This window comes from Bradyrhizobium sp. 164, from assembly GCF_023073715.1.
In the GTDB taxonomy this organism is placed as follows: Bacteria; Pseudomonadota; Alphaproteobacteria; order Rhizobiales; family Xanthobacteraceae; genus Bradyrhizobium.
The window spans coordinates 1-54,326 of record NZ_JADPKA010000030.1 but is presented as its reverse complement, the minus strand read 5'-3'; the positions used below and the strand labels follow the sequence as shown (position 1 = coordinate 54,326).

The following is a 54,326-nucleotide window of genomic DNA, read 5'->3' as shown; positions in this document are numbered from 1 at the left end:
TCGTCGAGTCGGAGCTTGCGCTGCTCGCGCAGCTTCATGATGCCGGCGGAGGTGAAGCTCTTCGAGTGCGAGGCAATGCGGAAGCGGTGCCGCGGAGTGAGCTTCTCGCCGGTGTCGAGATTGGCAAGGCCGAATGCGTGCTCGGCGACGACCTCGCCGCGATGGGCAAAGGCGATGATGACGCCGGGCTGTTGGAATGTCCTCTGTTGGAATTCGATCCAGGAGCCGATGTAGTCGATCGCGGATCGCAGCCACGTATCCATTGCACACCAATTGCGAGGGATGCTGCGCAAGGCTAGCCGAGAAAGTGGAACGGGCACAACCCCAAGGTTGTGCGCGCTCGCTTCATTCAAATAGTGATGTCTTAGTAGACCAGCGTCGCGCCGGTAGGCCTGTCGAGCGCGGCGGCGAGCGAGCGATATTCGGAGCTGTCGGTGCCGGCGAGCGAGGCGATCTTGTTCAGGTGGTACTGCGCCTGTTCGCGGTTGCCCTGCTCGAGCTGCCAGAGGCCGTAATACTGCCAGGTGCGGACGTGGTTCGGATCGTCCTTCAGCGCCAGCTCGTAATAGGCCTTCGACGACTGGTAATCGCCGAGCTTGCGATAGGAGTAGCCGATCAGGTTCGCGACATCGGCAACGTCGTCGCGCTTGAGCGACTTCAGTTGGTCGATCGCGCCGTTGTAGTCGTGACGGTCGTAGATCGCAGTGTAGGCGGCGCGATAGGCCGCCACGAATTTGGGATCGCTGACGGATGAGCTCTTCTTCTTGCCTTTTTTGGTCGAAGTGTCCGACTTCGGCGGCGGCGAAGGTTCATCGCTGCCGGCGGCATAGGCGCTGGTCAGCGTCGGCCCGGCCGCCAGCGCCATCGAGACCAGTCCCGGCACCAGAAGCGTTGAGAGTCTGCGCATTGATGTTCTCCCGTATGAAACGTGGCGATCCTACACGATTGCCCGAAGACCGGAACACCCATGGGGCAAAAACATTCCCGCTTCGCACGATCTATTCGTCCCGGCGCAGATGACAAACTTGTCATCGAGATGAACGGGAGCCCGCAATGGGCTTCAGACTGGGTTCAGTGGCTGCTCTCTAGGCTCGGACTTACGATCGAAGGGGTGACGAGAGGGCGCCGCCTCAAGATCCTTCCCAGAGGAGACCAACCATGTTGAAGACCATTTCCGCAGCCTTGCTCGCAGCCTCCGTGATCGCAGCCCCGGCTTTCGCCGCCGAGGCGGGCAAGACCACCACGACCGCGCCGGTGATCAAGGCGGACCAGAGCCAGACCAAGGCGGCGGATACTGCGGTCAAATCGGATGCGGGCGTCAAGCCCGACACGAAGGCTTCCGACGTCAAGGCGAATGCCAAGGTGGACACCAAGTCGAACGCGATGAACGCCAACGCCGCCGCCACGCCCGACGAGCACAAGTCCGTGCGCAAGCATCGCCATCACCACAAGCAGGTCACGGCCAAGGAATCGCTGAAGGCGCAGCCGGACGTGACCAAGCCGGCGACATCGGACAAGCGCAACTGACCACTGATCCCGCGCGGCGGCATCCCTGGCATTGCCCCGCCGCCGCGTGCGGAGTTCAGGCCCGGTCCGTTCGCCATGCCTCGTGCGAAAGCCCGAGGTGTCGGCGGCGGACCGGCGCGCCGTTTGCGCCGCTGCAAGCGAATTCCCTTTGTGCAAGCTTAGATCATGCAGGCTTGGGTTCGTGGAAGCTTGGGGCTAGAACACCTCCGAGTCTGATCGAGCGGAGAGCGGTGCCTGTGGGGCGATTGGCGAGATATGCAGTGATCATGGCGTTGCCGTTGGCGCTTGCGGCATGCTTCGGCAGCGACGGTGACCGTCCAACGCTGATGGGCGGGACCCAGGCCGGAGGGCCGCAGCCGTTTCCCGACAACTTCCGCAGCGACACGCTGGCCTTGATGCGCAGCTATCTGAACAACCCGGTCGGGGTGCGCGACGCCAGCATGGCCGATCCGGTGCTGCGCGAAGTTGGCGGGCGCCAGTTCTACGTGAGCTGCCTGCATTTCACCCCGCGCGAGACCGATGGCAGCTACAAGGGCATGCGCGAGCGCCGTGATTTTCGTCAACGGGCGGAGCGACCGCGTTATCGATCGGACGAGCGAGCTCTGTGCCGGTGCGGTTTACGCACCCTTTCCGGAACTGGAAAAGATGACGCGGTAGCGCAAAGCCCGCCTTCATCGCCTCATGATAGGACAGACCGCGCCGGAGCCGCTGGATCACATCTTGGCGAGCTTTGAACGGGCGGTTTCGTCTCGCGACAAATCGTTACGGCTCGCCCTGCGCCGACGACGAGAACGGCCGGCGCAAGGGACGTGACGGAACAAAATCGCGTTGTTGCCAACCCGTCACAGTAACGAACGATCAACGTTCCGGCATCGCCGCGAAGCAACCAAATTCACGCCACGTTGTTTGCTGAGGGTCGAATTTGAGAGAACGGGGATGATCATGAAAACGATTTTGCTCGGTGCAGTCGCGCTGCTGGCGCTGGCCGCGCCAGCCGCTGCAGCCGACATGCAGCCGCGCCCTTACACCAAGGCACCGGCCTATACGCCGCCACAGGTGATCTACAACTGGACAGGTTTCTACATCGGCGGCCATGTCGGCGGCGCCTTTGCCGGTGACAATGGCTTCCAGTCGAGCGATGCCCGCTTCCTCGGCGGCGTGCAGGGCGGCTTCGACTACCAGTTCGCGCCCAATTGGGTGGTGGGTATCGAGGCCCAGTATTCCTGGCTGCCGACCAACAACAACGGCGTCACGTTCCCGCTGGGCACGCAGGTGACGTCCAACACCGACCAGCTCGGGTCGGTGACCGGTCGCATCGGCTACACCTGGGGACCGACGCTGCTCTACGCCAAGGGCGGTTATGCCTGGCGCAATAACGGCCTTGGCGTGAACATCGCCGGGGTGCCGCAGGCCTTCACCACCACCGGCAACAGCAAGGACGGCTACACCGTCGGCGCCGGCCTCGAATACATGTTCGCGCCGAGCTGGTCGGCCAAGGCCGAGTATCAGTATTACAACTTTGGCAGCACCACCTTCACCTCCGGCCCAGCCGATATCGTCGGCGTCCGCGGCCGGGAGGATGAACATACCGTCAAGGTCGGCGTGAACTACCGGTTCGGCTGGGGCGGTCCGTCGGCGTCGCGCTACTGACCTCTGCCAACGACGCGATCTGACAAGGCCGGCTTTCCCGCCGGCCTTTCGTTTGCCCGCCTCTTGCTCGCCGGCCTGTTGTTCGCTTTGCGTCAACCATCTGGCGCATCGCTTGCAAGCAAACGTTCCGGCGCGCGTCTTCTCACGCGCGTCATGGCCGCGGGGTAAAGCAAAAATAATTTTTGCCGCTTACGGAACTCGCGCTCCGGAACGCGTTATATGAGAATTGCCGGGCTGGTGGGACGACGAACATGCGTATCTTGGTGTCGGCAGGGGTGCTCGCGTGCGTCATCTGCTTGCCGTGCTCTGCACAGACAATCCTTAAATCCGAGCCTCTGATGCTGGCGCCCTACGAGGTGGCCTTCGTCAAGGACGCTTCCTGTCCGTCGGGCAAGGTGCTGAAGGTCACCGGCGCGATCCGCGGGCTGCATCGCCGGAAGGCCTGCGTGGCCCTGGCGGGCGAGCAGGCGTCTCTCGCGACCGCGACGCCCTGAGCCTTCGCTCAGGTTTCCCGCCCCGGAGCTCCGGACCTCAAGTGTTCAGCTCAAGCTCCATCCTCGACTGCTGCTCGGCCTCAGCTTTGTTCTTGGCGGGGTCCTCGCCCTGGGCTGCCTGGCAGGGCGCGATCTCGTAGTCATTGTCGAGCACCCGGCGCGGTCCCGGCCGCTCGTCGTCCGCGGTCACGTCCACGACGAGACCACTTCGCTGCGCGAGTTTCCAGACGTCGGACTCGCTCGGATAGGCCTTGCTGATCTGGGCGTCGTTGCAGAACAGGGCGTAGGGCATTCTTCCCGCTCCAGGAAAGCCCGTTAACGACTTTGCGCGGAACGGGTTCCGGCCGGCTGGTCGATCACGGCGCCGTGATCGGGCAGTTCGTGTCCTGAGTCGTAAACGAGTCCTGAATCCGTAAAAAAAGAATCCCTGGGACTCTCCGGCTGGAATCAGCGGATGTTTTCGGCCATGACGAGCGACCTGAAAACCTCCTGCGGGCACATGCTCCTGCCCCTGACGTTGGCGCTGTTTGGCGCCTGCGCGGCCAATCTCTGGCTGGTGTGGTCCTGGCTGTAAGCCCCGATTGGAGCGCCGTACTCCTCGCGCTCGCGCGCGAACCGCTCCTGATGCTTGCGGAAATTGGCGATCCGGGCCTGCATCTCGCTGCGAAAATCGCCGCTTGTCCGTGCCGGCGGGAGCTTGACGAACTGAGCCTGCGGAGCGGGCTGGAGCGGTCCGATCTCGACCGGGGCGGTCTCGACGGTCGCCGCCGGCGAATCCGACAGCGCGGCCGGCTGAAGGAAATCATCCTTTTTGCCCGTCACCGATTGAACGAAGGCCAGTGTCTGCGCGATCAGTGCGTCGCGTTCCCTGATCCACTTCATGATCCACCTCTGCCGCGCTCCATTCCAGCAAAGCGGCCGCGCCGAATCAAGGTCGTTTGAAAGGGATTGCATATTTTTCCCGATCGCCCGACATTGGTCGGATGAATGACGAAGACGAACGGGTGGACGAAGCGGAGGGCTTAAGGCTCGTCCGCGCGTTCCTGTCGCTGCCGCCCGACAAGCGGGCGGAGGTGATCGCGTTCGTCGAGGAATTGGCGCGGGCCCATGGCCGGCCCGAGAAGGGCACGGAGGCATCGCCGACGTGATGGTTATCGCTGGCGCGGATTGACGTTGGGCTCGAAGGGTGCGCCGACCACCCGAACCGGTGTCGGAGCGGTGGCGTCGATTGCCATCCGCTCGGCCACCTGCTTTGCAGGAGTCGGTGCTGGCGCCGGTTCGAACAGCGCAACTGTGCCGGCCACGACGCCACAGCACAGCGTCACGCTCGCCAGCAAAAATATGTTTCGATTTTCTTCCCTGATCCGCATGGGTCGAGAACGAGCGACGCACGGCTTTGGTTCCGACCCCCATCGGATCAGCGTCTCCGACTCTGCCCAACGCTAACGATCAGATCGGATGGCACGCTGCGATTCCGGAGGCTCGAATCGCCTGTACACTGGGCTTCCGACTTGCCTAGAGGCTCACCCGATGACCGCCCACCGTCCTCCCGTGCTCGCCCACCAACGTTTCCTCGCCGACCGCGAGAATTTCGCGGACCTCGATCTCGCCGCCCGGTTCGAACGCATCGAGCGGACCAACCTTTGGGGCGCGCCAACTTCCGTCTCCGGCCTCGGCTCTGAGGACCCAGCGACCGCCGCGATCCGAGAGGGGCTTCCTCCACTGCTGCAACGCCTCGGTGCCCGCTCGCTGCTCGACGCGCCCTGCGGCGATGCCGGCTGGATCAGCCGCATGACGCTCGATGTCGATTACACCGGCATCGACATCGTGCCGTCGCTGATCGAGGCCAACCGCCGGCGTGTGGCAGGCGGGTCGTCGGGCCGGTTTCTCGTTGCCGACATCACGCGCGATGCACTGCCGCGTGCGGATGTCATTCTCTGCCGGGACTGTCTGGTGCATCTGAGCTTTGCGAATATCGATCGCGCCCTCGCGCAATTTCAGATGAGCGGCGCGCGCTTCCTGCTCGCCACCACCTTTCCGGAATGGGAGGCAAATCGCGATTGCGAGGATGGCGACTGGCGGGCGCTGAACATGGAGAAGCCGCCGTTCGACTGGCCGGCGCCGCACGCGCTGATCAGCGAGCGTTGCGAGGAGGGCGGTGGCGGCTGGCGCGACAAGAGCCTCGGGCTCTGGCAGCTGGATCAATTGCCTGATCGTGTCTGCCTTGCCACGGAGGAGCGTTTTCGATGATTGATGCCAGATGCAGTTGTGGCGCGCTTGCGCTGTCGCTTCCGGGGCCGTCGCGTCTCGTCGTTGCCTGTCACTGCACCGACTGCCAGCGCCGAACCGGCGCGCCGTTCGGCGTCGGCGCCTTCTATCCAGCTGACGCCGTCACGTTCTCAGGGACGCCGAAGGAGTTCGTCCGCGCTGCCGCAAGCGGTGGCAAGGTCCGCAGCTATTTCTGCACCGACTGCGGTTCGACGGTCTATTGGAAAGCCGACAATCTACCCGCGATGATCGCCGTTGCCGTCGGTGCGATCGCGGACCCGAACTACCCCGCTCCCGTCAGATCGGTGTTCGAGCAGGCGAAGCATGTGTGGGTGAAGATCGCTGACGCCGAGCACTTCCAGCAAAGCAGCGCGCCGAAGAATTCGAGGTGAGAGCCGTGCGGCAAAAGCTGGTGCCGGCTGAGGGGATGATTATTTGTATCTATCCTATTGAATTCACTAACGTAATTCTCTGTTGCCGGCTCGGCGTACCAACTTTGCTACCAACAAATCGCGAAGGTTAGCGAAGTCTTTTTCGGGGAAAACGGTCGCAGCGCGGGCCCGCGCAGCTCAAGGGGGTGTAAGAGGGACAGGTCAGTTCACCTTCGCTAGAAGGCGGGTCGGAACGGACGGCACTCCGCGCGCTCACGCACAGACCGTGATGGACGTTTCTATGGCTCGTAGACCTTCCCCCCCAGCTCTCCCCAATCTCAACGCCCAGCAAATCCGGAACGGCATCGAACGTCTCCGGAAGAGAATTTCCGAGTTGGAGGCCTTCGAGACGACAGCAGTGAAAGAGCGTTGGGCCCCAGAGACGAACGCAATGGGGGCCGCCATAGCAGACACGCTCGACACCGTTTTCGGTCCCAACTCACCGCGTCGACATCGCTTTGACGGCGCGACAAGCCTGGATCACGGTCCCCTGGTGCTGGGTGGCGGCGACGATCCGCTGTACCAAGTCCACGAATGGCTTGAGGACGGAAAAGCGAACTCACTGTCAATGTTGCGGCTTGCCGTCCGCTCGCTTGAAGAGGATCTGATCGAGCTCGTCGGCGACGAAGCGCCCGCTGCAACACGATCTGATGGGGCAGCGGCGACTTCAAGTGATGAGGTCTTCATCGTGCACGGCCGGGATACGCCAGCCAAACATGAAGTTGAGCTTCTTCTTGATCGCGCGGGGCTGAAACCGATTGTTCTGCACCGTCAGCCCAACGAAGGTCGCACGATCATAGAAAAATTTGAAGATCACGGAGGAGCGGCAGGGTTCGCCGTAGTTGTCCTGACGCCGGATGACATCGGTGGCCTTGATGAGAATAATCTTCGTCCTCGCGCACGGCAGAACGTCATCGGAGAGATGTTCTGGTTTGCCGGTCGACTAGGCCGCAAGCGGGTCTGCGCCCTAAAGAAGGGCGATATCGAGATGCCTTCGGACTTCGCTGGTATCGGATACACAGACATGGACGATCGCGGTGCTTGGAAGGCGGAGCTCCTTCGCGAGCTCAAGGCCGCGGGATACGAAAACCTTGATTGGGGCAAAGCTCTGGCCTGAACCTGTACAGACTGCCGCCGCGTGTCCGAGCACGCGCCCCGCAAATGTCGCGATCCTTGACGGGCTTGGAGACAGGCCTCTCAGAGAGAGCACACGGTGAAGCAAATGGACAAGCCCGCGAAGCTCAACGAGCCTTGCTACTGTGGCAGCGGCAAAAGGTACAAGCACTGTCACTTCTTACGAGCTCGAAGTGTCGAGGCTGATCCGCTCGGCTGGGCCGATGTCTCACTTGCGCGAAGGAACCGGATACTTATCAGTGCCGCTGAGGACATCTTCGGCTTCCGCAAGGGTCGCACGTGGCAAGAGTTCAAGAGTAAGATCGCGGATGAAGAGATCCGCGAATTCTTCAAAGTGCACGGATCGATGTGGGGGCCGGAGACTAATTGGGTGGGCATCATGCCCAAGCCAGGCGATGGCAAGCTGCGCGGTCTCTATCTCGGCGACGTGCGACCCGAATTGATCCTGCGCAACCTTCTTCGATTTAGTCTCTACAACGACCAGATTTTGGTAATCGATCCGTTCCCTAACGCACGCAACATCAAACCGAAGTACAATCCGATTGATAATCCGCACCAGTACAAAGCGGAGATGATCAAGCTGATCTACTTCCTGTTTCAGATCAAACCGTGGATCGAGAACGAACTCGTGCAACTGATCCCCGACCCGGGCGATATCGACCGTGAACTAAAATGGGACACCGTCGAACTGGCCCAATCGCGACGGGCTGGTCTGGTGATTGATGAAGCGGATCTTGCAGAGGTGCAGGATCTCGGACAGCAGGATCTCGGCCGCTTCCTTTCAGCAATGGACGACCAATCGCTGTTGGGGATGGTCAAAAAATCCGGACAATCCCTAAGCGGCGAGCAGGAGCGGAAATTTCTCGACTACATGCGGAGACAACTTCGCGAAGACCCGCTCGCACTCAATCAGCCTGTAGGACGCCGAGGTCAGTTGACGATGATGCGCGGCGGCACCAACATAGAGACTGCGCTGCTGATCTCGAACGTAACAGGTGCATTTCCCTACACTAGCATGAGAACGCGATGGCAAGAGATCATGTCGGTGAGCGAAGAGTTGAGCGAGACCGCAAGAATTTGGAGCCCCCTGGCCAAAACCTTTCACAGTCTCGACTTCAAATTCTTGAACAACGTCGATGTCGAGTTTGCAAAGATGGTACGGGAAGATGGCCGGCTCGAAGGTTTTAGAGGCTTTCTTCGATCGGTAGGTAAGGGCGCCACTGAAATTTCAAGTCTCAGTTCGCAGGACAATTTCGTTCGAGACACGAAGGACGCGCTGATCGGTGAGCACCAAAAAGCGACGGCCGAATGGGATAAAATACAGAACGACTTCGCGGGCTGGGCGGGAGCTGGTCTAGCTGGCGCTTTTCTCGGCGGCCATATCATTCCGGATGTCGCCGCGCTTTCGGCGGGTGTTGTCGCAACCCTCGGGCAGCTCTTTCGGCGACATCTCAAGCGAGCTCACTTCCGCAAAACTAATCCCCTGTCGGTTTTCATCGATCTCTCCGAGAAGGAGCCCAAAGGGAAGGTGCTTGTATGATGCGTCCCCTTCGGTCCGCAAAAAAGGGGTCCGCGAGCTGGTCGAGCGTGCCAAGGAGCTTGACTATGGTTTCCCGTTGGGGTTGCGACATACAAAATGTAGCGGGATAAGATGGGCGTTGGGGGGAAGTTATTGACACCGGACCAATTCATAACGAAGTGGCGAAACGCCGAACTCACTGAGCGTGCCGCCGCACAGTCTCACTTCATCGATTTGTGCCGCCTTATCGACGAGCCGGCGCCAAGCGACGCCGACCCAAAGGGTGAGTGGTACGCCTTCGAGAAGGGCGCAACGAAAACGACCGGCGGCGAAGGCTGGGCCGACGTCTGGAAGCAAGGTCATTTTGGCTGGGAGTATAAGGGCAAGCGCAAGGACCTAAACGCCGCCTTTGCGCAGCTCCAACAGTACGCGCTCGCTTTGGAAAACCCACCGCTCTTGGTCGTGTCCGACATGGACCAATTTCGTATCCACACGAATTGGACCAACAGCGTCTCCAAGAAATACGATTTCAAGCTTGAGGACCTTCGCGATGCGAAGGTCCGCGAGCAATTGAAGTGGGTATTCACTGATCCGGAGCGACTGCGGCCCGGAAAGACGCGACAGGCGCTCACTGAGGAAGCGGCCGCGGAGTTCGCGAAACTCGCGCAACGGCTTCGCGATCGAGGTCATGATGCGGAGACTGTTGCCCACTTCGTAAACCGGCTGGTGTTCTGTATGTTCGCTGAAGACGTCGATCTTCTGCCGAACAAGATGTTCAAGCGCATGCTTGAGCATTCGGCTACTGCGCCAGAGCAATTTCGAGAACTTGCGAGCGATTTGTTCAAAGCCATGCAATCCGGCGGCCGCGTTGGGTTCGAGCAGGTCGCCTGGTTCAACGGCGGACTATTCAATGATGATACCGCGCTGCCCCTCGACGCCGAGGACTTGGAAATCGCGCTAGCCGCAGCTCGATTGGATTGGGCGGAAATCGACCCCTCGATCCTAGGAACCTTGTTCGAACGCGGTCTCGATCCCGGTAAACGGTCCCAGCTTGGTGCACACTACACCGACCGCGAGAAGATCGTGAGGATCGTTGAGCCGGTCATAACGCAGCCATGGTTAAAGGAGTGGGAGAGCACCAAAACACAAATATCCAAGGCAATGGCCGATGTAGCGGAAGCGCAGCAGAGAACGCCAAGCAAGCAATCGGAGGCCAGAAAGGTATTTGCCTCAGCCCGTCGTGCCGAGGAGGCCGCAAGAAGGTCTGCGGTCCGTCTGTTCACAGAGTTCTTGGAGCGGCTTCGAAGTTTCCGGGTCCTTGATCCGGCCTGTGGATCGGGAAACTTTCTCTATCTCGCTCTCCTAACCCTTAAGGACGTGGAGCATCGCGCGAACATTGAGGCCGAATTGCTCGGACTTACTAGGCGGGCGCCCGCAGTTGGGCCAGAAGCAGTTCTCGGCATTGAAATCAACCCCTACGCCGCTGAACTGGCAAGAGTTTCCGTTTGGATTGGCGAGCTGCAATGGATGCGACGTAATGGGTTCGGTGTTTCCGATCGGCCCATACTGAAGCCGCTTCACAACATAGAATGCCGCGACGCAGTTCTTAATGCCGATGGCACTGAGGCAGTTTGGCCTGATGCGAATGTTATTGTGGGCAACCCCCCGTTTCTCGGGGACCGGCAACACAAACTCATTCTTGGCGACGACTACACCGATCGATTGCGCTTGGCCTATCAAGGTCGCGTCGCCGGCCGTGCCGATTTGGTGGTCTATTGGGTTCAAAAAGCAACCGAACTGCTGTTGAACGATAGAATTCAATCGTTTGGTCTAGTCGCGACGAAGTCGATTGCCAAAGGCGCAAGCAGGCGGCCTTTGGATTTGCTCTCAGTTCGAGGTCGCATGATCTTTGATGCTTGGACGAACGAACCGTGGGTCGTTGATGGCGCCGCTGTTCGGGTAAGCATTGTATGTGCGGCTTCGCCCGAAACTAACGAACGACTTCGCCCCGCGTTGATGCTGAACGGCGCGCCCGTGGCAAACATCAATCCTGACTTAAGTTCCGGGATCGATGTCACGCGTGCGCTCAAGTTGCAGGCAAACCGCGGCGTGGCATTTCAGGGAGTGAAGCTAACCGGTCCGTTTGACTTTGACGGTGCGGAGGCCAGAAGCTTGCTGGCACTCCCGACCAATCCGAATGGGCGGTCAAACTCAGACGTGGTCGCTAGATTATACGATATCGACGATATCGTCGGGCGCGATAGCGACAGGTGGTGCGTAGACTTTGGCACCAGCTTCACAGAACGAGAGGCCGCTCTGTACGAAGCGCCCTTCGCGATTATCCAGAATAGGGTCGTGCCATTTAGAAGCGATCCTAAAAAGTGTAGAAGTGACGAAGAACGTCTCAAAAGTCGGTATTGGGAATTTCAACGTCCTCGACCCGAAATGCGACGCGCGCTGACCGGCAAACGGCGCTTTCTGGTAACCCCGGAGAGTTCTGAACACCGTATCTTTGCCTTCGTACCCAACACAGTGCGCATTCAAGGGAGCCTGTTTGCGATCACCCGCGATGACGATTTGATCTTCGGAATTTTGTCTTCGCGAATTCACGAGGTGTGGGCGACCGCACAGGGCAACCGCCTAGGGCAGGGCAATCAGCGCCGATACAACATCGGCGTCACGTTTGAGACGTTTCCATTTCCGGCCGGCCTAACGCCCGATCTCTCCGTGGAAGCTCAGACGGAGAGCCCTTTTGCTCCGGCGATCATAGAGGCGGCCGCCCGGTTGAACGAACTTCGAGCAAGATGGCTAAACCCGCCCGACCTAGTCAGGATCGCGCCGGAGGTTGCTCCCGGCTTTCCCGACCGCATCATTCCGATAAACGAAGCCGCCTCAGATACGCTAAGAAGGCGGACGCTGACTGATCTTTACAACGAGATGCCCGCTTGGCTTGCAAATGCGCACGATGACCTCAATCGAGCCGTAGCCGCGGCGTATGGTTTACCGGTTGAAGCCTCGGATGAAGAGATCCTGGCGCGCCTGCTTGAAATGAACCTAGCTGAAGGAGAGCCTACTGAGCAGTTTGCCGTGGTTCAGGAGTTGTCAGTCGAATGATCGTAAACGTGTTTTCGTTCTGCCTCCTCGAAGAATTTGCTGGAGGCTAACGTCTAAGAATGCGTCCATTAGTACGTATTGCGTCGTTTGCGGCGACGCTCTTGATGTTCGATACTTCGACCGGTCAGGCTGGCGAACGCTCAGCCGACAGGCCAGAATGCAAGGAGATAACCGCGCGCATCATCGAGCGGACAAATACGAAATTCGATCACTTCTCGCCTTCCGGCGGCAGCGTCTTCTTCAAAGGGCCAGACATGGTTCTGATCTGTGACCCCAAATTCGTGACCTATGTCTCACTGAACTGGGACACGAACGGCTTTCCTTCCAAAGAGTGGTTTAGTCTAGTCGCGAAGGCGGGCAGTGCAGTCACAGGCGCTGATCTGAAGCAATTGGAGCTTGCGGCCCGTCGATGTTATAGAAGCGCGCTGAAGGATCCGGACGAACAAGCGAGCGCCACGTTTTCAGGCGCAACTGTTGAATGTCAGGCGTTCACCCGAGATGGAGGCGGCGTAGTCATCGACGTTACGACGCCTCACCGAAAAAGGTGAGGCTAGAGCTGCCGGTTTGGATCGACGGCACCAGAAATCTCGGACCAATCCCAATGTGAATGGACCGTAAATGACTGCCGCTCGTGTGTTTTCCTCGCGCCGAGGGCATGAAAAGTTTGGCTTAGTGACTGCGCCAGCCACCACACAAGCGTACCTGGATCAGTAGGTCGGCCGGAAGTCCGCGGCTCTACTCCTGATCTTCCTCCGGAACGAGCGCCCACACTTGACGCAGCGGCAGCTCTGCTCTCAGCTCTTCAGGAAGCCGATCGTACACTTCTAAGAGAGCCTCAATGATTTCAGCGCGTCCCCACAGACGAACGCGGAAATAGAGCTGGCTTTTTCGAGCTTCCACCGCTGAAGTGAAGCCGGACCAGCAGACCAGCAACCCGTAATCTGCTTGCGTATCTTGAATTGATCCGATGAGGGCTTGAAGCGTCGGCTGATCAGCTGTGCCTGATTTCACTTGGACGATAATTCGAGGCGGATCGAAACCGAGTGGGCCACGACCGGCGACAATGTCTATGCCCCGGTCCGGCCCCGGAGGCGATACGCTCGCTAGGTAACCCTGCGCCTTCAGAATTTCCGCCACCAACCTGGTCAGGTCGTGTCCTGCGAAGTGACTGGCGATATATTTCTCGATTTGATCGCGACCAATTTCCGCGAGGTCAACATCTTCGACTTCTGTGTCGCTACTCTCGCCAGCTGGAACAGATCTAATCGGCAGAGCAGCTCCCTCAAATCCAGGATCCTTTCCGGCTCTTAGCGTGGCTTCCACGCGGTTCAGCGCATCGTTGCGGCTGATCTCGCAAACGGTCATTGCCGCCCCGAAGCTGTAGAGAAGATCCTGCCGGAAAATGGACCGTGGCAGACCTTCCTTCAACCACTTCACGGCGCGCGCAGGCTGGCCGGATTTGTCCACGTAAGGGCCCACGATTTCCCCAACAGCAATTTCGCGTTTGGTTTTGAACGGCACGATTACAAGATCGCCCGTCTTCATGGTGTTGCAAAACTGATTGAGCTGAGCAGCGAAATTGCGGAGCGCGTTTGCCTTGCTATCGGGGAATGCGCGCTTCAAACTTTCAAAAACCGCGTCCCGGTCTGTTGCTTGGCCCAGATCCCCCGTCTTGAAGCCGAGCAGCAGTTCATTGGCGTTGAGCGCATGAGCTTCCTGCTCTCCGTGCCTACCAAGGCGTACGAGCCATAGCCGTTTCATCGTCAGCTCCGATACAACGCACTCGCATTGGAAGGTGTCCAACGCGATTGAGCAAACCCGGTCGGGTGGGGACCTTCCTTGCCCGTCGGAAGCGAGGGCAAACTGTCGACACGTCATCCGCCCGGCTACCATTAGTAGCAAAGGCGGACATAATCGTTAACAAGATGGGCTGTGTGCTCCTTTTTCTGAACATTGGCACGAGGCGGGTGCTGTGCGGAGCGGTCCAAACAGTCGAGATGTTGGCTCGACGAAATGGAGATGATTGGGGGCAGAATGTCAGGGTGTGGCTGGCGCAAACCAATGCCGGGTCTGGCTGCTCGATCCCCAGACACGTCCGGTCGTTATCACACCAATGTCACCGAACCGTCAGAACACGTTCGCGACCTGCTCGAGCAGTTCTTCCCACTGGCCGGGCTCGTAGGCGATCAGCTTGACGTCGCCCGCCTTCGACCATCGAATTTCGAGGACCCTGCGGCCGAGATGCCTGACTTGTAGTCGCGAAAACTCATCGAGCCGCGTCGGTCTAAATGGGACGAGGAGCGAACCGGACAGCCCTCGCTGCGCAAATTCGCGAAGCTGCTTCTGCTCGCCTTCGACGGTTATGTTGCCGACGAGCTGCTCGAACCTCAGCACATCGAACGCCAGCCGCGCGAGCTCTTTCGCTCGCTTCAATCTGGCTTGGCAGTCGCTCGCTCTCATGCGCGGGTTGTCATCGATGAGGAGCGGCGGCTCAACGCCGCCGCTCCTGGTTTGCTTGATCTCCTTTTTGCATGTGCCTTTATTCCGAACCGTACTTCCGTTTCAGCGGTCCGTTGCCGGCGGGAACGACAAACTTCCACGCGTTCGGGAGATCGGCGCTACGCTCATCTAGGAAGATAAGCACTTGCCGGAGCAGCTTCATCACGCGCCGCTCTGACGCCAGTCGGATTTGAGGTGCATCGCCGCCTCGAACAACAACGTCCATCTCGGACAGAGCGCACTCGATTTGAAATCTCACTCCTGTGATGCTTTGCGGTCGAAGATGATCGGCGCAGAGCGCCAAGTGGACTAGCTTGTCCTGGATTTTGTCTTGCCGGGTGGAGCAGCGGCCACGGTCGAGGTCGAACCACTGCTTCGCGAGCAACTCATACTTTTGAGCGAGGGTAAGCACCGGACAGTTCTCTTGCATATCGTTTCTCCTCTCGTGCTGGTGCGCTGTTGATCACGAGATAAGCGTGACGGCGCTGCCTGTAGTTGCCAAGCGTAGAGTTGCAAGGATCGGAATTCTACAATCTGTAGTGAAATCGTAGTGAAAGCCGAAAAGAGCCTTTGATCTCAGTCGCGAGCCAGCACTCTACGAAACGTAGTCGAGCACGCTACGTTTTGTGCTAAGGGCGATTTTGATCGAGGGCCGCTGCCGCGGCGGCGAAGCGGAGATTACGTTGCTTGCTTGATCTGCTCGTCAACGAGCGCGAGCAGCTCGGCTGGTGCGGCGCGCAGCGACAGCGCGCCCTTCCACCGGATGAACGGGAGCGGCCGGGGGTTGGCGAGAATGAATGCGAAGTGCTCTGGCGCGTACCAGGGGCTCGGGTGTGGCCGGACGCATTCAACGATATCGACCATGCCGATGACGCCACCGAGCTGCTGCTCGCACGCGAGACGCACGCCGAAGCGCCTCTCGATCTCGTCCGGCCGGATCGCATCCGGACGCAGGCTAGCATGGATCAGAACCGGACCGCGATAGGTGGTGCCCCAGCTGCGATTTTCGACGTCCTTGAGCTCGATAGCCCCGGTCTGGACGTTCTGGCCACCCACGACGATTAACGACGCCCAGGGCTGTCGGATGCTGATGATCTTCATTGCAAGAGTAGACTATCGACTGACCTCGCGAAGCCAACGGAAAAACCATCCTTCCAACAGGAATATCCGCAACTGTGCAGCGTGCTCGTCACTGCTTACTCGCTTTACTGAGGAGCTGGGAGCGCGCGCTCCGCGCTCGCTACACCGCTTTTGAGCTTTCCCGAAGCGCTCGCGAGATGATCCGGCCGCGCAGGTAGTCGGTATTTCACTCAAATCGAGTACTGGGACGCGCGGATGCCGCTAATAGTTGTCGACAACAGTACAGCGGACGGACCGACTGCAATTGGGAGCGTCAGGCGTCTGGGCTTCTTTTTTCCGCTCGGCAATGAAGACTTTTTCGTTGAATTTCCGGTGCAGCACTTCTGGGAGCAGGCCAGCCGCCGTTCTATCCACAGATCTACAAGACCCATAATCGGGCAGAATAGCGCGGCTGGATGACAGGAGCGGCGAACGTCAGATGCGCATTTTGTCCGTTTGCTACGCGAATTCACGCGATCTTACAGGCGATTAGAACAAGCTTTTGCACATGATCCGCATCCGTTCAGGCGGCCGAACCTCGAGCATATCAGAGAAGAGACGAGAGTACGGCAGCGTCGCTGTGAAGATGACACAGGGCATCGGGCCCAACTCAAACTTGAAGACCATGGAACACATGATGATCGTGGCCGTTGCGACCATTGCATTTGCGGCCCCTGCGGCCATTACGGCGTTGTTGTATGGCGTTCCTATTCACAACGTCGTCTACGGGCTGGTCGCAGGCGCTTATCTTCTTCTCATGGTGGCACCACACGACGTCCCGCAAGCACACAGCCTTCCGGAACAACCCGCGTCTTTGTCGGAAAGTCGAAATTTGGACCATTCGGAGCAGCGCTTGCAAAGAGGCGACCCAAACCAAACGCATTCCGTGGCATCCTTGCGGATCAAACGATCGAAGCAGTTTCGATCAGATGCACGTACGGGCCGTCTCAACGCATCAGCCAGGCGGCACAAGCGCACCAAATCAACCGACCGACTTATGATCGAAAGAAAGGCCCATCAGCCTTAGAGGTGGCCAGTCGAAGGCCTAGGGTCATCCGCAAAAGCGATGCGGCATCCTGGGGAGCCGACGTCGGCGACCTTCAGGTAGCGTAGCGCTCTGCGAGGATCTCGTCCGATGTGCACCCGCGCCCGCTTAGACGTTTTAGTGTCGGTGCCAAGGGGGCAGCATCGTCAAGAACTGTAGTCGCTATCCCGCTCAAAGGCCTTTCGACTGGGCGGTATCCAAGCAAGTCGCGTCGATCGCGAGCCTGATTTCTTCCAAACGAGCCAAGCGTATCCTGTCGCCGTTGACGCCTTGCGGTCCAGTCGCCCCTTAACCATCGGAACGCGCTCCGTGTATTGAGCGCAGATTGCCGGGGGCGTCTTCTCGAACAAATTGCGGTACCGGCCGACGCTCTCAATGAAGACGGTCCGAACTAGGACGGCGACGCCCTGTCTGGCAACAACGAGCGAGCGGTGAACGAAGTCCTCCGCCAACCTGAACGGCGGGTTCGTGATCACCCAATCGACGGCGTTCGCCTCGTAAGGGACGTCGAGATAATTCCTCACTGTCCCATAGCCGTACTTGTAAGCGTCGGAAGCGCGCACCTCGCCGAATTCTTCCTTGAGCACCTTGGCCATGTGACCGGCGCCGCACGCCGGTTCAAGGCAGCTTTGGTTCTTGAAAGGACCAAACTGAGCCAGGACGTGCTTCATAAAGCCGCGCGTAGCCCAGGGAGGTGTCGGAAAATCGTCGCGGCTGTCCGCCGCCTCGGTACGCTGCGCCATTACGGCGTGCGATCGGTTCTGCATCCCGTTCCCCATCCCTCGGCTAGATTCGGTCTAGCAGATCATACAGTTGCTGTTTGAAATAGACATTGGCTTCTTCCACGAGATCGTAGACCGGAAAGCCGAAGTGATCGTTAAGCTCGGGGCCCGTCAACGAATACGGCTTCGGGATGGAGCGACGCCCATAGTAGAAGACAATTCGCGCCTCCGCCTTCTCGGCGTTGAGATTGAATGTTTCCCCATAGCTCTTCAGCAGCATTTGGGTGACGGCCAGGTCCCGCCTAATTGATCGAATCTTACCCGCGTCGAACTTTCCAAAACCCCTCTTGACCTCGTATGCACGAAGGGTCTGGTCTGCACTGTCAAACACCATCATGTCTATTTGACAGAGTGCGGAGGCTTTCACCATAAGGCAATAGGGCCGCGTCCGCTTGTTGGCCGATAATCTGGTCGGCTGCGCGTGATACGCGGAAGCTGTCTTCTCGCCAAACTTTATGGCGATTGCTCTCGCGGAGGCTTTCCAACATCGCGCGTTCCAGGATTGTGCCGTGGCGCTTGTAAGCCGAGCTGATGATGCTGGTCTGACGCGAATACTTTTCGCCCGCAATGGGATCGGTTTCAAAGCAGGCGGACGCCAATGTGGTGATCGTCTGGTCGACGATCGGCTTCACGCGATCAAGAAAGCTCATGAAAATCGGCCGTAGGTTCTGAAAGGCCCACAACCTTACATTAGCAACGAGCATCGGCTCGCGATCGATGAAGAAATGGTTAACGACTCTCCTCTGCGCCAGTGGCCGCTCGATAGCTGTACGCTACGGTTACATTCCGAAGTGGCGACACCTCTCATTGAGGTTCGCTGCGTGGTGCGGAGCGGACTAGATTTGCTTACTCTGAGTTCTTCGCATTTTGACCCACAGCGGGCATCGTCGACAAGGTCAGAGAAACTGCCATGCACCATGGCATCGGACCCCATTTCGCAACCCGCAAATCCATGCTGTAATCATGTTCTTCGTGAGCAACGGGCAGCGCAGCCCTAAGCCTCGGAGAAAACAATGCGACGACGCAATTTCCAACAACGGGGTTAGGAGATGCGACAATGAAAAAAAGCACGCTGATCAGTCTCAGTATTTCGGTATCGATCGCCGTTTTGGCGGCTGGTGTCGCAATTTCCGCGCAGGACAAATACACTGTGCAAGTACCGAATGGACTCGGGTTCTCTGAGTTTAGCGGATACGAGAACTGGCCAGTGATCGCGATAAGTCAGAGCGGAGGCAAGATCGCGGTGATCGTGGGAAATCCGGTAATAATCGCCGCTTTTAAGGAAGGCGTGCCCGGCAATGGCAAGCCTTTCCCAGACGGCGCCAAGATGGCGAAAATTCATTGGAACCCGAAAATTCAAGAGACGTATCCCGGTCAGCCAACGGTGCCAGGTGCCCAGACAGACGCTGGCTTCATGGTGAAGGACAGCAAGAGGTTCGCGGACAGCGGCGGATGGGGATGGGCCGAGTTCAACTATGACGCGGCGTCCGATACGTTTAAGCCCGCCACTGCAGCGGACAATCCGCCGCAGGAAAACGACGCGAAGTGCGGGTTAGCGTGCCACACGGTGGTGCAGAACCGCGACTACGTATTCACGGAGTACGGAAAGAGGTGAGTATCGGTGGTTGACGGACGGTCGTAACGACTGTGCCGAACAATGGTGGACGTCCGCATCTGGCCCGTGGCTGACCTCATCCCAGAGCGCGGCGATGTCCGCTTCCGAGAGATGACCCGACCAAAGGCATGCTGGCTGCCGAGGGGAGCCTTTGACCCGAAGCGGAAGCGGACGGGTTAGTAGGTCTTACAGTTGCGGTGACGGTCACGCCTATTTTGGCTAAATTTGATGGTAAGCCACCTTAAGAGCATCCCTCTTGGATGATCAACAAAGGAGCGTACACGATGTGCTCCAGGATCACCGACGACGTAATCGACTCGCTGCAGCACTGCCGGTTGAAGGCGTATTTTCAACTGATAGGTGAGCAAGGCAACCTGTCGGAGTACGAGAAGCTGCTGATCGAGCAGCGGTCCGCCCAGCAGCCCAAGACAATCGAAAAGATTCGGCGCGACTACGGCGAAACCGAGGTTACGATCGACCTTAAGCTGTCGCTGTCCGATCTTCGCAAGGGCGATGCATTTATCCTCGGTGCTTGTCTTGAGGACGATCGCTATTCTGTTCACTTCGATGCGGTCCATAAGATTGGTGGTCCTTCGGCACTCGGAGGATTTCGGTATGAGCCGGTGCTGTTTTGCGCGGCGCCTCGGGTTCGCGCTCCCGATCGCCGGCAACTCGCCACACGCGCCGTTCTTCTGGGGAGGATTCAGGGATCACTTCCCAGTGGAGGATCCGTTTATCTTGGGCGAGACAGCGTGAGGACAAGCATTCGGTTCGGATCGACCCTCACGAGGGCGGAAAATATCCTCCGAGATGCCGAGCGCCTGCAGTGCAGCGAAACCCCGCCGAAGCTACTGTTGAATGATCACTGCCGTATCTGCGCGTTCCGCGATCGTTGCCGTGAACAAGCCATCCGGGAAGACAATCTGAGCCTTCTGCGCGGTATCGGGGAAAAGACGATCAAAAGATACGCTCGCAGAGGCATTTTAACACTAACCCAGCTCGCGCACACTTTTCGGCCCCGGCGGAGCGGCAAACGCCCCGACACCCCACTCACTCGACGGGACCATGCATTGCATGCACTCGCCATTCGCGACCAGACAATCTACGTGCTGGGCGCACCTACACTTCCGACCGCGACAGTGCGTATCTACATTGATATGGAAGGTGATCTCGAAAACGGATTCATATACCTGATCGGACTCCTTGTTTGCGAAGGCGAACGCGTCGAGCGCTATTCATTCTGGGCTGATAACGAGAAAGGGGAATATGACATTTTCGCGCGATTTCTTGACGTCGTAGCGCAATACGAGGCTCCTTGCCTCTACTCTTACGGCAACTACGAACGAACCGTCATCACGCGTATGCGACGCCGGGCCCGGCGCAAGAAACGGATCGACTCAATTTTGTCCGCACTCACCAACGTCCTCACGATCATCTATCCGCACTTCTACTTTCCTACCTACTCAAATGGCCTCAAAGAGGTGGGAGGCTGCCTCGGCTGTCGCTGGTCCGAACCTGACGCGTCGGGCGTCGCCAGTGTCGTTTGGCGCAAGAGCTGGGAAAAGACTGGTGACGCATCGTGGAAGGCGAGGCTGATCCAATACAATCTCGAAGATTGCGAAGCGCTGCGCAAAGTTTGCGTCTTTCTAAATGAGGCGCCGAATTTCAACTCCAATAACCGACCCGACGAAGCGCCACGCGTGGCATCCGTGGCGCAGCTCGACAAGCTGGCACGCACGGTCACTTGGTCCAAATTCGTACATGCCGACTTCGACTTCGTGAATAAGCGGGCTTATTTCGACTACCAGCAACGCCACGTATTCGTGCGAGCGAAACCTGCCCGGCGGAAGCGGAACCGCAATGGGGATCCCCGGCGCGGGCAAAATCGGGACCTACGGGTTACCCACCGGATGGAAATCACGGCGACCCGCTGCCCCGTCTGCAGCAGCAAGCGAATCGTGCCACTCGACCCGAAGCAGCGGCCGAAGGGCCTACAAAGGAGGCGCAAGCGGGCCATAGATCTCGTCATCACGCCGGGCGCGATCCGTCGGAAGGTCGTAGAGTTCAGGACTGTTGCCTATCGTTGCGAGGGTTGCGGAAAATCCTTCGCGCCCGAGCGCTACGACCGCCTAATGCGGTACTTTCATGGCTTAATGAGCTGGTTTGCGTACCAGCACATCACCCATAGGCTCGGGGTCAGGTCCCTGGCCGCGCTGTTCTATGAGACCTTCGGCATCCGTGTGAACTTCTGGGAGTTCAGTGACTTCCGGTATCTGCTCGTCCAAAAGTATCGTAAGACCTACAACATGCTTCTTGCCCAATTGATCTCAGGGCCGGTGCTGCACATCGACGAAACCGAGATCAAGCTGAAGGACGGCAGCGGGTATGTCTGGGTGTTCGCCAGCACCTCAGCCACAATCTACATCTTCCGACCGTCGCGCGAGGGGGATTTCTTGCGGCCAATGCTCAAGAACTTTAAAGGAGTCCTGGTTTCTGACTTCTATTCGGTTTACGATTCACTTCCCTGTATGCATCAGCGTTGCCTAATTCATCTGATGCGCGACATGAACCGGGCTATTCTCGACAATCCGTTCGACCAGGAGCTTCAATCCATTACAGAGCCTTTCGGCGCATTGTTGCGCTCAATCGTCTCCTCGATCGATGAGCACGGTCTCAAGCGGCGTCATCTGAGACCTCACGCAAAGTCAGTGGATGGATTTTTCGATACACTTGCAGAGAGGATTTACGAATCCAACGCCTCTAAAAGCTTGCAGGAACGACTGCTCCGAAATCGCCAGCGCCTGTTCACTTTCCTGCAGCATGATGGAGTCTCGTGGAACAACAACTTGGCCGAAAATGCTATCAAGCGCGTCAGCGACTACCGGGAGAATGTCCGACGAAGCGTGAAAGAAGCCGGCCTGACCGAGTATTTGGTACTGCTGAGCCTGTATCAAACCTGCCGCCTCAAAAACGTGAGTTTCCTGAAATTTCTGTTGTCGCAAGAACGCGATATTGATGCGTTCACAGCGGGCAAACGTCGTCGCCGACGCAAGCCGCGCGTTGAGACTTACCCAAAGGGCCATCTACCGCCTTCGATGCTTTCACTTCGCCGGTCAACGACAGCGCGGACGGACGCGACTTTGGAAGCTGTTTGACTGCTCTTGGCCCTTCGCGTCGGTTCGGCGGCGCGCCATCACGTCCGAACCTAAAGGTAGACCGGACCTCGCGCGAGCCGAGCTGAACCGACGCGAAATGACCCCGAGCGGGCATTCAACAGAAGCTTCGAAATTCCACACCAGCAACTTCTGGCCAGCCAGCGCAGCGTGAGCCGGAACGAGTTTTACCCAAGGTTGTTGACGCTCAAGCCATCTGACGTCGCGTCTGTCATCGCATAGGCCAGCTGGGGAGGCCCTTCGTCTAGTTCGAGGATCTCGTTCCTTGACCTCAAAAGGAAAAATCGCATGACGAAAAGCACGCTCGATCTGGCACGCGCCAGGTTAAAGGCATACGTCAACAAGGATCGGAAAGTGATCGAAGCGCTTCTTGCGGACGATTATCACTTCTCAAGTCCAGTCGACAATGAGCTGGATCGTGCGACTTATCTGCGCCGCTGCTGGCCCAACAGCGAAAAAATCAATTCTTTCGATGAAGTCATCGCGACCGAGGATGGAAACCGAGCGGTCATCGTCTACGAGGGATCTGCTGGAGGAGGCCACAGGTTCCGCAATTGTGAGGTAACTACCGCTCGCGGAGACAAGATCGTTCGGGTGGAAGTCTACTGGGGATGGGATATACCTCACAAGGCTCCGAAGGGTGGCTTCATCGAAAGATGACGGCGAGGGTCATGCTTAGCGGTAGTCTCGGATTTGCTCGACCTGGATTTTTCGCGTTTTGGCAGTGAGCAAATGTGTGGCACTGGGGCCGGTCTTGGCCCTGAGCTGCCGTCTGTATTGAGCGAGGCCACGTCGGATGTCAGAGGAGAAGCGGGCCAACGCTTGTGAAACAGGCCCAGCTCGGTCGGTCGTTGGTCTAGCCGCGGTGCCAGCTACAAGAGCCAAAGCAGACCTCGCCGACCGGTTTACGGCTTCGCAAGGAAAGCCGGTCGGATTTCCGTTTCAACAGGTCGCGGGCGCGGTCCGCTCGCCTGGACGGCACCATCGAGCGCCGCCAGCACCTCGCGCGGATGACTGAACTCGGTCCCATCGAATTTGATCCCAGGTCCCTCGGCATCGAGCAATCTCACTTGCCAGAATGCATTGGGCCGCTGCGTCGCTTCGGCGGGATGGAAGGAAATCTGCTCAAAGAGCATCTTGCGACAATGGATGGACGGAAGCGGCGCCATACGACGAATGATCCCGCGGCCTTTGCCGAGATCTTCGACGCCGTCCGGATCCCCGATCACTGCACCGTTGTCTGCTCGCGTCCACAGCCATACTTGCTCTGTGCTGATCACTTCGCGCTCTTGGCCGGGGCGAGCGCGCGCTAGCACGTTCGCTCCAATCAGCGGTTCAACATCAGCCGGCAGGGCCGCATTGAGTTCCGCGTCCTCGATCGCCGCGGCCGCCAGGTCCCTAAACAGCGCGATCGCCTTGGCATTGATTTCTGCAAGCTCGCTGGAAATCCGCTGAGCTAGTTCTTCGTTCGCGGCCCGGCGGCGGTTGTAACGCTCGCGGAACGCGATCTTGGCTTCGGCGCCCCGGTCCTCGGCTATTTCTCGCTCAAGCGTCTCAACGAGGATCGTCAGCCGCTCTTTCTCCGTAGCCCGCCAATCGAATTCGTCCTTCCAACTAGCGAAAGCCTCGCGACCAGCCTTGCTGGCGTCCGCCTTAGCCTCGACGAGCGCCGCAAGACCTCTCTCGTTCTCAATTAGCTCGGAGCGCGCGCGCTCGAGACGTGCGCGACAGTCGGTTATAGTATCGAGCATGCGGGTCTCCTAGTGTTGTGGTTGAACGTGAAAAGCACTCGACTGCCCAACGGTAGGTCAGTCGGCGAGCGTTAATCACTGCTTCGATGTCTGACACTGCTCCAAGCGATAGCTGATCAGATTTTCGCGTCTCGCGGCAAGGAGGTCGTCGCGCATCCATGCGCGAAGCCTTGCCGCGCTACCGCTTCGGCGCAGGTTCTCGAAAGCGTTCGAGGGCACGGAGGGGCAATATCTTCAAAAACGGTAGAGTGACGACGCGCCAGCGATCGCTTCCCAATTCCTTTCGACCGAAGCCACCGGGCTGTGCGCCGTGAATGTTCGCCTGACACAGCCGGCGCATCTGGCTCTCAGAGACGTCAGCGATGAACGCGGCTTCCTTCAGTCCGATCTCGTGGAGCGCGCCCTCCGGGGCGCGTCCCTGGGTACGCGCCAATTCGAGCACAGCCTCGAGCTTGCCGATAAAGACCTCCTCACTGAGGCTCATGTCATTGGCCCCAGATTAAGCTGGGGGAATGCCGGCCGGCCAGCTAGGGCGAATAGCTTGCGCCGGCGGTACCGGCCAATGATCGCGATCCGGCCGCTCTTAATGAGCGTCCGCAAGACGCGCCTGGTGGCCCACAATCGCGGCGCCGGGACCGTCTGATGCCAACCCCGGCGCAGGGCAGGACGCGGCCCATAAACGCTGCAAGCGAGCTCAACGGCGGTCAAACCGCCATGCTCAGTGAGGACAGCAAGGATCCTCGACCGCAGGCGTCGGTTCGAGCGGGAGGCGGTACCGAGATTGCTGCGGCAAGCTATCATTGCCGAGCTACCGGGTACAAAACGAAAGTGGGAATTTTGAAATTCCAGATACGCGGGTTTTCCGCGCGCATCGCGCTCGCGACCATCTGCCTGGCTGAAAGATACTTGTCCTTTTTCCGCGGCGTTCGCGGGCGCAGCGCGGCTGACAGCGGCGCTGGTGCGGGTTCACCGGTCGTGGTGTCTAACCACTGGGCACGCGGTGCACCGCCACCAGCGAGTGGCGTAGGAGGGGCGATGCCGCTGATGCGAGAGGCATTGGTGGCACTCCGTCCCGCCCGCGGCTCCGCCACCCAAAGCCGAACCAGCCCGCCAGCGCCCCGCGCTCGCGCGCGCGTGCGTATTCTATCTATCTGCTTAGCGTGCTGCCTGTGATGGGCAATGGAGGTGCGGCAGGGGCGGGTTCCAGAGGACGGCCGGACGCGCTTGAGCGCGCCGGCCTTTGAGGATGAACATGCTTTTGGAGTTCTGTGGTCCAATCGGTCCAATGAGGTCCAAAAATGCTCCAAAATCGATGTCATTGGTCCAAATCCATTGGTCCAAAATCTCCCTCCTTTAAGGAGGAGATTGGGACATTGGACATGGGACCGGTTTGGAGTGACCAGATGTCCTGATGAGAATAGTCGAGACGTCCCTGTCGCTTCAGCTCCTTCAACGTGACGCGCAACTGTTCGGACCCGGACTTTCCCTCGGACACTATCTGGTGGTCGCGGGCGGCGCTTAAGAGCGCCGCCCGACCGAACCGACCAGCTTCGTTGAGCCGATCGAAAAGCTGGAGCAGCTCCGCAGCTCGGTTCAGGACTGCCTGTGAAGCCACCGCGTCACCTTTTTGATCACTGCCGATTGCATCCATCACCACCGTATGTTCGGCGTCCGCATCTGCGGTTCGAGGAGTGATCTCGACCTGTCTTAACCGAAAGCGAAACGATTGCCCCTCCGGAATGTCGTTCGCTGCCGTGATTTTCGCTTCGCGAATGTCATCTGACCGCTTCTCCAGGGACATCAAGACGTCCGCACTCGCCGGCACGGCCGAGCTGCCGCGCATCTTTGTCTTCCCTTGGGTGTTGTGATGCAGAACGATGACGCCGGCTCCCACCTCTTCGGCAATGCGACTGAGCTGGTTGAAGATGAGCCCCATCGGGCCCGCGGCATTCTCGTCGACGCCTCCAGAGGCACGGTTCAGGGTGTCCACAACGATCAGCTTCACGGGGAGGGTCGAGGACATTTCCTTCGCGGTATCGATGATCTTCTTCGCATCTTCAGCGTTTGCGAGGTTGATCGGGCCGCTGCATACCGCGATTGGCGGCTCGACGTTCTCATGTATTCGCTGCAGGGCTCGGAAGCGTTTCTTTGTCACAGGAGCCTTCTCAAGGCTCCATAGAGTACAGCGGCCCTGGCAACAGGGCGGCCAAATATCTCGCCACCGGTGGCTACGGCGAAACTGATGTGCGTCGCCAGTTGTGTCTTACCCACCTTCGTGTCGGCGTGGATCACCATCACTTCTCCAGCGCCGAGGACCCCGCGAATAACCCATTCTTTTCGCGGAGCCGAGCTGGGATCACCCAACCATTGGACCGAGAGCCCTGCCGCGTGACTATCGGAGTTTCTTGTCACACTGCGGACGGCTCCCCGGATCTGTGTTGGCACCGTCATCAGAAGCTCCCATCGATCTGGAGGCGGAAGTCGGGACCATGCAGCTCTTTTCCGATCGCATCGGAGAGCTCGAAGATCGCGACGGTTTCGCAATCCGGACAGTCGACACCCATCGCTCGGAGATCGTCACAGAGCTTTTCTAGCTCGCGGGTGAGATATTCTTCCGCCTCATGACCGGACATCGCGCGCATGGCGCGCGCGTGTCGCTCGACCAAATGTCGACGTCGACCAATGGAAAAAGCACCACAGCTGTCTCCGTTGGAGCCGGCTCGTCGCCGGAGCGCAACACGAGGGGAAACTTGATCACGTCACCCATGTCAAAAGACCTCATCCTCTATGGTGATGAGCTGCTCGGCCGCGCGTGCTTTCGGCACGCCGCGCGCCCCGAGCTGCTGTACCCATCGCAGAGCGTCGGTGAGCTGGCGCTCGACTTCGAACAGCTCGTCGAAGCTCATACCGCCGGCCAAGTCGCGGTGCTGGTGTTGCTCGCAAAACGATGAAAGTTCGCGCACGAGGCCGAGCAACTTGCCGGCGCGGCGATACGGGCTGATGAGCCGTTCGGTCATTTCTTCTGTCCTCGATCGATGGGAGAGAGAAGGCGCCGCCCCAGGCCGTGAACACCCTGGGGCGGCGCTGTGCCGCGCGGCGTACTTCCGGCCGGCGGCGGCTGCGCCGGCGCCGGAGACTGCCTCGGCGCGGCTGCAAGGAGCATCAGGCAGCGGGCTCGCGTTGTACGGCTGCAATCAGCTTCTGATAATGTTTGTGCAGGTTCTTCGCCGTGACGTTTCGCCGGCTACCGTTCGGCACCAGCACGAAAACGCCGGCATCCACCAGCTCATAGAAGCGGGTTAAACCGACGTTCGCGACGCGGCATGCGGTCTTAATATCGTTAAGTGGAGCGAGACCATGCGCCTTGACGAAGTCCTCGTAGCTCAGGTCCAGATCGTGATCCGGCTCGGCTTGCTGTTCGATCGGCGCATCTTGCGCCGGATCTCCGTTTTTCGCTTTCTTCCGCATTGGCCCGTCCACGTTCGTTGTGGTTACGAGATCGGAACTACAAGGAGAGCGAACGGCAGTCAGGCCCGGTACAAATAATTATCTTTCGAGATTTGTACCGGCGAAGGCGGAAATCACTCGGCTGCCGATGGTCTTGCGATCGCATTGAAGCGATGTGGGCAACATTTTTTGCGCATCGAGCACGAACTCAACGAAGTCGCCTTTTGCGCCTGTGCCTGACACTTCGGTGAACCCTTTTCGGCCTGCTCTCTGCTCATAGAGGTCGTGGAGCCGTCTCACGAATTCGTAGAACAGCGGCAGTGTCTGCCTTCCGCGCTTGGCCCGCAGGCCTATCTCCTCCGCGCGCTGTCGAGCGAGCCGGAGCGTTTGCATGGTGCATCGGAGCTGCTCGATATCGTCCTGCGGAAGCACGAATTCACACAGGTTGATCTTCTCGCCAGTGTCGACCACGCTGTAGCGATCGATCTCCTCCAGCTTGTCATCGAGCGCGGTCGCCAGCTCGCCCAGTTCTTTGAGTAGTACCAAGGACTGACGGTCCTGAAACATCAGGAAGGCTGGTGGATTGCTGGCCAGCATTGTCAGGCCTGCAAGGTGGCTGCGAAGGTTTTCATCCGCTTCCTCGTAAGTCGCGCCGCATAAGCCTCGACGATTTAGCGCGTCGACCAGGATCTGTGTGCGACGCCGGAGATCATGCTCTGCATCGCGTGATGGTTCTGCAATCTCTGCCATTTTAGGCTCTCAACTGCACCACGCGACCGAACCCGCGGAGCTCATCGAGATAGTCGGCCCACCATTGCGATAGTCGACGCCGCTGCTCGTGGTACGCCGCATCGTTGTACGTGCCGCGCACAGCATCCTCGTCCATATGGTTCAACGCGGTCTCAATGACATCGGCTCGCGCGGCATGGGCTTCGTTCGCCAACGTCGAGAACGCGCTGCGGAAGCCGTGACCCACGTGGTCGCTGTTTGCATACCCGAGCCGTCGCAGCGCCGAATTCATCGCGCTCTCCGATAGCGGCCGGTACCGTGATCGCTTCACCGGCTACCCGTCCTTCCCGACGGTGCGGCGCGGTTGCTGGCATGGGAACAGGAAATCAGCGCCGGCGGCCACGCGCTCGGCGCTTTCCGCCGTCCACCCGGTGAGTTGCCGAAGCTCTTGCAGGAACGCCACTGCCTGCCGGCTGAGGTAAACCGTGTGGCTCTTGCGCATCTTCATGAGCGAGGGCGGCAACGTGACGACCGGCTCGGCGCCGTCAGCGTCGATCCAAGACCAGCGCAGTCGCCTCAGTTCGCCCGGCCGCAGCCCCGTCAGCGCGAGCAATTCGAGCGCGAGGCGGGTTTGCGAAGCGCCATGATAGCCGCGCACGTCGCGGAGGAGCTTGCCGAACCGCCGCGCCGCATCCCCGTCGCGATCACCGTCACGGGCATCTGTGACGCTGGCGTGGTGCCGCACGGCTTTGGCACCCCTAATCGTAATGTCAGCGTTTCTGGTATCGCCCAGCGGGTTGACCGGAATAGCGCCGCGCCTGGCTGCTCGGGCAAGCACGCGGCTGACCGTCGCGCGGCAGCGGTGAGCTGTGTCACGTTGACCGCGCGCGCCTATGCGATCGAGCGCGTCAACAATCTGCGCAGTGGTTAAGGTGCGCGCATCCAGCTTGCCGAGCTGAGGCCTAACCAGCGACAATAACCAATCCAATTTTTCGATTGTCTCCGGAGACTTCTTGCGCTGGTCTTTGGGCGCGTCCAGTCCGCCGGTAAGGCTGCGCTGATCGTCGAGCCAATCGTCAGCGATCCGGTCAAAGGTCGTCAGATGCGCTACGGCTGCGGCCTGCTTATCGGCCTTCCGCTTCTCAGATGGATCAATTCCCGCCGCTAACACGCGCTTGTTGGCGTCGCGCGCATCGCGCGCCGCCGCGAGGCTGACGTGCGGGTAGACGCCTAACGCTATCGTCTTTTGTTTGCCGCCAAAGCGATACGCATGCCGCCAAAGGCGTGATCCGCCGGTATCGACCAGCAAATAGAGGCCGCCGCTATCGCTCAACTTGTACGGCTTCTCGGCCTTTTTGGCAGCTCGACAGGCTGCGTCCGTCAGTGCCATCGCTCACCCCCACGATTTTTCGCGTTTCCCGAACGTTTGTTGGTATCTCCTTTGCCCCAACCCCACACATACCAACAGAGATACCAACAAAAATCGCGGAGGCTGGCGGAGGGAGACGAACGCAGGCGAAGGGAAAAATGCGAACTTTCAGCGACTTACGCCGCTCAAACGAAGACTAGCGAAAGAGGATGAATAGTCAATTGGTGCCGGCTGAGGGGATTGAACCCCCGACCTTCGGTTTACAAAACCGCTGCTCTACCGCTGAGCTAAGCCGGCGACACTTGAGGAAGTGGCAGGGGCCGGCAGATGCCGGGGCCGTCCACCCGTGCGCGGCGCAATATCAGACTTGGCCGGAAAGAGCCAGAACCGCGATCATCGTCGCAAGACATGAATCAGGCGGCCCAGCGGGCCGCCTGTTGTGTCGTTCGATATGAGTCCCGTTTACTGGCACATGTGCCGGCGGCCATCTTCGCCCTTGAACCAGGTGCCGGGCGTGCAGACGAAGCCGTTACGCTGGGCATAGGTGCGGGTGTCCCAGCGGCGATTGTCCCACGAATTGTCGTAGGCGTAGGAATTGTCCCAGGCGCGGAACGGAGCGGTTGCGATCGCGCCCGCGGTACCGATCGCGGCACCGGCTACGCCCGCCGCGACATCGGTCGGCCAGAATCCGGTGCGGCTCCTGCTCCAGTCGTTATTCCAGTCGCCGCTGTTGGTCTGCCGATAGGACATGCGACGATGGCGATAGCCCCGGTCGGTGTACGGGTTTCCCTGTCCGAGATTCTGGCAGTTTGCATTGGGGAACTGGGCCGAGCAGCGGGCAGGATTATTGATCACCGCCTGTGCCATCGCGGAGCCCGCGAGAGTGGTGGTTGCGATCGCGACGGCGCCGAGGAGTTTGATATTCATGATTGTTGGCTCCCGTTGTGATTGAACGGGGGCTAAATATCGAGCACGCCGGACGTTCCGGTGAAACCGTTCGATTTCGTAGCTGGATGGTCAAACAGATGTGAGCATTCGGCGTGGTTCCCGTCGGTAGCTCGGCGCCGTTAACGCTTCACTAGTCCGCTTTGCAGCATTTGAGCGGCGCGCAATCCTTGCACATTAGGCTTACCGGAAATTGGTGAGCGGGCCTTAACCCTCTCGGCGTTGCGATCGGATAGGTTGTCGCCGGATAAATGGGGTCCTCTCATGCGCGCTGTGGCGCTCGCCGCTTTTCTGATCGGACTGCCCGCGACGGCGCTGGCCGGCGGCGGCTTCGATATTGTCGTTCCCGGCCGTCCGGGCGTGCCGATCATCATCAACAACATCGACGCATCCTATAGCGTTGTCGAGGGCGTCTGGGGCCTCGGCAAGAACCAGCAGGTGCAGCCCACGATCTATGGCGGGCGCTATATCGCCGAGCGGCAGCCCGACGACGTTGGCCATTATTATCCGACGTTGGGCCTGCGGCCCGGCTACGGCCGGCTCGAGGTCGAGCCGCCCGCGAACCGCAGATTGCCGAAGCCGGCCGAGAGCTACCATCAGAGCTGGGGCGCGCAATCGGCGCCGCTGCCGCCGCAGATGGACGTGCCCATCGATCCCCCGCCGGTGATCCTCGCGCCGGAGATCAATGTGAATCCGCAGCATCGTCGGCCGCGGCCGCATGCCGAGGGGGCCGGCAAGCCGCCCGGTTAAGAAACGTCAAAATCCAACAAACGAAGATTAACAGGAGAGAGTAATGCGTCAGATGATTTCGGGACTGGTCGCGGCGGCTGCCGCGATGTTCGTGGGGACCGCGCCAGCCGCGGCCTGCGGCTTCAATCCGTGCCAGCCGGTCGCGCCGGTCTATTCCGGCTGCAACACAGGTTGCGGCGGCTATGGATACGGCTATGGCGCCTATGAGCGCCTCGTCGAGCCGACCACGCAATATTACTACGTCAACCAGGGGCCGACCTACACCGGCCCGGGCGCGTTCGCGCCGTATCCGACCTACCGTGAAGACGCGGTCGTTGCCCCCGCCAATTATGGCTACGGTTATGGCTATCGCGCCGCGGCGGTCGCAGCTCCGGATGCCTATCCCTATCGTCGGCCGTACTATCGGCCGTATCGCTACGGCTACGGCCCGCGCCAGGGCTATCTGCCGCGCGTGCACTACGGCTACGGTCCGCGCTATGGCTACGCCCGCCGCGCGCCCGCGCCGTACTATTACGGCGGCCACCGCGTGCTGCGCCGTTACAACTGATCTCTGATTAGCTGCCAACGAGACGCCCGTTCGCGTGATGCGGACGGGCGTTTTGCTTTTTGATGTGAGCGTACCGCAGTGGCGGTCAACAGGAATGCAGCTAGGAGAAAGTCGTCTTGTCCGGGCTCGGCTGCGCCGTGACGTTCTGCCCTGGCTTGCCAAGCCGAAGCTCGCGAAGCGAGCGAAGGCTGGTGGGGGAGGCAGGACTCGAACCTGCGAAGCCATGAGGCGGCTGATTTACAGTCAGCTCCCTTTGCCACTCGGGACACTCCCCCGCTCGACGGCAGCACAATCGGGCCGGACCTTGCCGGCGGACCGAAGACGGCCATGGAACGTGAAGGCCGCGACAACCCGGATCGGGGCGCGACCGGGCGCGTTTATGAGCGATGCGGTGGGGCAAAGTCAACCGAGGCGAACAGCTAAAACCGCGCCCAAAGGCAGCCAAATTGCCATATTCCGGCGCCCGTGACACAAGCGAGCCCATGAAGGATCGAAAATTCGGCCCCAAGGGGGCTCGCGGCGGGGCTAAGCCCTTCAACAGGCCCGGGAAGTCCGCCGGCCGGCCGGCTTGGCGCGACCGCGATTCGCACCCCGACGGGCCCGTCATCCTGTATGGCTGGCACACCGTCACGATGGCGCTCGCCAACCCTCGGCGGCGGATCCGCAAGCTGACGCTGACCGAGAACGCCGCAAGGCGGCTTGCGGACGAAAACATCGCGACTCCTGTCGCGCCCGAGATCGTCCGGCCCCAGGAGATCGACCGTCTGCTGTCGCCAGACGCCGTGCATCAGGGTCTGCTCGCGGAAGCCGATCCTCTGCCTTCGCCCGACATCGAGACATTGAAGCAGGAAGGCATGGTGCTGGTGCTCGACCAGATCACCGATCCACACAATGTCGGCGCGATCTTGCGCTCCGCCGCGGCCTTTGCGGTGAAGGCGATCGTCACCACCGCGCGTCACAGTCCGGAAGCAACCGGCGTGCTCGCGAAGGCAGCCTCCGGTGCGCTCGAGCTCGTGCCGCTCATCACCGTGCAAAACCTCGCCCGCGCGCTCACCGCGCTGAACGAGCGCGGCTTTCAGACCGTCGGGCTCGACAGCGAAGGCACTGAGGATCTCGGCGACGTCGCACTGCGTGAGCCGCTGGCGCTGGTGCTCGGCGCCGAAGGCAAGGGCCTCAGGCAGTTGACCCGCGAGACCTGCAGCGTTGTGGCGCGCCTCGACATGCCCGGCGAGATCAAGAGTCTCAACGTCTCGAACGCCGCCGTGCTCTCGCTCTATGTCGGCGCAAGCAGGCTCGGGCTGATGAAGCAGGGCGCGACGTCGTAGACCGAAGGTAGACTTTACCCGATCAACTCCCGCACCATCGGCACCACCTTGCGCCCATAAAGCTCGATGCTGCGCATCAGCTTCTCGTGCGCCAATGGACCTGCCGAATATTTCAACTGGAAGCGCGAGATGCCGAGCGCCTTTGCCGTCTTGGCGATCTTGCGTGCGACCGTTTCCGGCGCGCCGACATAGAGCGAGCCGTGCTCGGCCTCGTTCACGAACTCGTCGCGGCCCATCGGCGGCCAGCCGCGTTCCTTGCCGATGCGGTCACGCATAGCCTTGTAGTCTGGCCATAGCTCCTCGCGCGCCTGTGCGTCAGTCTCGGCGACATAGCCGGGCGAATGCACGCCGATCGGCTGCGCCGGGCGACCGAACTCCTTGAACGCGCGGTGATAGAGATCGACGTAGGGCGCAAAGCGCGCAGGATCGCCGCCGATTATCGCGAGCATCAAGGGCAGGCCGTAATGCGCGGCACGCACCACCGATTGCGGACTGCCGCCGACGCCGATCCAGGTTTTCAGCGTGCCGTTCTCGATTGGCGGATAGACCGATTGATCGCGCAGCGGCGGACGCAGCTTGCCTTCCCAGGTCACCGGCGTTTGCGACAGCAGGGCCGTGAACAGGTCGAGCTTTTCCTCGAACAGCTCTTCGTATTTGCGCAGGTCGAAGCCGAACAGTGGAAAGGATTCGGTGAACGAGCCGCGGCCGAGGATCACCTCGGCGCGCCCGTTCGAGAGCGCATCCAACGTGGCGAAGCGCTGGAACACGCGGATCGGATCGTCCGAGCTCAGCACCGTCACGGCCGAGCCGAGATGGATGCGCCTGGTGCGCGCCGCGATGGCTGCGAGCACGGTCTCGGGCGAGGAGATCGCGAAGTCGGCGCGGTGATGTTCGCCGAGGCCGATGAAGTCGAGACCGAGCTCATCGGCCAGCACGGCTTCGTCGACGACGTTGCGGATCACCTGCGCATGCGAAAGCATCGCGCCGGAGGCGTCCTTGGTGACGTCGCCAAAGGTATCCAGTCCGAATTCGAGCGGTGCGGTCATGGATGAAGTCTCTGCGGGAAGATGGACGACACTTAATGAACAGCCGCACCGCCACAAGGCGGCTTTCGGAAATGCTCAGTTTCCGTTTGTTCAATCCGGCCCAAACCTACCGCCACATCCCGCGCATCTTCGCCCCGATGTCGATCTTCGGACCCAGCGCCGCCGTGCGCGCCGCACCCGCCGCGGCCTTCGGCCAGGCGGTGCGCTCGAACAGATAGACCAACTGCTCCGGGATGAAGCGGGTGCGCGAGGCGTAGACGTGGCGGTCGCCCTTGGCGGCCTGGCCGTGGATGAAGAAGCGCTGTGGCACGACGAGGTGGAGATCGTCCTTGGCGCGCGTCATTGCGACATAGAGCAGGCGGCGCTCCTCCTCGAGCTCGGCGGTGGTGCCGGCGCCGAGATCGGAGGGCATGCAGCCGTCGACGACGTTGAGCACGAACACCGACTTCCACTCCTGGCCCTTGGCGGAATGGATGGTGGAGAGGATCAGGTAATCCTCGTCGCGCAACGGCGGACCGGATTTGTCGCTGGTTGCATTGGGCGGATCGAGCGTGAGCTCGGTCAAAAATTTCTCGCGCGAGGCGTAGCCGCTCGCAATCTGCTCGAGCTGCATCAAATCGGCGCGCCGCGTCTCGGCATCCTCGTGGATGCGCTCAAGATGCGGCTCGTACCAGAGTCGCACGCGTTCGAGATCGGTCGGCCATTCCGAATAGCGCAAATTCTGGGCCGTGCGGACGAAGTCGGTCCAATCAGCACCGGCACGAGCAGGCGCCGGGAGCTGGCCCAGCGCGGCGAGCGGATCGGTGCTCTCGGCCATCTGGTCCAGCACGCGCTGCGCGGTCGCGGGTCCGATGCCCGGCAACAGATGCAGGATGCGGAAACCCGCGACCCGGTCGCGCGGATTCTCGGCGAAACGCAGCAGCGCCAGCACGTCCTTGACGTGGGCTGCATCGAGGAATTTCAGTCCGCCGAACTTGACGAAGGGGATGTTGCGGCGGGTCAGCTCGATCTCAAGCGGGCCCGAATGCGAGGAGGTCCGGAACAGTACCGCCTGGTGCTTGAGCAGCGCGCCTTGCTCGCGATTGGCCAGCACCTGTTCGACGATGTAGCGGGCCTGGTCGGCCTCGTCATGCACGGTGACGAGCTGCGGCTTGTGCGACGAGGCGCGGTCGGTCCACAGATTCTTGGTGAAGCGCTCGCGCGCGAGGCCGATGACGCCGTTGGCCGCCGCCAGCACTGCTTGCGTCGAGCGGTAGTTGCGGTCGAGCGTGATCATTTCCGCACGCGGCGAAAAGCTCTGCGGAAAATCCAGGATGTTGCGCACTGTGGCGGCGCGGAACGAATAGATCGACTGGGCATCGTCGCCGACCACTGTGAGCCCGCGTCCGTCGGGCTTCAACGCCAGCAGGATCGAAGATTGCAGGCGGTTGGTGTCCTGGTATTCGTCGACCAGCACGTGATCGAAGCGGCCACCGATCTCTTCCGCGATCAGCGCATCGCTCATGATCTGCGACCAGTAGAGCAGGAGATCGTCGTAATCGAGCACATGCTGGGCTTGCTTGGCCTCGACATAGGCCGCGAACAGGCCTTTCAGCTCGGCCGCCCAGCCCGCGCACCAGGGATAGTGCACCCCCAAAACCTTCTCGATCTCCATCTCGGCATTGATGCAGCGCGAGTAGATCGAAAGGCACGTGCCCTTGGCCGGAAAACGGCTCTCCGTTTTCGACAGCCCGCGCTCGTGCCGGACCAGGTTCATCAGGTCCGCGGAGTCCTCGCGGTCGTGGATGGTGAAGGCGGGGTCGAGGCCGATGCGTTCGGCATATTCGCGCAAGAGGCGCGCGCCGATGCCGTGGAAGGTGCCGGCCCAGGTGAGTGCATCGCGCATGATCGCGGCGTTGTTCTCGCCCAGCACTTTTCGGGCGATGCGTTCGACCCGGCCGGCCATCTCGGCCGCGGCGCGGCGGGAGAATGTCATCAACAGGATGCGGCGCGGATCGGCGCCGGCGACGATCAGATGCGCGACGCGGTGGGCGAGCGTGTTGGTCTTGCCGGAGCCGGCGCCGGCAATGACGAGCAGGGGGGCGCCCACGGTCGCACCTTCCGCCACGCCATGCTCGACGGCGCGGCGCTGCTCCGCATTGAGCGTGTCCAGATATGTCGCCACGAATCGCCCCGGTGAAAGGCTGAGACTCGGCGATCCCGGCGCGAATCGCAATGCAGCTGGACGAAACCGGGTTTAGGATTTAGGGGGAAAGACGGCCCCAAGTTCCAGCCCGAGAAACCCTCCGGTATGACCGAGCTCAAGCCCGACCAGTTCGAGATGCGGCGGCTGGAATCGCTCAGCAACACCATTTTTGGCGTTGCCATGACGCTGCTCGCCTACGACTTGCCCAAGGCCGCGGTGTTCACCAGCGCCCCCGGCTGGAGCGATCTCGCCCATGTCTATTCCGGCAAGCTCGCCGGCTTCGCGCTCAGCTTCATCATCGCTGGCGTGTTCTGGATCAGCCATCACCGGCGCCTGGCGCGCCAGCCGGTCGGCAGCCGTGGCGCGGTGATCCTCAATCTGTTCTTCCTGCTCTCGATCGTGCTGCTGCCTGTGACCAATGGCCTCTACACCAATTACGGCATGAGCAACGCGGTGGCGGTGCTCTACGGCCTGCATCTGACCGCGATCGCCGGCCTTAATGCCTGGCTGTGGTGGACCATCCTGGGCGCATGGCGTCACGAGATCATGATCTCGCTGTTTCCGTTCCTGGTGTTCATCCCGGGCACGATCGTTGCGGCGTTCGCGCCGCGTGTCGCGCCCTTTATCTGGTTCATCGCCTTCGGCGCCGTCGTGATGCAGCGCTTCAGCATCGCGCGAACGGAGCCGGATACGTAAGGCGGCGGCTCATCCGGATGTCGCGCCGAACCCGTCGGCCGGCACGTAAAGCTTGACCGGACGGATTTCGTAGACCGCCGTCGGATTGACCGCACGCAGCTTCCGCGCCGCCGCGATCGCCTCATCCTCGCTGGCGCATTCCATGAGGTGGAAGCCCAGCAGCTGCTCCTTGGTCTCGGCAAACGGACCGTCCAGCACCATGCCCGCGCCGGGGCCCCGCAAGGTGCGGGCCTTTCGGGTCTCATCCAGACGGGCGGCCGGCCCAAACTGTCCGCTGGCTCGTAGCGGCGCCTGAACCTCGATGACTTTGGCGACGACGGCGGCGTCCTGCTCCGGCGTCCAGGACAAGACCTCGTCTTCCACGTGATAGGCCAGGATGGCGTACAGCATCGTCACCTCTCTTCTGCGCAAGTTACTTACGAAAGTCCCGAGGACGTAGCACCGCAGTCCGTGCCGACAATCCCGAAGCAGAATATTGCGTGGCCGGCAAGCGACGAAACCGTCCTGAAACCCGATTACGGCCGTGCCGCGTGAACGCCGCCGAAAGCGGTCGCGACTGATGACCACAACAACAAGGTTTTTGCTGGAGGCGGCAATGGCGGGTCACACCATCAAGATCATCTGCGACGCGCGTCGGGCGGGACAATCCGAACCGGCCGATCTGCACGACCAGGCCGGCCATCACCGCTATTACGGCAGCTCGGCCGAAAATGGCGGCGAGCGGATCGTGGAGAGCCGGCGCGGCAAACGCCCGCGTGCGCTCAACATCTGCGGTTTTTGAAGCCGTTGCCCAGGGCGGTGGTCGACCATGGACGTCCTGCAAATATCAATTGCGGCGATGCCGTTCCTGCTCTCGCTGGCAAGCAGGATCGGCAAGGCGATTGCCCCATGCTTGCTCACGAGCATCTGCACGGTGCTCCTCGGCGCGGAACCTCACCGCGCGGTCATGGCATGGTGCGTCCGCATGCTGATCGCCGCCGTTGCGCTGCGCGAACGGCTTCGCACGAGCTGAGCCGGCGAGCGGTCCCGACCCTCCCGATCAGGGCAAATCTGAAAAGGAAAAGGCGCGGCGGGGAGTGCCCCGTCGCGCCCGATTTCTTGCTCGCTGGTCCAGGGCTGAGAGCGCCCTGATGCCAAGCCTTTTGTCTAGAGCCTAGCGGGCGATCCCAGCGAGGTGACAGCGCTTGAGATAAGACACTGGATCACCTCCTTTCGTTGGTTTCGGGAGATTTCAATATAGGTTGTAAGGCCGCCGCTGTTAAGGGCGAGCGGATCGGCCGGAACCCAAGCTGGTTCGTAAGGCAAGCAAGCTGTGCGAAAAGTCGCCGTCGCGGCAGTTGAGACCGCCGTCCGACCGTGTTAGGGAGCCCCTGACGCGGGTGTAGCTCAATGGTAGAGCAGCAGCCTTCCAAGCTGAATACGAGGGTTCGATTCCCTTCACCCGCTCCAATGTTCTCAACAGCTTGGACGTTTCATTCCGACACGTCGCGCTTCATCGACGACGATCGGCGCTTGTCCCGTGCTTTCGGCACGACGGCCACACGTGGCCATCGCAATGGTCTGAGCGGTGGCGGTCCCTGCTGGCATGGCCGATGACGTGGGCCTGGCTCAGGCTCTTCGCTGGTTGAGATAGCGAAGAGCGAGCCTGATGAAATTGTGCACCACCATCGACGTCTCGTCCTCCCTGAACACCAGAAACACATCGGCCGTGGGCGGCGAGGGCCTGATCGGGCGGAATACGATGTCGGTGGTTGTGAACCGCTCAATCGACTGCGGCACGAGTGCGACACCAAAACCTGCGGCAATCAGACTTGGGATCGACTGGGCATCGACGACTTGCTGGGAAACCTTTGGGAGAAAGCCGGCGTCGACACAGCACTTCCGCACGTAGCGGGCGAAATCCGAGCTGTCCGGATCCAGGACGACGTGATCCTCGGAGGCGAGATCGCCGAGGGCGATGCGCCTGCGTTGCGCCAGCCGATGGCTGCGGGGCACGGCCAGGACGACCTCTTCGCGCCACGCCAGCTTGCTGGTCAGGTCGCGCTCGGCGGGAATGCCGCGAATGAGACAGATGTTGGTGGCACGGCTGAGGAGCGCGGCGATCTGCAGCGCCGGCGCCTGCTCATGTACCGTCATCTTGACCAATGGCGCAACCTTCCGATAGGCCGCGAGCAGCTCGGCGAGACGACCGCGCAGGATGGAGCCGGTCGCCCCGACATCCAGCGTTCCGACCAAGCCGGCGCCGATCGACCGAACCTCATCTTCCGTGGCTTTGACCTGCTGCAGGATCGCGCGCCCCCGCACCAGCATGGCTTCGCCGGCCTGCGTCAACTCGACCCTGCGGCTGGTCCTGTAGAGGAGCTGGGTGCCGAGTTCGGCCTCGAGCGCCTGGATATGTTGGCTGAGCGGCGGCTGCGAGAGGTTCAGCCGTCGGGCGGCAAGGGTGAAGCTGCGCTCCTCGGCCACCGCGATGAAGTACCGGAGCTGGCGCAGATCCATAGTGAAACCCTATCAATCGTGTCGTTCTATATATTGGACTCGGCAGCGAGGCTGGTCAACGAATGACCGATGGAGACCTCGCGCGTGCTGCCGCGACCGAACGGCTCCATCCGCGGCGACTTCACGTCGCCGCCAACGCTAAGAGTGGCGAAGGCTAAAGGCCGACCAAGCCAGACAAATGGAAGCCCAGGGAGCGAGGAAAGCCATGCCCAAGATTTTCAAGTCACTCTTCTTCCAAGTGGTCGTTGCACTCGCGGCCGGCATCGCTCTCGGCATGGCCTATCCGGACACTGCATTGCAGATGAAGCCGCTGGGCGACGGCTTTATCAAACTCATCAAGATGCTGGTGCCCGTCATCGTGTTTTGCGTGGTGGTGCAGGGAATATCGGCGGCCGGCGACCTTTCAAAGGTTGGAAGGGTGGGCATCCGCTCGCTTCTCTATTTCGAGATCGTCACCACCATCGCCTTGGTGTTCGGCATCGCGCTTGCTTACTATTTTCAGCCCGGCGCCGGAATGAACATCGATCCAAGGACGCTGGACGCCAAGGCGCTTAGCGGGTTCAGCCAGACCGCCGCTCAGGTCGCCGGCGGAGGCGTCTCCGAATTCCTGATGAAGCTCATCCCGTCGACCATCGTCGGAGCCTTCAGCTCCGGCGATGTTCTGCAGGTCCTGATCGTCTCGATCATGTTTGGTTGTGCCATGTCGTTGTGCGGCGAGCGCGCGAGGCCAGTCGTCGATTTCGTCGAGCGGGTGAACGAGATCATCTTCAAGATGATGAACTTCGTCGTCCGGCTCGCCCCGCTCGGCGTCTTCGGTGCGATCGCCTTCACTGTCGGCAAGTATGGCATCGGTTCACTGAAGCAGCTCGGGGGGCTTGTTGCCCTGTTCTATCTGGCGGTGTTCTTCTTCGTGGTCGTCGTGCTCGGAGCGATCATGCGGCTCTCGGGCTTCAGCCTGTTCAAGTTGCTGGTCTATCTGCGTGAAGAGCTGATGATCGTTCTCGGCACGGCCGCAGGCGACAGCGTGCTTCCGCAGACCATGCGCAAGCTCGAACAGCTCGGGATCAAGCGGTCGACGGTCGGTTTGGTCATCCCGACAGGGTACTCATTCAATCTGGATGCCTTCTCGATCTACTTGACCCTGGCGGCGGTCTTCATTGCACAGGCGACGAACACACCACTCGCCACGGGCGATCTCCTGGCGATCCTCGGCGTCGCGTTGCTCACGTCCAAGGGAGCTCATGGCGTCCCGGGCTCGGCCATTGTCGTCCTCGCGGCGACGCTGGCAGCCATTCCGGCCATCCCGGCGATCGGACTGGTGCTGATCTTGTCGGTGGACTGGTTCATCGGCATCGCCCGCGCGCTCGGCAATTATGTCGGAAACTGCGTTGCCACGGTGGTCGTCGCCTCGTGGGAGGGGGACCTCGATCGCGCGAAGGCGCATCGCATTCTCGATGGTGAGATCGTTCCTTCAAGCGAGAACGTGCAGATCGATCCGGCCGGCGCGAACGCTCCCGTCGCGGGCCTGCAGACGCTTTGAATGCAGAGGCATGTGGTTGACATGGCAAAACTCTCGATTGAGCCATTGATGAGGCAGGCGTTCGCTCCGTTCGGAGAGGTCGTCGAAACGGAAGGGTTGACGCCCCTCTCGATCAACCAGGGATATGCCGCGCGCTACAACGAACTCGCCAATATCGATGTCGGTGCGGACGGCGGACAAATCAACATCAGCTGGTTTGTCGCCTCTGCGCGGCCCGCGCCCATCGCCATTCGCCTGATGGAGCGCCATCCACTTGGAAGCCAGCTGTTCATGCCCTTGAACGGAGGAAACTGGCTGGTCGTCGTTTGCACCGACCCGCACACACCTTCGACCTATCGGGCGTTCGCTGCCAATGGCAACCAAGGCGTGAACTATGCCCGAAACTGCTGGCACCACCCACTTCTGGTGGTCAAGGACGCAAGCTCGTTCCTTGTCGTCGATCGAAAGGGTGGTGGTAACAATCTCGAAGAATATTGGCTAGACGAGACGATGCAACTCGATCCCAAGACGGCCGCAAGCTGACCCCCCGTAACGTCCACGAGGCTCGATGATGTCATCGCAAACCTATCACATCCCGCAAGGGGGCCTTCCGCCCCAGACGGATCTTCTCAGTGGCCGGGCGGTCTTTACCAACGCCTACGCGGTCATCCCCAACGGCGTGCAGCGCGACATCGTGGTCAGCCACCTGCCGCACTGGAAGGATACGCGCGTCTGGGTGCTGGCGCGACCGCTCTCCGGCTTCGCGGAGACGTTCTCCCATTATCTTATGGAGATCGCGCGGGATGGAGGAAGTGAAGTTCCCGAACCGGACAAAGACGCCGAGGGCGCGTTGTTCGTCGTGGGCGGCAGGTTGCTCCTCAAATTGGCGGACGAGGAGCATGAGCTCAGGCCGGGCGGCTTCGCCTATCTGCCACCCGGTTGCGCCTGGAGCATTCGCAACCGGGGCCAGAGCCCGGCGCAGCTTCACTGGATCCGCAAGCTGTATCAGCGCGTGCCCGGATTGGCCGAGCCCGAGGCGATTGTGACCCATGCAGACTCGGTTGAACCGGTACCGATGCCGGGCACTGAGGGAAGGTGGGCAACCACGCGCTTCATCGATCCGGCCGACATGCGGCATGACATGCACATCAATATCGTCACGTTCGAGCCGGGTGCGACGATCCCCTTTGCAGAGACGCACGTCATGGAGCACGGATTATATGTCCTCGAGGGCAAGGCCGTGTACCGTCTCAATCGGGACTGGGTCGAGGTCGCGGCCGGAGACTACATGTGGCTGCGCGCCTTCTGCCCGCAGGCGTGCTACGCAGGAGGCCCCGGTCGGTTTCGCTATCTGCTTTACAAGGACGTCAACCGGCACATGAATCTGCGGCAGGGAGCTCCGCTGTTTTGACCTTGAGTAACGTCGGTTTCGGGCAAGCCGGCTTTGGCTAGAACCGACGATCCGGGCCGGGCCGCAGACTTCCCACTCGGCGCGATGCCGAATATGTGGGCGCGCCTGGGCGATCAATCCGCTCAGGAACCATCGCCGCAAGCATGAGTTTCCCGGTCGGGCGGGGCGAAAGTCACACGAGGCCGACCGTGCAAGACGACATGCGTGTGCGCTCCACGGCGCAGATCGCGGGCCATCCGATTCATCCGATGCTGGTGCCGATCCCGATCGCGTGTTTCATCGGGGCGCTGCTTACCGACATCGCCTATGTCGCGAGCGCCGAGATCATGTGGGCGAATTTTTCCGCCTGGCTTCTGCTCTTCGGCGTTATCTTCGGCGTGCTCGCGGCCATTGCAGGCCTCATTGATTTCCTCGGCAACCGACTGGTGCGGACGCAGCCGCCGGCCTGGCCGCATCTGATCGGCAACGCTGTGGCGCTGATCCTTGCGATCTTCAATACGATGATTCACATGCGCGATGCCTGGACCTCGGTGTGGCCGACCGGGCTCGCTCTTTCGGTGATTACCGTGCTGATCCTGCCCGTCACCGGCTGGCTCGGCTGGGCCATGGTGTATCGCCACGGCGTCGGAGTTGCACGATGATGGCAAAGCTCACCCGCGCGCTGCTGTGCTCTTCGTTGCTGTGTCTGGCCGGCTGCAATGACGGCAGTGGCGATCCCAAGGCGCAAATCGGCCCCAATCCGACGCTGCCGGATATCCAGCAATATCTGCTGCCGCCGGTCCACATCGCCCGCATCGTCGGCTGGAAGAAGGACGAGACGCCGACCGTTGCGCAGGGCTTGCAGGCCAAGGCGTTCGCAACCGGCTTGCAGCATCCGCGATCCCTCTATGTGCTGCCCAATGGCGACGTGCTGGTGGTGGAGTCCAAGGCGCCGAAGGGCGCCTCGATCAAGCGTCCCAAGGAAATCGTGATGGGATATATCGAGTCCTGGGCGACCTCGGGCGGCGGCGACACCGGACCGGGTAACCGCATCACGCTCCTGCGCGACAGCAATGGCGACGGCGTGCCTGACACGCAAAGCGTCTTCCTCGACCATCTCAACTCGCCGTTCGGCGTCGCGCTGGTCGGCAACGATCTCTATGTCGCCAACACCGACGCGATCGTGAAATATCCCTATACCGAGGGCGACACGAAGATCACCGCACCCGGCACGGTGCTGACGCCGCTGCCAGGCGGGCCGATCAATCATCATTGGACCAAGAGCCTGGTCGCTAGCCCCGACGGCTCAAAACTCTATGCCGGCGTCGGCTCCAACAGCAACATCACCGAGAACGGCATGGAGGCCGAGCACAATCGCGCCGCTATCCTCGAGGTCGATCGTGCCGGCGGCCGCTGGCGCCTCTTCGCAAGCGGCCTGCGCAATCCGAACGGCCTCAGCTTCGAGCCGCAGACCGGCGCATTGTGGACAGTGGTGAACGAGCGCGACGAGATCGGTCCCGATCTCGTGCCCGACTACATGACGTCCGTCAGGGACGGCGGCTTCTACGGCTGGCCTTACAGCTATTGGGGCCAGCACGTCGATCCCCGCGTCAAGCCGGAGCGGCCGGACCTCGTGGCCAACGCGATCGTGCCGGACTATGCCCTGAGCTCGCATGTCGCCCCGCTGGGGATGGCTTTCTCCGCCGGCACCAGCCTGCCGGCCGCCTATCGCAACGGCGCCTTCGTCGGGGAGCACGGCAGCTGGAACCGGCAGGTGCTGAACGGCTACAAGGTCGTGTTCGTGCCGTTTGCGGACGGCAAGCCGAGCGGGCCGGCGCAGGACGTCGTCACCGGCTTCCTTAACAGCGACAATCAGGCGCGCGGTCGCCCCGTTGGCGTCGCCATCGACAAGACCGGCGCGCTGCTGGTGGCCGACGACAGCGGCAACACCGTGTGGCGGGTGACGGCGGCGCATCCGCAGCTGACGCAACGTTAGGCGCGCCCGCGCGTTATCGGGCAGACGATCTCTGAACGCAAAGCCGGGAGTTTGGACAATGGGTCTTGCTCAATACGCCGTCGTGCCGGTGCAGGACGAATGGGGCGTGCTGCACGACGGGGACGTCAAGAGCCGATACGCTACCAAGGAAGCTGCATTCGAGTCGGCGGTTGCCGCGGCATCCTTGGCCCTTCGTGAGGGACATGAAGTCCATGTCAGCGTGCCCGGCCGTGAGGCAGGCGAGACCGCGCTCGGTGTCTAGGGGCCGCGGAATAGCATCTAGAGGAGGCCACGATGACCAAGCCTCGTGAGCAGAATGGCGTCGAGCCGCCGCTGTCCGAAGACGACATCCAGCGCGATCAGCTCGGCCCGCGCGGCGTCCCGGATGCGCCAGATCCCGCCAAAATGACCCCGCAGCGCGAAAAGAAGACGCCGAAGCATATCGAGCCGGGCCACACGTCCTGACACGGGCGTGCTCTGCGGCTGGCGCCGCGGTGCCATTCGGAACCGATATTCCCGCAAGCTGAGTCTACCGGTAAAACGGGCTTGCTGGCGCGATCCGCGCCCGGCGGGCAGGCGATATCGGGAATGCGGTTCTTGAAGTCTGACAGCAGGCTAATCGGCGTCCTGCTGGTGCTCGCGATCACGCAGCTGGTCGGGTGGGGCACGATCGGGCTTCCCGCCATTGTCGGGCGCGATCTTGCAGCCGATCTGGGCATGAGCCTGCCGGCGGTATTCGCGGGGACATCCGTTCTTTACGTCGCGATGGGACTGTGCGCCCCCTGGCTCGCCAAGTCCTTTGCGCGGCATGGCGCGCGGCCGATCATGATGATCGGCACGGTCGTGACCGCGCCGGGTTTCGTGCTGCTGTCGCTCGCGCGCGAGCCGATGCTCTATTTCACCGCCTGGATCGTGCTCGGCATCGCCGGCAGCGCGACCTTGTCGACCGGCGCCTATATCATGCTGAACGAGGTCGCCGGGCGGCAGGCCAAGAGCGCGATCGGCGCGCTCATGCTGGTGACGGGACTGTCCAACAGCATCTTCTGGCCGGCCACCTCGTTCCTGAGCGGTCACCTCGGCTGGCGTGGAACATGCCTCGTCTATGCAGCCATGACGATCCTCGTTTCGCTTCCGCTCTATGCGTTCGCGGCTCCGCGTCGGAGAGGCGCGGATAGCGATGGCGGTGCGCCGGCCGAGCCTGCAGAGGCGCCTGCATTTGCGCGGAGCACATTCCGTCTCGTCGTTGCCGCGATCACCCTCAACGCCTTCGTCAATTTCGGCCTCTCCGCCATTCTCATCGAGCTGCTCCGCGCCGAGGGGCTGGCGCCAGCACAGGCCATTGCCTTCGGCTCGATGCTCGGTGTGATCCAGGTCAGCGCGCGCGGACTGGACTTCCTTGGAGGCGGGCGATGGGACGGCATCACGACCGGCCTCGTCGCAGGCACGGCATTGCCCGTGGCGATGCTGCTCCTGATGATGAGCGAGGGTACGACCTGGGCGGTCGCGGTCTTCATCCTGCTCTATGGCGCCGGCAGCGGCGCGATGGCGGTGGCGCGCGCGACCATCCCGCTGGTGTTCTACGACCAGGCCGAGTTCGCCAAGGCGATGTCGATGATCGCGCTGCCGCTCAATCTCGCCTCCGCAATCTCGCCGCCGCTCCTCGTCGGATTGCTCACGGAGTTCAGCAGCCGCGCTGCGCTCGGTCTCACCTTCGTCTGCTCCTGCGCAACCGTGCTGATCCTGGTCCTGCTCGGGCGGCGGCGGCCGCGAACCGCTGCTGCAGCTCTGACCTAAGACAATCTTCGCGGCGCGGAATTCGACAACCGGCCGATCCTGCTGCCGGGTGGGGATGGCCGTATGCCGCCAGTGCAGTGCTCGATGCCCGAAAATGGTGTATCCGCGGGGTGCGCGGCCAGAGCTTTCGAGCCGCCGCGCCAAGATCCCAGTTCCCCGGAGGAAATCGACATGTCGGCTTTGCCGCTTTCAGGCATCAAGATCCTTGACCTCACCCGCGTGCTCGCCGGGCCCTTGTCGGCGCAGATGCTGGGAGACCTGGGTGCGGAGGTCATCAAGATCGAGCGGCCGGGTACCGGCGACGACGCGCGCGCCTTTGGCCCGCCTTACCTGACCGATCCCGAGGGCAAGGCGAACAACAACAACTCGTTTTACCTCTGCGCCAACCGCAACAAGAAATCGGTCACCGTCAACATCGCCAAGCCCGAGGGGCAGGCCATCATCCGCGAGCTCGCCAAGGACGTCGACGTCTTCATGGAGAATTACAAGGTCGGCGATCTCAAGCGCTACGGCCTCGACTATGAATCGATGAAGGCGATCAATCCCAGCATCATCTATTGCTCGGTGACCGGCTTCGGCCAGACCGGCCCATACGCGCCGCGCGCCGGCTATGACGCGATTCTGCAGGCGATGGGCGGGTTGATGAGTGTCACCGGCCATATCGATGGCGAGCCGGGCGAGGGCCCGATGAAGGTCGGTCCTTCCATAGTCGACTACATGACCGGCATGAATTCATCGATCGGGATTCTCTCGGCGCTCTACCACCGTGACGCCAATGGCGGGGCGGGACAGCACATCGACGTCTGCCTGTTCGATACCGTCATCGCATCCCTGTCGCACTGGCTCCAGATCTACCTCGTCAACGGCAAGACCCCGCCGCGCCGCGGCACCTGGGGCAATGGCGGCATGCCGGCCGGCGTGTTCCGCTGCACCGATGGCGAGCTGATGCTGGTGGTCGGCAATGACGGCCAGTTCCAGCGCACCTGCGCCGTGCTCGGCGCGCCCGAGCTCGCGAGCGATCCGCGCTTCATCAAGAACAACGACCGCGTCGTGCACGGAAAGGAGATCATGGCGATCTTCGCCGGCCTGTTCCTGAAGAAGCCGGTGGCCTATTGGCTGGAAAAGCTGGAGGAGGCCGGCGTGCCCTCAGGGCCGATCAACAATTTCGAGCAGGTGTTTTCCGATCCGCACGTCCAGTCGCGCGGCATGCGGGTGAAGGTCAATCATCCCTTCGAGCCCGATCTGTCGCTGGTTCGCAACGCGCTCACTTTGTCGGAGACGCCGATCAAGGACTACCGCGCGCCGCCGCTCTTGGGCGAGCATACCGAGGAGGTGCTCGCCGGCAAGCTCGGCTATGATGCAGGCAAGGTCGAGGAGCTGAAGCAGCACGGGATCATTTAGCGGTCGCTTCGCCCTGTCCGCGAGCCCAACTCGCATCGAGCAAGCCGGCGCGACCCGGCTTGCGTGAAGCTTGTGCGCAATCCCCCAGATAATCCCGATCCGTAGTCGCACAGGCTTTCGCTTCCCGCCCGATTCTGATCCGATCTTCCCACTTAAGTTCGGGAGGAAAGCGAATGTCCTACACGATCGGGTTCCAGGCCAAGAACCAGAAGGATATTCTGGCGACCGAGGCGGCCACCGCCAATCAGGCCGTCGCCATCATTGCCGCGCTGCGGCAAAGTTCCGATGAGATCAAGTTCATCCGTTCGCCGCAGGAAGGCGAGATGGGCATCGAGATGCTGCTGCTGCTCGCCAAAGAAGAGGCCGAGGAGATGCCGCAGCGGGCGTGACCCCTGCACGCGAAATTCCGACGTCTCCCGCAAGCGGGAAGTGAGGCCGTATCGGCCCTGAGCGAGCCTGTTTGATCAACGCGCGTCGCGTGCCAGCGCCCGCGCCGGCGCCTTCGTCTCGCTCCGGCCCGCCGTCAGCGCCATCGTCGCGACGCGGACGACGCGCGCGACCACGTCCTCGACGTCATCGAGGTCGCATTTGCCCTCCGACAGCTTCGTCAGCCGCTCGCTCTCACGGATGGTGTGGTGCGCCATGGCGAGCGCGAAGTTCAGGCCCCAATAGATATCGACCTCGCTGCGGTCGGGCAGGGACCTGCGCATCGCGCCGGCAAATTTGCGCAAATGGTCGATCTCGCGGTTCTTGATGCGGCGGATCGGCGGCACGGACTCGATCGAGGCGCGGATCATGAAGCGCGCCGCGGTCGAGCGCTGGTTCTCAGGGCCGAGGCAGCCGCGCAACGTCGGTCCGACCAGCGCGCGCAGGATGACCTCAATCGGCGCGCAGCCGCCGCCCTGTTCTTCCGCCGCCTTCAATTCCCGCAGGCGCTCGCGATTGGTCGCGATCGAGCGCGTGACGAACAATTCCGCGATCAATTCATCCTTCGAGCCGAAATGATAGTTCACCGCGGCCAGATTGACATTGGCCGCCGCGACGATGTCGCGCAGCGTCACGTCGCCGAAGCCGCGATCGGCATAGAGCCGTTCGGCGGCGGCGAGAATGGCAGACCTCGTATGATCGCTGGCCATGGGTGCCCTGGATGAGGGGAGTTGCAATTCAAACAGTTGTATGAAACTATCGTTTGAAGGCCGGAAATTGTCAATCCGCAATCGGGACTCGTTCGCAACTCGCGATTCCGTTCCGAACGGCCGCAACGCGCGCGCATTCGCGCTTGCGGGCCGGGCGCAGCGGCAGGACAGTTCGGCGTCAGAGAAATTGTTCAAAGAGCAAGACGAGGAGCGTCCCATGGATTTCGATCTGTCGCCCAAGCAGAAGGAATGGCTCGACCGCGTGCGGTCTTTCATGACCAAGCACGTGCGCCCGGCGGTGCCGGTCTACGACCAGCAGGACAAGAGCGGCGACCGCTGGAAGGTGATTCCGATCCTGGAAGACCTCAAGAAGAAGGCCAGGGCGGAAGGCCTGTGGAACATGTTCATGCCGCCGTCCGAGCACGAGGACGACGAATTCCGCGGCGCGGGACTGACCAATCTCGAATACGCGCTGCTGTCGGAAGAGATGGGCCGCATCACCTGGGCCTCGGAGGTATTCAACTGCTCGGCGCCCGACACCGGCAACATGGAAGTGTTCATCCGCTACGGCACCAAGGAGCAGAAGCGCAAATGGCTGCGCCCACTGATGGACGGCGAGATCCGCTCCGCCTTCCTGATGACGGAACCGGCGGTGGCCTCGTCGGACGCCACCAATATCGAGACCCGCATCGAGAAAGACGGTGATCACTACGTCATCAACGGCCGCAAATGGTGGTCGTCCGGCGTCGGCGATCCCCGCTGCAAGATCGCGATCCTGATGGGCAAGACCGATTTCAAGGCGGCCAAGCACCAGCAGCAGTCGCAGATCCTGGTTCCGCTCGACACGCCCGGCATCAAGGTCGAGAAGATGCTGCCCGTGTTCGGCTTCGACGATGCGCCGCACGGCCATGCTCAGGTGCTGCTCGAGAACGTGCGGGTGCCGAAGGAGAACATCCTGTTAGGGGAAGGCCGCGGTTTCGAGATCGCGCAGGGCCGGCTCGGCCCTGGCCGCATCCATCACTGCATGCGCACCATCGGCAAGGCCGAGGAGGCGCTGGAGAAGATGGTGAAGCGGCTCGCCTCGCGCACCGCCTTCGGCAAGAAGATCGTCGAGCACTCGGTGTGGGAGCAGCGCATTGGCGAGGCCCGCACCAATATCGAGATGACGCGTCTTCTGTGCCTCAAGGCGGCCGACATGATGGACAAGGTCGGCAACAAGACTGCGCAGGCCGAGATCGCCATGATCAAGGTCGCAGCCCCCAATATGGCGCTGAAGATCATCGACGAGGCGATCCAGGCCTTTGGCGGCGCGGGCGTGTCGGACGAGGCCGGCCTTGCCAAGGACTACGCCCACATTCGCACGCTGAGGCTCGCCGACGGTCCGGATGAGGTGCACAATCGCGCCATTGCCAGACTTGAACTTCGGAAGTATGCAAACTCTCCAAGTCACTAAAACTAAGCGGGAGAGCCGGACGGCGATCCCGACTTGAAGAAACGACAGGGCATGATCCGCGTCGGATGACCGCTTGACGCAAGTGCGTCAGTGGTTACCGATTAGGATCATGCTCGACCTGAAATGGTCAGGACTGAAGAGGGAGCGTCATCGTGGCTGACGGCGTCAGGAAAGACGAGGAGTTCTCGGGCACCAAGCCGGTCGAGGAGCGGCATCGTTTCGACGAGCTGCGGCTCGAGGCCTGGATGCGCGACAACGTCGAAGGCTATGAGGGCCCGCTGGTCGTGCTCCAGTTCAAGGGCGGCCAGTCCAACCCGACCTACCGGCTCGACACGCCGAACCGTTCCTATGTGATGCGCCGAAAGCCATTCGGCAAATTGCTGCCTTCGGCGCACGCCGTCGATCGCGAATACCGCGTGATCGCAGCGCTTGGAAAGCAAGGCTTTCCGGTCGCACGCGCCTATGCGCTGTGCCAGGACGATAGCGTCATTGGCGCTGCCTTTTACATCATGTCGATGGAAGAGGGCCGCGTGTTCTGGGATCCAACGCTGCCGAGCCAGAATGCCGATGTGCGCCGAAAGATCTTCACCAGCAAGATCGAGACGCTGGCGAAGCTCCACATGTTCGATCCGGTTGCGATCGGCCTTGGCGACTTCGGTAAGCCCGGCAATTATTTCGCGCGCCAGATCGACCGCTGGACTAAGCAATACCGCGCCTCCGAAACCCAGCACATTCCGGAGTTCGAGAAGGTCGCCGAATGGCTGCCCAAGACCGTGCCGGAGCAGGCGCGCGTCTCCATCGTCCACGGCGACTATCGCCTCGACAACATGATTTTCCACGCGACGGAACCGCGGGTGCAGGCGGTGCTGGACTGGGAGCTGTCGACGCTCGGCGATCCCATGGCCGACTTTACCTATCTGTTGATGCAGTGGATCATGCCGGGCCTCGAGGGCGTCGACCTCAAGGCGCTCAACATCCCGAGCCTGGAAGAGGCCGCGCAAATCTACTGCAACGTCACCAAGATGAACGTGCCGGACCTCAACTGGTACTTCTCCTACAATCTGTTCCGCCTCGCTGGTATCACGCAGGGTATCGCCGGCCGTATCCGCGACGGCACCGCCGCCAATGCCAAGGCGCTGGAATCGGCCAAGCGCACCGTGCCGCTGTCAAAGGCCTCATGGGACTACGCGCAGAAGGCGGGCGCGGTATAGGAAGAGCGAAGGCGCGGCCACTGGCCGCGCTTTTTTGTTTGCGTCGCCGTCTCCAAACACGCGATGTCATTGCCCGCGAAGGCGGGCAATCAGTGTTCCAGAGGCAGCATCGCCTGGACCGAGATGTCGCGGCGTACTGGATGCCGAGCACGGCTTGATGGTTGGCCAGATCGACGACCGGCTGCTTGTGCCGGTGGGCTATTCGCCGTCGCAAAGCCTGCTAGATCAACCCGCCCCGTGGAGCCCGTGCATGATCGATCTGACCACCCTGATCACCTACATCATTATCGTGCTCGGCTTTGTGTTCATCCCTGGACCAGCCACGCTCCTCACCATGGCGCGCGCGGCCAGTTCCGGAACGAAGGTTGGCATCGCGACAGGGGCGGGGATCGCTGCGGGAGACATCGTCCACACAATGATGGCGATCGTCGGCCTCTCGGCGATCATCGCTACGTCGGCACTCTTGTTCAGCATCGTCAAATATGCGGGGGCAGCCTTCCTCATTTACCTCGGCATTCGCGCGATGCTGGAAAAGCCTCCACTGGGAATCAGCGCCCGGACCTTGGCGATCACTGCGGGTCAAGCGTTCCGACAGGCGATCGTGGCGGAGGTTCTGAATCCGAAGACCGCGCTGTTCTTTCTCGCCTTCCTGCCGCAGTTCGTCCGGTCGGACAACGGGCCGGTCGTGCTTCAGCTTGCGATTCTGGGAGCCATATTCGTGTTGCTCGGCCTCGTCAGCACCGTCGTATTCGCCGTCGGTGCGGGACGTCTTGGCAACCTCGTTCGCCGCCATCCGGCAATTGTCAGGTGGCAAGGCAAGTTGGTCGGCGCAGTTTACTGCGCCGTCGGTGTGCGGCTGGCCTTGCAGGAGCGCTGATGTTGTAGGGCCCGGTGAGCGAAGCAATAGCCGGGACGGCGGTCTCGCATCTCGCTTCGCTCATGCGGGCGGTTCCGCATGCTAGCGCTCTACTCCCTCACACAATGCGCAATCAGCCTCTCCACGAACCCCGCGCACTTCTCCAGCTCCGCCATCTCGACGAACTCGTCCGGCGTATGCGCCTGCGCGATGGATCCCGGGCCGATCACTACCGAGGGAATATCGGCCATGCTGGCGAACAGGCTCGCCTCGGTGCCGAACGCGACCTTGGCGTGATCGTTGCGCCCCGCAAGGCTCTTGGCCAGCGTGACGATGGCGGCGTTGGCGGCCGTGTCGAGCGCGGGATAGTCGAGGATTTCCTCGAACCCGATGCCGCACTCCGGATGCTGTTTCTTCATCGCGGGCTCGAGCTCGGCCTTGGCCCAGGCGACGATCGCATCGGTCACCTCTTTGGACTCGGTGATGCCGATGCCGCGGCATTCGAAATCCACCGTGCAGGTATCCGGCACGATGTTCAGCGCGGCGCCGCCATGCACGATGCTGGTGAGCAGCGTCGAGTGCGGAACGTCGTAAAGGCTGTCCGTTGATCGCGCGGCCGCGAGTTTTACCGCGCGACGACGGATTTCGGTGATCAGTTCTGCGGCATATTCGATCGCGTTGACGCCGTCGGGCGCGATCGAGGAATGGCGGGCGAGGCCGCGAAACGTGGCGCGGACACCGTGCTTGCCTTTGTGGCCGATGATGACCTTCATCTCGGTCGGCTCGCCGACAAAGCAGCCGAGCGGTTTTACGCGTTTCTTCGCCACCTCGCGCAGCATCGGCCGCACGCCGACGCAGCCGATCTCCTCGTCATAGGAGATCGCCAGATGAATCGGCGTCTTGAGCTTCGCCTCCACGATCTCCGGCACCATCGCGAGGCACACCGCGACAAAGCCCTTCATGTCGGTGGTGCCGCGGCCGTAGAGCCTGCCGTCACGCTCGACGAGCTTGAACGGATCGTGGCTCCAGTCCTGGCCGACCACGGGCACGACATCGGTGTGGCCCGACAGCACCAGGCCGGGACGGTCCTCCGGTCCAATGGTGACCCACAGCGAGGCTTTCTCGCCGGTCTCATCGACGATGCGCTCGCACTTGATGCCGAACGTGGCGAGATAGCTTTCGATATGGGTGATCAGAGGCAGGTTGGTGCGGTCGCTGACGGTGTCGAAAGCAACGAGGTCGGCGAGCAGCTTGCGGATGCGGTCGGGTCTTGAGCTTGGCATTTTAAGGATCTTGTCAGGAGATTGCGGAAGCCGAGGCAGCTTGCAGGAACCATACCAGCGCGGCGGCGGGATGGGCAAATGCAGCCACAGCTGTCATTCAGGGCTTGCGACGTCGTCGCCCCGGAATGACGAGGGGAAGGCTACAAGGTCTTGTGTTGCCTGACGGGCAAAACACGCCAGCCGTGGGTCAACGCGCGCCATCCAAAACATTCCGCTTTACCGAAATTCGGAAATCGCGTATGTGTCGCGGCAACCCGGCCCAGGCAAGAGGGGCGTATCGCGATCGTCACGACACGCGGGCCGGGCGGCGGTGGACGCAGGTTACATCGGCGCCAAGGGTTTCGCAGGGCGGAGAGCCGTGAGCGAAGAGCCTCGCGCACTCGACCGGTGTGATCGGCGTACGGCAAAATCGTGTGGTCCTGGCGCCCGGGGTCTGTGCGCCAAGTCTTGCGGTGATGTGAGCGGCCCAACCGGACCGCGGCATCAGCCATCGGCAAGGCGACGGGGGCAATAGTGCATCGCTCCCCGAGGAGCAACTGTGTTGAAGTAGACCGGTGATCGAGCGGGCTCAAGGCTGGCGCTGCGCGCCCCCGCCTCCGGCGGCTGACGGCCTTGACCCCGCCCGCTC

The 54,326-nt window shown here is 61.2% G+C and carries 60 protein-coding genes, 3 tRNA genes and 2 pseudogenes (1 of these 65 running past the window's edge); 35 read left to right on the top strand and 30 right to left on the bottom strand.

What is annotated here, in order from left to right:
- Together IVB01_RS14050 and IVB01_RS14045 are read right to left on the bottom strand one after the other, a co-directional pair.
- Positions 1-263, bottom strand: the 5' portion of a protein-coding gene (locus tag IVB01_RS14050; protein WP_247280887.1) for a serine hydrolase domain-containing protein. 1,126 nt of this gene lie to the left of the window's left edge; only the first 263 of its 1,389 coding nucleotides appear in the window; the start codon lies at positions 261-263; its stop codon lies beyond the left edge, outside the window.
- Between the two features lie 101 nt (positions 264-364).
- Positions 365-907: a tetratricopeptide repeat protein gene (locus tag IVB01_RS14045; protein WP_247280888.1), complete on the bottom strand. Its 543-nt coding sequence runs from the start codon at positions 905-907 to the stop codon at positions 365-367.
- A 251-nt stretch (positions 908-1,158) separates the two neighbouring features.
- Here IVB01_RS14045 and IVB01_RS14040 point away from each other — a divergent pair, with 251 nt between their 5' ends.
- From IVB01_RS14040 to IVB01_RS35690, 4 genes and pseudogenes are all read left to right on the top strand, one after another.
- On the top strand, positions 1,159-1,527 hold the full coding sequence (locus tag IVB01_RS14040) for a hypothetical protein (RefSeq protein WP_247280889.1): 369 nt from the start codon (positions 1,159-1,161) through the stop codon (positions 1,525-1,527).
- A gap of 236 nt (positions 1,528-1,763) precedes the next feature.
- Positions 1,764-2,184: pseudogene (locus IVB01_RS14035) on the top strand (hypothetical protein).
- Between the two features lie 285 nt (positions 2,185-2,469).
- Entirely contained in the window at positions 2,470-3,177 is a 708-nt protein-coding gene (locus IVB01_RS14030) for an outer membrane protein (RefSeq protein WP_247280890.1), read from the top strand.
- Positions 3,178-3,428: 251 nt separating this feature from the next.
- A complete protein-coding gene (locus IVB01_RS35690; protein ID WP_346015482.1) occupies positions 3,429-3,671 on the top strand; it encodes a hypothetical protein in 243 nt (80 codons plus the stop codon).
- 37 nt (positions 3,672-3,708) lie between these two features.
- On the opposite strand, the gene IVB01_RS14020 is transcribed toward IVB01_RS35690, so the two are convergent.
- Together IVB01_RS14020 and IVB01_RS14015 are read right to left on the bottom strand one after the other, a co-directional pair.
- Positions 3,709-3,963, bottom strand: a complete 255-nt coding sequence (locus IVB01_RS14020) for a hypothetical protein (RefSeq protein ID WP_247280891.1) — start codon at positions 3,961-3,963, stop codon at positions 3,709-3,711.
- Positions 3,964-4,118: 155 nt separating this feature from the next.
- On the bottom strand, positions 4,119-4,553 hold the full coding sequence (locus IVB01_RS14015; RefSeq protein ID WP_346659334.1) for a hypothetical protein: 435 nt from the start codon (positions 4,551-4,553) through the stop codon (positions 4,119-4,121).
- A 101-nt stretch (positions 4,554-4,654) separates the two neighbouring features.
- On the opposite strand from IVB01_RS14015, the gene IVB01_RS14010 reads away from it, so the two are divergent.
- Positions 4,655-4,819 (top strand): hypothetical protein, encoded by a 165-nt coding sequence (locus IVB01_RS14010; protein WP_247280893.1) that lies wholly within the window; start codon positions 4,655-4,657, stop codon positions 4,817-4,819.
- A gap of 3 nt (positions 4,820-4,822) precedes the next feature.
- Here IVB01_RS14010 and IVB01_RS14005 read toward each other — a convergent pair whose 3' ends face one another.
- Entirely contained in the window at positions 4,823-5,041 is a 219-nt protein-coding gene (locus IVB01_RS14005; RefSeq protein ID WP_247280894.1) for a hypothetical protein, read from the bottom strand.
- Positions 5,042-5,201: 160 nt separating this feature from the next.
- Between IVB01_RS14005 and IVB01_RS14000 the strand changes: the two genes are divergently transcribed.
- From IVB01_RS14000 to IVB01_RS13975, 6 genes are all read left to right on the top strand, one after another.
- Positions 5,202-5,921: a class I SAM-dependent methyltransferase gene (locus IVB01_RS14000; protein WP_247280895.1), complete on the top strand. Its 720-nt coding sequence runs from the start codon at positions 5,202-5,204 to the stop codon at positions 5,919-5,921.
- Positions 5,918-6,331 carry a GFA family protein gene (locus IVB01_RS13995; RefSeq protein WP_247280896.1) on the top strand — a complete coding sequence of 138 codons (414 nt, stop codon included), beginning with the start codon at positions 5,918-5,920 and terminating at the stop codon, positions 6,329-6,331. The genes IVB01_RS14000 and IVB01_RS13995 overlap by 4 nt, the downstream gene beginning before the upstream one ends.
- A gap of 373 nt (positions 6,332-6,704) precedes the next feature.
- Complete coding sequence (locus tag IVB01_RS13990) at positions 6,705-7,487, top strand: nucleotide-binding protein (protein WP_247494605.1); 783 nt, start codon at positions 6,705-6,707, stop codon at positions 7,485-7,487.
- A gap of 105 nt (positions 7,488-7,592) precedes the next feature.
- A complete protein-coding gene (locus IVB01_RS13985; protein ID WP_247494604.1) occupies positions 7,593-9,044 on the top strand; it encodes an SEC-C metal-binding domain-containing protein in 1,452 nt (483 codons plus the stop codon).
- A gap of 132 nt (positions 9,045-9,176) precedes the next feature.
- Positions 9,177-12,137 carry a DNA methyltransferase gene (locus tag IVB01_RS13980; protein WP_247494603.1) on the top strand — a complete coding sequence of 987 codons (2,961 nt, stop codon included), beginning with the start codon at positions 9,177-9,179 and terminating at the stop codon, positions 12,135-12,137.
- 104 nt (positions 12,138-12,241) lie between these two features.
- Positions 12,242-12,685, top strand: coding sequence for a hypothetical protein (locus IVB01_RS13975; protein WP_247473322.1), 444 nt, complete (start codon positions 12,242-12,244; stop codon positions 12,683-12,685).
- A 187-nt stretch (positions 12,686-12,872) separates the two neighbouring features.
- On the opposite strand, the gene IVB01_RS13970 is transcribed toward IVB01_RS13975, so the two are convergent.
- The 4 genes from IVB01_RS13970 to IVB01_RS13955 all read right to left on the bottom strand — a co-directional run bounded on the left by IVB01_RS13970 (position 12,873) and on the right by IVB01_RS13955 (position 15,737).
- Positions 12,873-13,898, bottom strand: coding sequence for a restriction endonuclease (locus IVB01_RS13970; RefSeq protein WP_247494602.1), 1,026 nt, complete (start codon positions 13,896-13,898; stop codon positions 12,873-12,875).
- Positions 13,899-14,264: 366 nt separating this feature from the next.
- Positions 14,265-14,570 carry a hypothetical protein gene (locus tag IVB01_RS13965; protein WP_247473326.1) on the bottom strand — a complete coding sequence of 102 codons (306 nt, stop codon included), beginning with the start codon at positions 14,568-14,570 and terminating at the stop codon, positions 14,265-14,267.
- A 106-nt stretch (positions 14,571-14,676) separates the two neighbouring features.
- Entirely contained in the window at positions 14,677-15,066 is a 390-nt protein-coding gene (locus IVB01_RS13960) for a hypothetical protein (protein WP_247473328.1), read from the bottom strand.
- 248 nt (positions 15,067-15,314) lie between these two features.
- Positions 15,315-15,737 carry an ASCH domain-containing protein gene (locus IVB01_RS13955; RefSeq protein WP_247494601.1) on the bottom strand — a complete coding sequence of 141 codons (423 nt, stop codon included), beginning with the start codon at positions 15,735-15,737 and terminating at the stop codon, positions 15,315-15,317.
- A gap of 526 nt (positions 15,738-16,263) precedes the next feature.
- Between IVB01_RS13955 and IVB01_RS13950 the strand changes: the two genes are divergently transcribed.
- Entirely contained in the window at positions 16,264-16,782 is a 519-nt protein-coding gene (locus tag IVB01_RS13950) for a hypothetical protein (RefSeq protein ID WP_247473334.1), read from the top strand.
- Between the two features lie 164 nt (positions 16,783-16,946).
- Here the strand turns inward: IVB01_RS13950 and IVB01_RS13945 are convergent, their stop codons facing one another.
- From IVB01_RS13945 to IVB01_RS13935, 3 genes are read right to left on the bottom strand one after another with little or no spacing between them, the layout of a single operon-like run.
- Positions 16,947-17,567, bottom strand: a complete 621-nt coding sequence (locus tag IVB01_RS13945; RefSeq protein WP_247473335.1) for an SAM-dependent methyltransferase — start codon at positions 17,565-17,567, stop codon at positions 16,947-16,949.
- A 19-nt stretch (positions 17,568-17,586) separates the two neighbouring features.
- On the bottom strand, positions 17,587-17,919 hold the full coding sequence (locus tag IVB01_RS13940; protein WP_247473337.1) for a hypothetical protein: 333 nt from the start codon (positions 17,917-17,919) through the stop codon (positions 17,587-17,589).
- A complete protein-coding gene (locus IVB01_RS13935) occupies positions 17,906-18,232 on the bottom strand; it encodes a hypothetical protein (protein ID WP_247494600.1) in 327 nt (108 codons plus the stop codon). The genes IVB01_RS13940 and IVB01_RS13935 overlap by 14 nt, the downstream gene beginning before the upstream one ends.
- Before the next feature lie 407 nt (positions 18,233-18,639).
- On the opposite strand from IVB01_RS13935, the gene IVB01_RS13930 reads away from it, so the two are divergent.
- The 3 genes from IVB01_RS13930 to IVB01_RS13920 all read left to right on the top strand — a co-directional run bounded on the left by IVB01_RS13930 (position 18,640) and on the right by IVB01_RS13920 (position 23,030).
- The gene (locus IVB01_RS13930; protein ID WP_247473341.1) at positions 18,640-19,197 is read left to right on the top strand and encodes a cytochrome P460 family protein; all 558 of its coding nucleotides are present in this window, start codon (positions 18,640-18,642) and stop codon (positions 19,195-19,197) included.
- 260 nt (positions 19,198-19,457) lie between these two features.
- Complete coding sequence (locus tag IVB01_RS13925; RefSeq protein ID WP_247473316.1) at positions 19,458-22,352, top strand: TM0106 family RecB-like putative nuclease; 2,895 nt, start codon at positions 19,458-19,460, stop codon at positions 22,350-22,352.
- Positions 22,353-22,658: 306 nt separating this feature from the next.
- Positions 22,659-23,030, top strand: coding sequence for a nuclear transport factor 2 family protein (locus tag IVB01_RS13920; protein WP_247473314.1), 372 nt, complete (start codon positions 22,659-22,661; stop codon positions 23,028-23,030).
- A 245-nt stretch (positions 23,031-23,275) separates the two neighbouring features.
- Here the strand turns inward: IVB01_RS13920 and IVB01_RS13915 are convergent, their stop codons facing one another.
- The 11 genes and pseudogenes from IVB01_RS13915 to IVB01_RS13865 all read right to left on the bottom strand — a co-directional run bounded on the left by IVB01_RS13915 (position 23,276) and on the right by IVB01_RS13865 (position 30,593).
- Positions 23,276-24,121: a hypothetical protein gene (locus IVB01_RS13915; RefSeq protein ID WP_247494599.1), complete on the bottom strand. Its 846-nt coding sequence runs from the start codon at positions 24,119-24,121 to the stop codon at positions 23,276-23,278.
- A gap of 178 nt (positions 24,122-24,299) precedes the next feature.
- Positions 24,300-24,605 carry a hypothetical protein gene (locus IVB01_RS13910; protein ID WP_247494598.1) on the bottom strand — a complete coding sequence of 102 codons (306 nt, stop codon included), beginning with the start codon at positions 24,603-24,605 and terminating at the stop codon, positions 24,300-24,302.
- 831 nt (positions 24,606-25,436) lie between these two features.
- Positions 25,437-26,572 (bottom strand): annotated as a pseudogene (locus tag IVB01_RS13905) (AAA family ATPase).
- Positions 26,572-26,805: a DUF6074 family protein gene (locus IVB01_RS13900; RefSeq protein WP_346659335.1), complete on the bottom strand. Its 234-nt coding sequence runs from the start codon at positions 26,803-26,805 to the stop codon at positions 26,572-26,574. The pseudogene IVB01_RS13905 and the gene IVB01_RS13900 overlap by 1 nt, the downstream one beginning before the upstream one ends.
- 84 nt (positions 26,806-26,889) lie before the next feature.
- The gene (locus IVB01_RS13895) at positions 26,890-27,138 is read right to left on the bottom strand and encodes a hypothetical protein (protein WP_247450178.1); all 249 of its coding nucleotides are present in this window, start codon (positions 27,136-27,138) and stop codon (positions 26,890-26,892) included.
- Between the two features lie 145 nt (positions 27,139-27,283).
- Positions 27,284-27,589: a hypothetical protein gene (locus IVB01_RS13890; protein ID WP_247450176.1), complete on the bottom strand. Its 306-nt coding sequence runs from the start codon at positions 27,587-27,589 to the stop codon at positions 27,284-27,286.
- A 78-nt stretch (positions 27,590-27,667) separates the two neighbouring features.
- Positions 27,668-28,318, bottom strand: coding sequence for a hypothetical protein (locus IVB01_RS13885; protein ID WP_247450174.1), 651 nt, complete (start codon positions 28,316-28,318; stop codon positions 27,668-27,670).
- Between the two features lies 1 nt (position 28,319).
- Positions 28,320-28,589, bottom strand: a complete 270-nt coding sequence (locus tag IVB01_RS13880; RefSeq protein WP_247450172.1) for a hypothetical protein — start codon at positions 28,587-28,589, stop codon at positions 28,320-28,322.
- A gap of 42 nt (positions 28,590-28,631) precedes the next feature.
- Positions 28,632-29,687, bottom strand: coding sequence for an integrase arm-type DNA-binding domain-containing protein (locus tag IVB01_RS13875; RefSeq protein WP_247450170.1), 1,056 nt, complete (start codon positions 29,685-29,687; stop codon positions 28,632-28,634).
- Between the two features lie 201 nt (positions 29,688-29,888).
- Positions 29,889-29,963, bottom strand: a tRNA-Thr gene (locus IVB01_RS13870).
- Positions 29,964-30,128: 165 nt separating this feature from the next.
- Positions 30,129-30,593 carry a hypothetical protein gene (locus IVB01_RS13865; RefSeq protein ID WP_247280932.1) on the bottom strand — a complete coding sequence of 155 codons (465 nt, stop codon included), beginning with the start codon at positions 30,591-30,593 and terminating at the stop codon, positions 30,129-30,131.
- 282 nt (positions 30,594-30,875) lie between these two features.
- On the opposite strand from IVB01_RS13865, the gene IVB01_RS13860 reads away from it, so the two are divergent.
- Positions 30,876-31,361 carry a hypothetical protein gene (locus IVB01_RS13860; RefSeq protein ID WP_247280933.1) on the top strand — a complete coding sequence of 162 codons (486 nt, stop codon included), beginning with the start codon at positions 30,876-30,878 and terminating at the stop codon, positions 31,359-31,361.
- 43 nt (positions 31,362-31,404) lie between these two features.
- On the top strand, positions 31,405-31,908 hold the full coding sequence (locus IVB01_RS13855) for a hypothetical protein (protein ID WP_247280934.1): 504 nt from the start codon (positions 31,405-31,407) through the stop codon (positions 31,906-31,908).
- Between the two features lie 189 nt (positions 31,909-32,097).
- On the opposite strand, the gene IVB01_RS13850 is transcribed toward IVB01_RS13855, so the two are convergent.
- A tRNA-Tyr gene (locus tag IVB01_RS13850) sits at positions 32,098-32,183 on the bottom strand.
- Positions 32,184-32,390: 207 nt separating this feature from the next.
- Between IVB01_RS13850 and rlmB the strand changes: the two genes are divergently transcribed.
- Entirely contained in the window at positions 32,391-33,233 is an 843-nt protein-coding gene (rlmB, locus tag IVB01_RS13845; RefSeq protein WP_247280935.1) for a 23S rRNA (guanosine(2251)-2'-O)-methyltransferase RlmB, read from the top strand.
- A gap of 14 nt (positions 33,234-33,247) precedes the next feature.
- Here rlmB and IVB01_RS13840 read toward each other — a convergent pair whose 3' ends face one another.
- Together IVB01_RS13840 and IVB01_RS13835 are read right to left on the bottom strand one after the other, a co-directional pair.
- The gene (locus IVB01_RS13840) at positions 33,248-34,279 is read right to left on the bottom strand and encodes an LLM class flavin-dependent oxidoreductase (RefSeq protein WP_247280936.1); all 1,032 of its coding nucleotides are present in this window, start codon (positions 34,277-34,279) and stop codon (positions 33,248-33,250) included.
- A 106-nt stretch (positions 34,280-34,385) separates the two neighbouring features.
- Positions 34,386-36,443, bottom strand: coding sequence for an ATP-dependent helicase (locus IVB01_RS13835; RefSeq protein ID WP_247418187.1), 2,058 nt, complete (start codon positions 36,441-36,443; stop codon positions 34,386-34,388).
- 126 nt (positions 36,444-36,569) lie between these two features.
- Between IVB01_RS13835 and IVB01_RS13830 the strand changes: the two genes are divergently transcribed.
- A complete protein-coding gene (locus IVB01_RS13830; RefSeq protein WP_247280938.1) occupies positions 36,570-37,160 on the top strand; it encodes a TMEM175 family protein in 591 nt (196 codons plus the stop codon).
- Positions 37,161-37,169: 9 nt separating this feature from the next.
- On the opposite strand, the gene IVB01_RS13825 is transcribed toward IVB01_RS13830, so the two are convergent.
- Positions 37,170-37,550, bottom strand: coding sequence for a YciI family protein (locus IVB01_RS13825; RefSeq protein ID WP_247280939.1), 381 nt, complete (start codon positions 37,548-37,550; stop codon positions 37,170-37,172).
- A gap of 205 nt (positions 37,551-37,755) precedes the next feature.
- On the opposite strand from IVB01_RS13825, the gene IVB01_RS13820 reads away from it, so the two are divergent.
- The 3 genes from IVB01_RS13820 to IVB01_RS13810 all read left to right on the top strand — a co-directional run bounded on the left by IVB01_RS13820 (position 37,756) and on the right by IVB01_RS13810 (position 38,609).
- Positions 37,756-37,941, top strand: coding sequence for a hypothetical protein (locus IVB01_RS13820; protein ID WP_247280940.1), 186 nt, complete (start codon positions 37,756-37,758; stop codon positions 37,939-37,941).
- Between the two features lie 27 nt (positions 37,942-37,968).
- A complete protein-coding gene (locus IVB01_RS13815; protein ID WP_247280941.1) occupies positions 37,969-38,172 on the top strand; it encodes a hypothetical protein in 204 nt (67 codons plus the stop codon).
- Between the two features lie 363 nt (positions 38,173-38,535).
- A tRNA-Gly gene (locus tag IVB01_RS13810) sits at positions 38,536-38,609 on the top strand.
- A gap of 159 nt (positions 38,610-38,768) precedes the next feature.
- Here IVB01_RS13810 and IVB01_RS13805 read toward each other — a convergent pair.
- Positions 38,769-39,659 carry a LysR substrate-binding domain-containing protein gene (locus IVB01_RS13805; protein ID WP_247280942.1) on the bottom strand — a complete coding sequence of 297 codons (891 nt, stop codon included), beginning with the start codon at positions 39,657-39,659 and terminating at the stop codon, positions 38,769-38,771.
- Positions 39,660-39,864: 205 nt separating this feature from the next.
- On the opposite strand from IVB01_RS13805, the gene IVB01_RS13800 reads away from it, so the two are divergent.
- From IVB01_RS13800 to IVB01_RS13755, 10 genes are all read left to right on the top strand, one after another.
- Positions 39,865-41,199, top strand: coding sequence for a C4-dicarboxylate transporter DctA (locus IVB01_RS13800; RefSeq protein WP_247280943.1), 1,335 nt, complete (start codon positions 39,865-39,867; stop codon positions 41,197-41,199).
- Between the two features lie 21 nt (positions 41,200-41,220).
- The gene (locus IVB01_RS13795) at positions 41,221-41,721 is read left to right on the top strand and encodes an ureidoglycolate lyase (protein WP_247280944.1); all 501 of its coding nucleotides are present in this window, start codon (positions 41,221-41,223) and stop codon (positions 41,719-41,721) included.
- Positions 41,722-41,749: 28 nt separating this feature from the next.
- Positions 41,750-42,589: a bifunctional allantoicase/(S)-ureidoglycine aminohydrolase gene (locus IVB01_RS13790; protein ID WP_247280960.1), complete on the top strand. Its 840-nt coding sequence runs from the start codon at positions 41,750-41,752 to the stop codon at positions 42,587-42,589.
- 188 nt (positions 42,590-42,777) lie between these two features.
- Positions 42,778-43,230, top strand: coding sequence for a DUF2231 domain-containing protein (locus IVB01_RS13785; protein WP_247280945.1), 453 nt, complete (start codon positions 42,778-42,780; stop codon positions 43,228-43,230).
- Positions 43,227-44,564, top strand: a complete 1,338-nt coding sequence (locus tag IVB01_RS13780) for a sorbosone dehydrogenase family protein (protein WP_247280946.1) — start codon at positions 43,227-43,229, stop codon at positions 44,562-44,564. The genes IVB01_RS13785 and IVB01_RS13780 overlap by 4 nt, the downstream gene beginning before the upstream one ends.
- Positions 44,565-44,622: 58 nt before the next feature.
- Positions 44,623-44,826: a hypothetical protein gene (locus tag IVB01_RS13775; RefSeq protein ID WP_247280947.1), complete on the top strand. Its 204-nt coding sequence runs from the start codon at positions 44,623-44,625 to the stop codon at positions 44,824-44,826.
- A gap of 32 nt (positions 44,827-44,858) precedes the next feature.
- Positions 44,859-45,029 (top strand): hypothetical protein, encoded by a 171-nt coding sequence (locus IVB01_RS13770; protein WP_247280948.1) that lies wholly within the window; start codon positions 44,859-44,861, stop codon positions 45,027-45,029.
- Between the two features lie 123 nt (positions 45,030-45,152).
- Positions 45,153-46,358, top strand: coding sequence for an MFS transporter (locus tag IVB01_RS13765; protein WP_247280949.1), 1,206 nt, complete (start codon positions 45,153-45,155; stop codon positions 46,356-46,358).
- Positions 46,359-46,529: 171 nt separating this feature from the next.
- Positions 46,530-47,759, top strand: coding sequence for a CaiB/BaiF CoA-transferase family protein (locus IVB01_RS13760; RefSeq protein ID WP_247280950.1), 1,230 nt, complete (start codon positions 46,530-46,532; stop codon positions 47,757-47,759).
- 173 nt (positions 47,760-47,932) lie between these two features.
- Positions 47,933-48,148 (top strand): hypothetical protein, encoded by a 216-nt coding sequence (locus IVB01_RS13755; RefSeq protein ID WP_247280951.1) that lies wholly within the window; start codon positions 47,933-47,935, stop codon positions 48,146-48,148.
- 75 nt (positions 48,149-48,223) lie between these two features.
- Here IVB01_RS13755 and IVB01_RS13750 read toward each other — a convergent pair whose 3' ends face one another.
- Positions 48,224-48,895: a TetR/AcrR family transcriptional regulator gene (locus IVB01_RS13750; RefSeq protein ID WP_247280952.1), complete on the bottom strand. Its 672-nt coding sequence runs from the start codon at positions 48,893-48,895 to the stop codon at positions 48,224-48,226.
- Between the two features lie 217 nt (positions 48,896-49,112).
- Here IVB01_RS13750 and IVB01_RS13745 point away from each other — a divergent pair, with 217 nt between their 5' ends.
- From IVB01_RS13745 to IVB01_RS13735, 3 genes are all read left to right on the top strand, one after another.
- Positions 49,113-50,348 carry an acyl-CoA dehydrogenase family protein gene (locus IVB01_RS13745; protein WP_247280953.1) on the top strand — a complete coding sequence of 412 codons (1,236 nt, stop codon included), beginning with the start codon at positions 49,113-49,115 and terminating at the stop codon, positions 50,346-50,348.
- A 152-nt stretch (positions 50,349-50,500) separates the two neighbouring features.
- Positions 50,501-51,559 (top strand): phosphotransferase family protein, encoded by a 1,059-nt coding sequence (locus IVB01_RS13740; RefSeq protein WP_247280954.1) that lies wholly within the window; start codon positions 50,501-50,503, stop codon positions 51,557-51,559.
- A 250-nt stretch (positions 51,560-51,809) separates the two neighbouring features.
- Positions 51,810-52,436 carry a LysE family translocator gene (locus IVB01_RS13735; protein ID WP_247280955.1) on the top strand — a complete coding sequence of 209 codons (627 nt, stop codon included), beginning with the start codon at positions 51,810-51,812 and terminating at the stop codon, positions 52,434-52,436.
- Between the two features lie 89 nt (positions 52,437-52,525).
- Here the strand turns inward: IVB01_RS13735 and argE are convergent, their stop codons facing one another.
- The gene (gene argE, locus IVB01_RS13730) at positions 52,526-53,698 is read right to left on the bottom strand and encodes an acetylornithine deacetylase (protein ID WP_247276188.1); all 1,173 of its coding nucleotides are present in this window, start codon (positions 53,696-53,698) and stop codon (positions 52,526-52,528) included.
- Positions 53,699-54,326: the final 628 nt, after the last annotated feature.

Excerpts from the sequence above, each read along its gene's own strand:
- IVB01_RS14045 (WP_247280888.1), bottom strand. The coding sequence starts at position 907 with ATGCGCAGACTCTCAACGCTTCTGGTGCCGGGACTGGTCTCGATGGCG.
- IVB01_RS14040 (WP_247280889.1), top strand. The coding sequence starts at position 1,159 with ATGTTGAAGACCATTTCCGCAGCCTTGCTCGCAGCCTCCGTGATCGCA.
- IVB01_RS14030 (WP_247280890.1), top strand. The coding sequence starts at position 2,470 with ATGAAAACGATTTTGCTCGGTGCAGTCGCGCTGCTGGCGCTGGCCGCG.
- IVB01_RS35690 (WP_346015482.1), top strand. The coding sequence starts at position 3,429 with ATGCGTATCTTGGTGTCGGCAGGGGTGCTCGCGTGCGTCATCTGCTTG.
- IVB01_RS14020 (WP_247280891.1), bottom strand. The coding sequence starts at position 3,963 with ATGCCCTACGCCCTGTTCTGCAACGACGCCCAGATCAGCAAGGCCTAT.
- IVB01_RS14015 (WP_346659334.1), bottom strand. The coding sequence starts at position 4,553 with ATGAAGTGGATCAGGGAACGCGACGCACTGATCGCGCAGACACTGGCC.
- IVB01_RS14010 (WP_247280893.1), top strand. The coding sequence starts at position 4,655 with ATGAATGACGAAGACGAACGGGTGGACGAAGCGGAGGGCTTAAGGCTC.
- IVB01_RS14005 (WP_247280894.1), bottom strand. The coding sequence starts at position 5,041 with ATGCGGATCAGGGAAGAAAATCGAAACATATTTTTGCTGGCGAGCGTG.
- IVB01_RS14000 (WP_247280895.1), top strand. The coding sequence starts at position 5,202 with ATGACCGCCCACCGTCCTCCCGTGCTCGCCCACCAACGTTTCCTCGCC.
- IVB01_RS13995 (WP_247280896.1), top strand. The coding sequence starts at position 5,918 with ATGATTGATGCCAGATGCAGTTGTGGCGCGCTTGCGCTGTCGCTTCCG.
- IVB01_RS13985 (WP_247494604.1), top strand. The coding sequence starts at position 7,593 with ATGGACAAGCCCGCGAAGCTCAACGAGCCTTGCTACTGTGGCAGCGGC.
- IVB01_RS13975 (WP_247473322.1), top strand. The coding sequence starts at position 12,242 with ATGTTCGATACTTCGACCGGTCAGGCTGGCGAACGCTCAGCCGACAGG.
- IVB01_RS13970 (WP_247494602.1), bottom strand. The coding sequence starts at position 13,898 with ATGAAACGGCTATGGCTCGTACGCCTTGGTAGGCACGGAGAGCAGGAA.
- IVB01_RS13960 (WP_247473328.1), bottom strand. The coding sequence starts at position 15,066 with ATGCAAGAGAACTGTCCGGTGCTTACCCTCGCTCAAAAGTATGAGTTG.
- IVB01_RS13955 (WP_247494601.1), bottom strand. The coding sequence starts at position 15,737 with ATGAAGATCATCAGCATCCGACAGCCCTGGGCGTCGTTAATCGTCGTG.
- IVB01_RS13950 (WP_247473334.1), top strand. The coding sequence starts at position 16,264 with ATGATCCGCATCCGTTCAGGCGGCCGAACCTCGAGCATATCAGAGAAG.
- IVB01_RS13945 (WP_247473335.1), bottom strand. The coding sequence starts at position 17,567 with ATGCAGAACCGATCGCACGCCGTAATGGCGCAGCGTACCGAGGCGGCG.
- IVB01_RS13940 (WP_247473337.1), bottom strand. The coding sequence starts at position 17,919 with ATGATGGTGTTTGACAGTGCAGACCAGACCCTTCGTGCATACGAGGTC.
- IVB01_RS13935 (WP_247494600.1), bottom strand. The coding sequence starts at position 18,232 with ATGAGCTTTCTTGATCGCGTGAAGCCGATCGTCGACCAGACGATCACC.
- IVB01_RS13930 (WP_247473341.1), top strand. The coding sequence starts at position 18,640 with ATGAAAAAAAGCACGCTGATCAGTCTCAGTATTTCGGTATCGATCGCC.
- IVB01_RS13925 (WP_247473316.1), top strand. The coding sequence starts at position 19,458 with ATGATCAACAAAGGAGCGTACACGATGTGCTCCAGGATCACCGACGAC.
- IVB01_RS13920 (WP_247473314.1), top strand. The coding sequence starts at position 22,659 with ATGACGAAAAGCACGCTCGATCTGGCACGCGCCAGGTTAAAGGCATAC.
- IVB01_RS13915 (WP_247494599.1), bottom strand. The coding sequence starts at position 24,121 with ATGCTCGATACTATAACCGACTGTCGCGCACGTCTCGAGCGCGCGCGC.
- IVB01_RS13910 (WP_247494598.1), bottom strand. The coding sequence starts at position 24,605 with ATGAGCCTCAGTGAGGAGGTCTTTATCGGCAAGCTCGAGGCTGTGCTC.
- IVB01_RS13895 (WP_247450178.1), bottom strand. The coding sequence starts at position 27,138 with ATGACCGAACGGCTCATCAGCCCGTATCGCCGCGCCGGCAAGTTGCTC.
- IVB01_RS13890 (WP_247450176.1), bottom strand. The coding sequence starts at position 27,589 with ATGCGGAAGAAAGCGAAAAACGGAGATCCGGCGCAAGATGCGCCGATC.
- IVB01_RS13885 (WP_247450174.1), bottom strand. The coding sequence starts at position 28,318 with ATGGCAGAGATTGCAGAACCATCACGCGATGCAGAGCATGATCTCCGG.
- IVB01_RS13880 (WP_247450172.1), bottom strand. The coding sequence starts at position 28,589 with ATGAATTCGGCGCTGCGACGGCTCGGGTATGCAAACAGCGACCACGTG.
- IVB01_RS13875 (WP_247450170.1), bottom strand. The coding sequence starts at position 29,687 with ATGGCACTGACGGACGCAGCCTGTCGAGCTGCCAAAAAGGCCGAGAAG.
- IVB01_RS13865 (WP_247280932.1), bottom strand. The coding sequence starts at position 30,593 with ATGAATATCAAACTCCTCGGCGCCGTCGCGATCGCAACCACCACTCTC.
- IVB01_RS13860 (WP_247280933.1), top strand. The coding sequence starts at position 30,876 with ATGCGCGCTGTGGCGCTCGCCGCTTTTCTGATCGGACTGCCCGCGACG.
- IVB01_RS13855 (WP_247280934.1), top strand. The coding sequence starts at position 31,405 with ATGCGTCAGATGATTTCGGGACTGGTCGCGGCGGCTGCCGCGATGTTC.
- rlmB (WP_247280935.1), top strand. The coding sequence starts at position 32,391 with ATGAAGGATCGAAAATTCGGCCCCAAGGGGGCTCGCGGCGGGGCTAAG.
- IVB01_RS13840 (WP_247280936.1), bottom strand. The coding sequence starts at position 34,279 with ATGACCGCACCGCTCGAATTCGGACTGGATACCTTTGGCGACGTCACC.
- IVB01_RS13830 (WP_247280938.1), top strand. The coding sequence starts at position 36,570 with ATGACCGAGCTCAAGCCCGACCAGTTCGAGATGCGGCGGCTGGAATCG.
- IVB01_RS13825 (WP_247280939.1), bottom strand. The coding sequence starts at position 37,550 with ATGCTGTACGCCATCCTGGCCTATCACGTGGAAGACGAGGTCTTGTCC.
- IVB01_RS13820 (WP_247280940.1), top strand. The coding sequence starts at position 37,756 with ATGGCGGGTCACACCATCAAGATCATCTGCGACGCGCGTCGGGCGGGA.
- IVB01_RS13815 (WP_247280941.1), top strand. The coding sequence starts at position 37,969 with ATGGACGTCCTGCAAATATCAATTGCGGCGATGCCGTTCCTGCTCTCG.
- IVB01_RS13805 (WP_247280942.1), bottom strand. The coding sequence starts at position 39,659 with ATGGATCTGCGCCAGCTCCGGTACTTCATCGCGGTGGCCGAGGAGCGC.
- IVB01_RS13800 (WP_247280943.1), top strand. The coding sequence starts at position 39,865 with ATGCCCAAGATTTTCAAGTCACTCTTCTTCCAAGTGGTCGTTGCACTC.
- IVB01_RS13795 (WP_247280944.1), top strand. The coding sequence starts at position 41,221 with ATGGCAAAACTCTCGATTGAGCCATTGATGAGGCAGGCGTTCGCTCCG.
- IVB01_RS13790 (WP_247280960.1), top strand. The coding sequence starts at position 41,750 with ATGTCATCGCAAACCTATCACATCCCGCAAGGGGGCCTTCCGCCCCAG.
- IVB01_RS13780 (WP_247280946.1), top strand. The coding sequence starts at position 43,227 with ATGATGGCAAAGCTCACCCGCGCGCTGCTGTGCTCTTCGTTGCTGTGT.
- IVB01_RS13775 (WP_247280947.1), top strand. The coding sequence starts at position 44,623 with ATGGGTCTTGCTCAATACGCCGTCGTGCCGGTGCAGGACGAATGGGGC.
- IVB01_RS13770 (WP_247280948.1), top strand. The coding sequence starts at position 44,859 with ATGACCAAGCCTCGTGAGCAGAATGGCGTCGAGCCGCCGCTGTCCGAA.
- IVB01_RS13765 (WP_247280949.1), top strand. The coding sequence starts at position 45,153 with ATGCGGTTCTTGAAGTCTGACAGCAGGCTAATCGGCGTCCTGCTGGTG.
- IVB01_RS13760 (WP_247280950.1), top strand. The coding sequence starts at position 46,530 with ATGTCGGCTTTGCCGCTTTCAGGCATCAAGATCCTTGACCTCACCCGC.
- IVB01_RS13755 (WP_247280951.1), top strand. The coding sequence starts at position 47,933 with ATGTCCTACACGATCGGGTTCCAGGCCAAGAACCAGAAGGATATTCTG.
- IVB01_RS13750 (WP_247280952.1), bottom strand. The coding sequence starts at position 48,895 with ATGGCCAGCGATCATACGAGGTCTGCCATTCTCGCCGCCGCCGAACGG.
- IVB01_RS13745 (WP_247280953.1), top strand. The coding sequence starts at position 49,113 with ATGGATTTCGATCTGTCGCCCAAGCAGAAGGAATGGCTCGACCGCGTG.
- IVB01_RS13735 (WP_247280955.1), top strand. The coding sequence starts at position 51,810 with ATGATCGATCTGACCACCCTGATCACCTACATCATTATCGTGCTCGGC.
- argE (WP_247276188.1), bottom strand. The coding sequence starts at position 53,698 with ATGCCAAGCTCAAGACCCGACCGCATCCGCAAGCTGCTCGCCGACCTC.